Source organism: Streptomyces sp. NPDC101237 (assembly GCF_044767465.1).
GTDB lineage: Bacteria > Actinomycetota > Actinomycetes > Streptomycetales > Streptomycetaceae > Streptomyces > Streptomyces gramineus.
On record NZ_JBIWNY010000005.1, the window covers coordinates 56,409 to 113,658 of the forward strand.

46 protein-coding genes, 1 tRNA gene and 1 pseudogene (2 of these 48 only partly in view) are annotated in these 57,250 nt (G+C 72.4%); 29 read left to right on the top strand and 19 right to left on the bottom strand.

Features of this window, described 5'->3' with window-relative positions; translation table 11 throughout:
* Positions 1-769, bottom strand: the 5' portion of a protein-coding gene (locus ACIRQ9_RS09685; RefSeq protein ID WP_404169150.1) for a dihydrodipicolinate synthase family protein. The gene continues 383 nt to the left of window position 1, outside the view; only the first 769 of its 1,152 coding nucleotides appear in the window; its start codon is at positions 767-769; its stop codon lies off the left edge, out of view.
* Entirely contained in the window at positions 766-1,923 is a 1,158-nt protein-coding gene (locus ACIRQ9_RS09690; protein WP_404169153.1) for a Gfo/Idh/MocA family protein, read from the bottom strand. Before ACIRQ9_RS09690 ends, ACIRQ9_RS09685 begins: the two co-directional genes overlap by 4 nt.
* A gap of 227 nt (positions 1,924-2,150) precedes the next feature.
* On the opposite strand from ACIRQ9_RS09690, the gene ACIRQ9_RS09695 reads away from it, so the two are divergent.
* A complete protein-coding gene (locus tag ACIRQ9_RS09695) occupies positions 2,151-3,197 on the top strand; it encodes a LacI family DNA-binding transcriptional regulator (RefSeq protein ID WP_404169156.1) in 1,047 nt (348 codons plus the stop codon).
* 232 nt (positions 3,198-3,429) lie between these two features.
* On the opposite strand, the gene ACIRQ9_RS09700 is transcribed toward ACIRQ9_RS09695, so the two are convergent.
* Complete coding sequence (locus ACIRQ9_RS09700) at positions 3,430-3,897, bottom strand: hypothetical protein (RefSeq protein WP_404169159.1); 468 nt, start codon at positions 3,895-3,897, stop codon at positions 3,430-3,432.
* 381 nt (positions 3,898-4,278) lie between these two features.
* On the opposite strand from ACIRQ9_RS09700, the gene ACIRQ9_RS09705 reads away from it, so the two are divergent.
* From ACIRQ9_RS09705 to ACIRQ9_RS09720, 4 genes are all read left to right on the top strand, one after another.
* On the top strand, positions 4,279-5,220 hold the full coding sequence (locus ACIRQ9_RS09705) for a GNAT family N-acetyltransferase (protein ID WP_404169161.1): 942 nt from the start codon (positions 4,279-4,281) through the stop codon (positions 5,218-5,220).
* 16 nt (positions 5,221-5,236) lie between these two features.
* Positions 5,237-6,037: a sugar phosphate isomerase/epimerase family protein gene (locus ACIRQ9_RS09710; protein ID WP_404169165.1), complete on the top strand. Its 801-nt coding sequence runs from the start codon at positions 5,237-5,239 to the stop codon at positions 6,035-6,037.
* A gap of 374 nt (positions 6,038-6,411) precedes the next feature.
* Positions 6,412-8,259 (top strand): glycoside hydrolase family 3 protein, encoded by a 1,848-nt coding sequence (locus ACIRQ9_RS09715; RefSeq protein WP_404169168.1) that lies wholly within the window; start codon positions 6,412-6,414, stop codon positions 8,257-8,259.
* Positions 8,260-8,337: 78 nt separating this feature from the next.
* Complete coding sequence (locus ACIRQ9_RS09720) at positions 8,338-8,943, top strand: hypothetical protein (RefSeq protein WP_404169171.1); 606 nt, start codon at positions 8,338-8,340, stop codon at positions 8,941-8,943.
* A gap of 16 nt (positions 8,944-8,959) precedes the next feature.
* Here the strand turns inward: ACIRQ9_RS09720 and ACIRQ9_RS09725 are convergent, their stop codons facing one another.
* Both ACIRQ9_RS09725 and ACIRQ9_RS09730 read right to left on the bottom strand, forming a co-directional pair.
* Positions 8,960-9,352 (bottom strand): hypothetical protein, encoded by a 393-nt coding sequence (locus ACIRQ9_RS09725; RefSeq protein ID WP_404169174.1) that lies wholly within the window; start codon positions 9,350-9,352, stop codon positions 8,960-8,962.
* Positions 9,353-9,489: 137 nt separating this feature from the next.
* The gene (locus ACIRQ9_RS09730) at positions 9,490-13,236 is read right to left on the bottom strand and encodes an ABC transporter ATP-binding protein (RefSeq protein WP_404169177.1); all 3,747 of its coding nucleotides are present in this window, start codon (positions 13,234-13,236) and stop codon (positions 9,490-9,492) included.
* A gap of 249 nt (positions 13,237-13,485) precedes the next feature.
* Between ACIRQ9_RS09730 and ACIRQ9_RS09735 the strand changes: the two genes are divergently transcribed.
* The 4 genes from ACIRQ9_RS09735 (at position 13,486) to ACIRQ9_RS09750 (ending at position 18,987) form a co-directional block, all read left to right on the top strand.
* On the top strand, positions 13,486-15,204 hold the full coding sequence (locus ACIRQ9_RS09735; protein ID WP_404169180.1) for an MOSC domain-containing protein: 1,719 nt from the start codon (positions 13,486-13,488) through the stop codon (positions 15,202-15,204).
* Between the two features lie 98 nt (positions 15,205-15,302).
* The gene (locus tag ACIRQ9_RS09740) at positions 15,303-16,148 is read left to right on the top strand and encodes a serine hydrolase (protein ID WP_404169183.1); all 846 of its coding nucleotides are present in this window, start codon (positions 15,303-15,305) and stop codon (positions 16,146-16,148) included.
* A 122-nt stretch (positions 16,149-16,270) separates the two neighbouring features.
* Positions 16,271-18,484, top strand: a complete 2,214-nt coding sequence (locus ACIRQ9_RS09745; RefSeq protein ID WP_404169186.1) for an ArnT family glycosyltransferase — start codon at positions 16,271-16,273, stop codon at positions 18,482-18,484.
* Between the two features lie 146 nt (positions 18,485-18,630).
* Complete coding sequence (locus ACIRQ9_RS09750) at positions 18,631-18,987, top strand: peptidase inhibitor family I36 protein (RefSeq protein WP_404169189.1); 357 nt, start codon at positions 18,631-18,633, stop codon at positions 18,985-18,987.
* Between the two features lie 51 nt (positions 18,988-19,038).
* Here ACIRQ9_RS09750 and ACIRQ9_RS09755 read toward each other — a convergent pair whose 3' ends face one another.
* Genes ACIRQ9_RS09755 through ACIRQ9_RS09765 form a run of 3 tightly spaced genes read right to left on the bottom strand, consistent with a single transcriptional unit; the run spans position 19,039 to position 23,204 of the window.
* The gene (locus ACIRQ9_RS09755; RefSeq protein WP_404169193.1) at positions 19,039-20,724 is read right to left on the bottom strand and encodes a thiamine pyrophosphate-binding protein; all 1,686 of its coding nucleotides are present in this window, start codon (positions 20,722-20,724) and stop codon (positions 19,039-19,041) included.
* A complete protein-coding gene (gene speB, locus ACIRQ9_RS09760) occupies positions 20,721-21,689 on the bottom strand; it encodes an agmatinase (protein ID WP_404169196.1) in 969 nt (322 codons plus the stop codon). Before speB ends, ACIRQ9_RS09755 begins: the two co-directional genes overlap by 4 nt.
* 57 nt (positions 21,690-21,746) lie before the next feature.
* Positions 21,747-23,204, bottom strand: a complete 1,458-nt coding sequence (locus ACIRQ9_RS09765) for a sodium:solute symporter (protein WP_404169199.1) — start codon at positions 23,202-23,204, stop codon at positions 21,747-21,749.
* A gap of 124 nt (positions 23,205-23,328) precedes the next feature.
* Here ACIRQ9_RS09765 and ACIRQ9_RS09770 point away from each other — a divergent pair, with 124 nt between their 5' ends.
* Both ACIRQ9_RS09770 and ACIRQ9_RS09775 read left to right on the top strand, forming a co-directional pair.
* Entirely contained in the window at positions 23,329-24,837 is a 1,509-nt protein-coding gene (locus ACIRQ9_RS09770; protein WP_404169202.1) for a PucR family transcriptional regulator ligand-binding domain-containing protein, read from the top strand.
* A gap of 66 nt (positions 24,838-24,903) precedes the next feature.
* Complete coding sequence (locus ACIRQ9_RS09775) at positions 24,904-25,692, top strand: phosphatase (protein ID WP_404169205.1); 789 nt, start codon at positions 24,904-24,906, stop codon at positions 25,690-25,692.
* A 100-nt stretch (positions 25,693-25,792) separates the two neighbouring features.
* Here ACIRQ9_RS09775 and ACIRQ9_RS09780 read toward each other — a convergent pair whose 3' ends face one another.
* From ACIRQ9_RS09780 to ACIRQ9_RS09800, 5 genes are all read right to left on the bottom strand, one after another.
* Complete coding sequence (locus tag ACIRQ9_RS09780) at positions 25,793-26,113, bottom strand: hypothetical protein (protein WP_404169208.1); 321 nt, start codon at positions 26,111-26,113, stop codon at positions 25,793-25,795.
* Between the two features lie 123 nt (positions 26,114-26,236).
* On the bottom strand, positions 26,237-27,190 hold the full coding sequence (locus ACIRQ9_RS09785; protein WP_404169211.1) for a cation diffusion facilitator family transporter: 954 nt from the start codon (positions 27,188-27,190) through the stop codon (positions 26,237-26,239).
* A gap of 10 nt (positions 27,191-27,200) precedes the next feature.
* Positions 27,201-28,094: an acyl-CoA thioesterase gene (locus tag ACIRQ9_RS09790; RefSeq protein ID WP_404169214.1), complete on the bottom strand. Its 894-nt coding sequence runs from the start codon at positions 28,092-28,094 to the stop codon at positions 27,201-27,203.
* A 35-nt stretch (positions 28,095-28,129) separates the two neighbouring features.
* Positions 28,130-29,287: an acyl-CoA dehydrogenase family protein gene (locus ACIRQ9_RS09795; protein ID WP_404169217.1), complete on the bottom strand. Its 1,158-nt coding sequence runs from the start codon at positions 29,285-29,287 to the stop codon at positions 28,130-28,132.
* A 121-nt stretch (positions 29,288-29,408) separates the two neighbouring features.
* The gene (locus tag ACIRQ9_RS09800; RefSeq protein ID WP_404169220.1) at positions 29,409-30,011 is read right to left on the bottom strand and encodes a TetR/AcrR family transcriptional regulator; all 603 of its coding nucleotides are present in this window, start codon (positions 30,009-30,011) and stop codon (positions 29,409-29,411) included.
* An 85-nt stretch (positions 30,012-30,096) separates the two neighbouring features.
* Here ACIRQ9_RS09800 and ACIRQ9_RS09805 point away from each other — a divergent pair, with 85 nt between their 5' ends.
* The 11 genes and pseudogenes from ACIRQ9_RS09805 (at position 30,097) to ACIRQ9_RS09855 (ending at position 44,687) form a co-directional block, all read left to right on the top strand.
* On the top strand, positions 30,097-31,713 hold the full coding sequence (locus ACIRQ9_RS09805; protein ID WP_404169223.1) for a carboxyl transferase domain-containing protein: 1,617 nt from the start codon (positions 30,097-30,099) through the stop codon (positions 31,711-31,713).
* Positions 31,714-31,724: 11 nt separating this feature from the next.
* Positions 31,725-33,638 (top strand): acetyl/propionyl/methylcrotonyl-CoA carboxylase subunit alpha, encoded by a 1,914-nt coding sequence (locus tag ACIRQ9_RS09810; RefSeq protein ID WP_404169226.1) that lies wholly within the window; start codon positions 31,725-31,727, stop codon positions 33,636-33,638.
* Positions 33,635-34,567, top strand: a complete 933-nt coding sequence (locus ACIRQ9_RS09815) for a hydroxymethylglutaryl-CoA lyase (RefSeq protein WP_404169229.1) — start codon at positions 33,635-33,637, stop codon at positions 34,565-34,567. The genes ACIRQ9_RS09810 and ACIRQ9_RS09815 overlap by 4 nt, the downstream gene beginning before the upstream one ends.
* Positions 34,568-34,572: 5 nt before the next feature.
* Positions 34,573-35,733, top strand: coding sequence for an acyl-CoA dehydrogenase family protein (locus ACIRQ9_RS09820; protein ID WP_404169233.1), 1,161 nt, complete (start codon positions 34,573-34,575; stop codon positions 35,731-35,733).
* A 525-nt stretch (positions 35,734-36,258) separates the two neighbouring features.
* Positions 36,259-36,918: pseudogene (snpA, locus tag ACIRQ9_RS09825) on the top strand (snapalysin); the annotation flags it as partial.
* A 654-nt stretch (positions 36,919-37,572) separates the two neighbouring features.
* The gene (locus tag ACIRQ9_RS09830; RefSeq protein ID WP_404169236.1) at positions 37,573-38,622 is read left to right on the top strand and encodes an ABC transporter substrate-binding protein; all 1,050 of its coding nucleotides are present in this window, start codon (positions 37,573-37,575) and stop codon (positions 38,620-38,622) included.
* A gap of 47 nt (positions 38,623-38,669) precedes the next feature.
* Entirely contained in the window at positions 38,670-39,551 is an 882-nt protein-coding gene (locus ACIRQ9_RS09835; RefSeq protein WP_404169240.1) for a siderophore-interacting protein, read from the top strand.
* 127 nt (positions 39,552-39,678) lie between these two features.
* Positions 39,679-41,121, top strand: a complete 1,443-nt coding sequence (gene desA / locus ACIRQ9_RS09840; protein WP_404169243.1) for a lysine decarboxylase DesA — start codon at positions 39,679-39,681, stop codon at positions 41,119-41,121.
* Positions 41,105-42,382: a lysine N(6)-hydroxylase/L-ornithine N(5)-oxygenase family protein gene (locus ACIRQ9_RS09845; protein WP_404169246.1), complete on the top strand. Its 1,278-nt coding sequence runs from the start codon at positions 41,105-41,107 to the stop codon at positions 42,380-42,382. Before desA ends, ACIRQ9_RS09845 begins: the two co-directional genes overlap by 17 nt.
* Positions 42,379-42,921, top strand: a complete 543-nt coding sequence (locus tag ACIRQ9_RS09850; protein WP_404169249.1) for a GNAT family N-acetyltransferase — start codon at positions 42,379-42,381, stop codon at positions 42,919-42,921. The genes ACIRQ9_RS09845 and ACIRQ9_RS09850 overlap by 4 nt, the downstream gene beginning before the upstream one ends.
* Entirely contained in the window at positions 42,918-44,687 is a 1,770-nt protein-coding gene (locus ACIRQ9_RS09855) for an IucA/IucC family protein (RefSeq protein ID WP_404169252.1), read from the top strand. The genes ACIRQ9_RS09850 and ACIRQ9_RS09855 overlap by 4 nt, the downstream gene beginning before the upstream one ends.
* 62 nt (positions 44,688-44,749) lie before the next feature.
* On the opposite strand, the gene ACIRQ9_RS09860 is transcribed toward ACIRQ9_RS09855, so the two are convergent.
* A complete protein-coding gene (locus ACIRQ9_RS09860) occupies positions 44,750-46,378 on the bottom strand; it encodes a beta-N-acetylhexosaminidase (RefSeq protein WP_404169256.1) in 1,629 nt (542 codons plus the stop codon).
* 108 nt (positions 46,379-46,486) lie between these two features.
* Here ACIRQ9_RS09860 and ACIRQ9_RS09865 point away from each other — a divergent pair, with 108 nt between their 5' ends.
* Positions 46,487-47,344 (top strand): DUF4429 domain-containing protein, encoded by an 858-nt coding sequence (locus tag ACIRQ9_RS09865; protein WP_404169259.1) that lies wholly within the window; start codon positions 46,487-46,489, stop codon positions 47,342-47,344.
* Between the two features lie 62 nt (positions 47,345-47,406).
* Here ACIRQ9_RS09865 and ACIRQ9_RS09870 read toward each other — a convergent pair whose 3' ends face one another.
* Positions 47,407-48,972 carry a fibronectin type III domain-containing protein gene (locus ACIRQ9_RS09870; protein WP_404169262.1) on the bottom strand — a complete coding sequence of 522 codons (1,566 nt, stop codon included), beginning with the start codon at positions 48,970-48,972 and terminating at the stop codon, positions 47,407-47,409.
* 165 nt (positions 48,973-49,137) lie between these two features.
* Here ACIRQ9_RS09870 and ACIRQ9_RS09875 point away from each other — a divergent pair, with 165 nt between their 5' ends.
* Together ACIRQ9_RS09875 and glmS are read left to right on the top strand one after the other, a co-directional pair.
* Complete coding sequence (locus ACIRQ9_RS09875; RefSeq protein WP_404169265.1) at positions 49,138-49,395, top strand: hypothetical protein; 258 nt, start codon at positions 49,138-49,140, stop codon at positions 49,393-49,395.
* A 20-nt stretch (positions 49,396-49,415) separates the two neighbouring features.
* Complete coding sequence (glmS, locus tag ACIRQ9_RS09880; RefSeq protein ID WP_404169268.1) at positions 49,416-51,233, top strand: glutamine--fructose-6-phosphate transaminase (isomerizing); 1,818 nt, start codon at positions 49,416-49,418, stop codon at positions 51,231-51,233.
* Positions 51,234-51,438: 205 nt separating this feature from the next.
* Here the strand turns inward: glmS and ACIRQ9_RS09885 are convergent, their stop codons facing one another.
* Together ACIRQ9_RS09885 and ACIRQ9_RS09890 are read right to left on the bottom strand one after the other, a co-directional pair.
* Positions 51,439-52,005, bottom strand: a complete 567-nt coding sequence (locus tag ACIRQ9_RS09885; protein WP_404169271.1) for a GPR1/FUN34/YaaH family transporter — start codon at positions 52,003-52,005, stop codon at positions 51,439-51,441.
* Between the two features lie 153 nt (positions 52,006-52,158).
* Positions 52,159-52,683, bottom strand: coding sequence for a universal stress protein (locus ACIRQ9_RS09890; protein ID WP_404169274.1), 525 nt, complete (start codon positions 52,681-52,683; stop codon positions 52,159-52,161).
* Positions 52,684-53,039: 356 nt separating this feature from the next.
* Here ACIRQ9_RS09890 and ACIRQ9_RS09895 point away from each other — a divergent pair, with 356 nt between their 5' ends.
* The 4 genes from ACIRQ9_RS09895 to ACIRQ9_RS09910 all read left to right on the top strand — a co-directional run bounded on the left by ACIRQ9_RS09895 (position 53,040) and on the right by ACIRQ9_RS09910 (position 55,866).
* A complete protein-coding gene (locus ACIRQ9_RS09895; protein WP_404169277.1) occupies positions 53,040-53,393 on the top strand; it encodes a hypothetical protein in 354 nt (117 codons plus the stop codon).
* 377 nt (positions 53,394-53,770) lie between these two features.
* On the top strand, positions 53,771-54,943 hold the full coding sequence (locus ACIRQ9_RS09900) for a helix-turn-helix domain-containing protein (RefSeq protein WP_362646649.1): 1,173 nt from the start codon (positions 53,771-53,773) through the stop codon (positions 54,941-54,943).
* A gap of 129 nt (positions 54,944-55,072) precedes the next feature.
* Positions 55,073-55,675 carry an oligoribonuclease gene (gene orn / locus ACIRQ9_RS09905; protein ID WP_351323070.1) on the top strand — a complete coding sequence of 201 codons (603 nt, stop codon included), beginning with the start codon at positions 55,073-55,075 and terminating at the stop codon, positions 55,673-55,675.
* A 115-nt stretch (positions 55,676-55,790) separates the two neighbouring features.
* Positions 55,791-55,866: transfer RNA gene (locus ACIRQ9_RS09910), tRNA-His, on the top strand.
* 111 nt (positions 55,867-55,977) lie between these two features.
* Here the strand turns inward: ACIRQ9_RS09910 and ACIRQ9_RS09915 are convergent.
* The gene (locus ACIRQ9_RS09915; protein ID WP_404169282.1) at positions 55,978-56,817 is read right to left on the bottom strand and encodes an endo alpha-1,4 polygalactosaminidase; all 840 of its coding nucleotides are present in this window, start codon (positions 56,815-56,817) and stop codon (positions 55,978-55,980) included.
* Positions 56,814-57,250: the 3' portion of a spherulation-specific family 4 protein gene (locus tag ACIRQ9_RS09920; protein ID WP_404169285.1), read on the bottom strand. 232 nt of this gene lie beyond the right edge of the window; the window shows 437 of its 669 coding nt (coding positions 233-669); its start codon lies off the right edge, out of view; it ends in the stop codon at positions 56,814-56,816. The genes ACIRQ9_RS09915 and ACIRQ9_RS09920 overlap by 4 nt, the downstream gene beginning before the upstream one ends.

Sequence of the window (57,250 nt, forward strand, 5' to 3'; positions counted from 1 at the left end):
GCTCGGGGTAGTGGAAGTCGTCGCCGGTGTAGCAGCGGACGCCCCGCGGCAGGCGGCGCCTGAGGTCGATCTCCCGCCGAGCCTCCAGGAGCGACACCTTGACGCCGTCGACCTTGCCCGGATGGGCGGCGACGATCTCCAGGAACACGTCCGTCGCCTCGTCCGGGCCGGCCGCCCCCCAGTAGCCCGTCAGCGCCGGGTCGAACATCGGGCCGAGCCAGTGCAGGACCACCGGCCGGGCGGCCTGGCGCAGCAGGTGGCCGTAGACCTCCAGGTAGTCCTCGGGGCCGGTGGCGGTGGCGGCGAGCGCCCGGGAGGCCATCAGGACGGCCTGCGCGCCGGAGTCCTCGACGAGCGCGAGCTGCTCCTCGTAGGCGGCCCGGATCTCGGCGAGCGTGCCGCCGGTGATCTGGTCGGTGCCGGCCCCGCAGACGATGCGGCCGCCGACCGCCTTCGCCTCGGCGGCGCTGCGGCGGATCAGCTCGGCCGCGCCCGTCCAGTCCAGGCCCATGCCGCGCTGGGCGGTGTCCATCGCCTCGGCGACGCCCAGTCCGTGCGCCCACAGGTGGCGGCGGAAGGCGAGGGTGGCGTCCCAGTCGACGGCGGCGGGCGCGTCCGGGGAGACGTCGGCGAACGGGTCGGCGACGACGTGGGCCGCCGCGAAGACCGTACGGGAGGTGAAGGAGGTGCCGGGGGCGACGGCGAGCGGCTCGGTGCGCGGCTCGTAGGTCCGCAGGGTCCCGCCGGCGCCCGGGAGACGGATGGTCACAGGGAGATCTCCGGTACGTCGATGCGGCGTCCCTCGGCCGAGGACCGCAGGCCCAGCTCGGCGAGCTGCACGCCGCGGGCGCCGGCCAGCAGGTCCCAGTGGTACGGGGTGCCGGCGTACACGTGCCGCAGGAACAGCTCCCACTGGGCCTTGAAGCCGTTGTCGAACTCGCCGTTGTCCGGGACCTCCTGCCACTGGTCGCGGAAGACCTCGGTGGCCGGGACGTCCGGGTCCCACACCGGCTTGGGGGTGGCGGAGCGGTGCTGGGCGCGGCAGGTGCGCAGGCCCGCGACGGCCGAGCCCTCGGTGCCGTCGACCTGGAACTCGACCAGCTCGTCGCGGTGGACGCGGACCGCCCAGGAGGAGTTGATCTGCGCGACGGCGCCGCCGTCCAGTCCGAAGATGCCGTAGGCGGCGTCGTCGGCGGTGGCGTCGTAGGGCTTGCCGTTCTCGTCCCAGCGCTGCGGGATGTGCGTGGTGGCGACGGCCTGGACGGACGTCACCCGGCCGAACAGCTCGTGCAGCACGTACTCCCAGTGCGGGAACATGTCGACGACGATGCCGCCGCCGTCCTGCGCGCGGTAGTTCCACGACGGGCGCTGCGCCTGCTGCCAGTCGCCCTCGAAGACCCAGTAGCCGAACTCGCCGCGCACCGAAAGGATCCGGCCGAAGAAGCCGCCGTCGACCAGCCGCTTCAGCTTCAGCAGGCCGGGCAGGAAGATCTTGTCCTGGACGACCCCGTGCCTGATGCCCTTCGCGTGCGCCAGCCGGGCCAGTTCCAGGGCGCCCGCCAGGCCGGTGGCGGTCGGCTTCTCGGTGTAGACGTGCTTCCCGGCGGCGATGGCCTGCCGGAGGGCCGCCTCGCGGGCGGAGGTGACCTGGGCGTCGAAGTAGATGTCCACGGTCGGGTCGGCGAGCACGGACCCGAGGTCGGTGCAGACGTGCTCCTCGGAGAGGCCGTGCCGGTCGGCGATGGCCCGCAGGGCGTGCTCCCGGCGGCCCACGAGGACCGGTTCCGGCCACAGCACCGTGCCGTCGCCGAGGTCGAGACCGCCCTGCTCGCGCAGCGCGAGGATCGACCGGACGAGGTGCTGGCGGTAGCCCATGCGCCCGGTCACGCCGTTCATGGCGATACGCACCGTCTTGCGTGTCACGTGATTCCCTTCGTCCGCGTGCGCCCCAGGAGTGCAGCAAGCGCTTTCTACATGGTCTGAAAGCTAGCCTTTACCGCTGGTCCGTACAAGACCGTGATGGGGTCGAGTTGTTCGAGGGGGCGAACAACAGGAGTGAATGGCCTTATGGTCTGCACGGCAAGGGGGCTTCCTTTGATCAGGCTGTGTACGACGGCGTACGACGAGACGCGCGACCGGAGGACGACGAGATGACGGTGACCCTGGCGGACGTGGCGGCCCGCGCCCAGGTCTCGCCCGCGACGGTGTCGCGCGTACTGAACGGCAACTACCCGGTGGCGGCGTCCACGCGGGAGCGGGTGCTGCGGGCGGTGGACGAGCTGGACTACGTCCTCAACGGCCCGGCCAGCGCGCTCGCGGCGGCCACCTCCGACCTGGTCGGCATCCTCGTCAACGACATCGCGGACCCGTTCTTCGGGATCATGGCGAGCGCGATCCAGGCGGAGATCGGCGGTCCGGGCGGACGTGCGGGCGGCGAGCGGCTGGCGGTGGTGTGCAACACCGGCGGCTCACCCGAGCGTGAACTGACGTATCTGACCCTGCTCCAGCGGCAGCGGGCGGCCGCGGTGGTCCTGACCGGCGGCGCCGTCGAGGACGCGCCGCACGCGGCGGCGGTGGCGGCGAAGCTGCGCAAGCTGGCGGACGCCGGGACCCGCGTGGTGCTGTGCGGACGGCCGCCCGCGCCGGAGACCGACGCGGTGGCCCTGACCTTCGACAACCGAGGCGGCGGGCGGCAGCTGACCGAGCACCTCATCGGCCTGGGCCACCGGCGGCTCGGCTACATCGCGGGCCCGGAGGAGCGGACCACCACCCGGCACCGCCTGGAGGGCCACCGGGCCGCGCTGGCGGCGGCCGGGATCGAGGAGGACCCGCGCTGGACCGTGCACGGCCGCTACGACCGGCGGGCCGGCTACGAGGCGACGCTCGAACTCCTTCGCCGCGACCCGGCGCTGACGGCGGTGGTGGCCGCGAACGACTCGGTGGCGCTCGGCGCGTGCGCGGCGCTGCGGGAGTCGGGGCTGCTGATCCCGGCGGACGTGTCAGTGGCCGGGTTCGACGACCTGCCGTTCAGCATCGACGCGGTGCCGTCGCTGACGACGGTGCGGCTGCCGCTGGCGGAGGCCGGCGCGCGGGCCGGCCGTATCGCCATGGGCCGCGAGGAGCCCCCGCCGGGCGGCATCGCCACGGTCCGCGGGGAGCTGATGGTACGGGGCTCTTCGGGCGTGCCGCGGAGCTGACCGGGACACGGCGCCGCGCGTCGCCCGCATGGACGGACCGCCCGGAACCCACCCCGCAGGAACGGTTCCTCAGACGGGTCGGGCAGCGCCGGACCGCGGGGGATCCGCCCTCGCAGGAACGGTTCCTCACACGGTCCGCGCGCGGACCGGCCGAGGCCGGCCCGCAGACGCATGGGTCCGGGCGCCCGAACCGGGCACCCGGACCCATTCCTTTGCTGTCAGGGAGCGTCAGTCACCGACCGCCGCCGCCGCCACCGCCGCCGTGGCCGCCACCGCCGCCACCGCCGTGACCGCCGCCGCCACCGTGACCGCCGCCGCCATAGCCGCCGCCACCGTGACCGCCGTAGCCACCGCCGCCCCAGCCGCCGTAGCCGCCGTAGCCGTTGTCGCCCCAGCCGCCCCAGCCGCCACGGCCGTAGCCGTTGTCGCCCCAGCCGCCGTAGCCGCCGCCACCGCGGCCGCCGTAGCCGCCGCCACCGTGACCGCCGCCGCCATAGCCGCCGCCACCGTGACCGCCGCCGCCACCGCCGCCGTGGCCACCGCCACCGCCGCCGTGACCGCCACCGCCACCGCCACCGTTGTCCTGGAAGGTAACAACGTGGTCAGGCGCCGACGAGTGGGTTGCCGCGCTGGCGACACCGACTCCGGCGCCGAGCGCCAGAATGGGTGCCGAGATCGCAGCGATGGCGACCCTCTTCATACGTGTGGTGTGCGCGCGCATGATCGCCCCTCTCCGAGGGTGTGGTTGTGTTACGACGGCCGCTTCGGTGCCGCCCTGCGTGCACTCCAGAGCCTGCGCGCAGCTCCGAGCGCGTCCGCCGCCCTTGATGCCGGTTCTCCGCACCGCACGGGCCCTTCGGCGGACCACGTCATATCCAACTGAAACGGACATTAGTGACGTTCGTGTATAAACCTACGGCGCGGACGCGACGAAGTCAAAAGCAGGACCGAACCCAGGCGAACGAGAACAAGTGAAGCCAGCGGGAACGCCGTTCGGGCCGATGCCTTCCGGCCCGCCGGGGCCGCGGGATAGCCTCGGCGGCACGGTGTCTCTGACTCAGTCAACCATCGGGGTCCAGCCATGACCGTCCAGGACGTCCGCGCCTTCAACCGCTTCTACACCAACCTCATCGGCGCCCTCGACTACGGCCGCCACCTGTACGCCCCCTACACCCTCACCGAGGCCCGGGTGCTGTACGAGCTCGCCCACTCCGCCGACACCGACGCAGCCGACCTGCGGGCCGATCTCGCCCTGGACGCCGGGTACTTGAGCCGGATCCTGAACAGGTTCGAGGAGGCCGGGCTGATCGAGCGCGCCCCCTCCGCGAAGGACCCGAGACGGCGGCGGGTCTCGCTCACCGCGGGCGGCCGGTCCGCCGCCGAACTGCTCGACGAGCGCGCCAGGGACTCGGTCGGCACGCTGCTGGGCCGCGTCGACCCCGGTGCGCGGCCACGGCTCGCCGAGGCCATGCACACCATCCGCACGATCCTCGGCGACCCCCGCGCCGACGGCGGCGACGGCCGGGGCGAGGTGGTGCTGCGCGACCCGCGCCCCGGCGACCTGGGCTGGATCGTGCAGCGCAACGCCGCCCTGTACGCGGCCGAGTACGGCTGGAACACCGACTACGAGGGCCTGGTGGCCCGGATCGTCGCCGACTACGCCGAGGACCACGACCCGCACCTGGAGCGGGTCTGGATCGCCGAGCGGGCGGGGCGGCCGCTCGGCTGCGTGATGTGCGTCCGGGACGACGCCCCGGGCACCGCGCGGCTGCGGCTGCTGCTGGTCGAACCGGAGGCGCGCGGCCTCGGCATCGGCGACCGGCTGGTCACCGCCGTGATCGACTTCGCCCGCGGGGTCGGCTACCGGGATCTGGTGCTGTGGACCAACGACGTCCTCTCGGCCGCCCGGCGCCTCTACCGGCGGCACGGGTTCGTCCTCAGCGCCGAGAGGCCGCACCGCTCCTTCGGCAGGGACCTGGTCGGACAGGACTGGCGACTGGACCTGCACGCGGCCGCCGAGTGAGACGTAGGTTGATGACATGAGGCTCGCCTTCTCCACCCTCGGGGTCCCCGGTCTGCCGGTGCCGGAGGTGGTGGCGCTCGCCACCGCCCACGGCTACCACGGCGTCGAACTGCGCGCTCACCCCGAGGAACCGGTGCATCCCGGCCTCGGGCCGGCCGCCCGGGCCGACGTCGCCGCCGAGTTCAAGGCGGCCGACGTGGAGGTCCTGGGCATCGCCGGATACGCGCGCGTCGCGGCTCCGGGCGAGGACGGGCCGGTCCTGGACGAGGTGCGCGGGCTCCTCCAGCTGGCCCACGACGTGGGCGCCCCCTTCGTCCGGGTCTTCCCCGGCGCCGACCCCGCGCTGCCCGCCGCCGAGTCCGACGCGATCGCCGCCCGGCGCCTCGGCACGGTCGCCGAGGACGCCTCCGCGCTCGGCGTACGGGTCCTGCTGGAGACGCACGACTCGCACCGCACCGGCGCCGCCGCGATCCGCGTCCTCGGCCCGGTCGGCCACCGCATGGCCGGGGCGCTGTGGGACGTCATGCACACCTGGCTCGGCGGTGAGCAGCCCGCCGAGAGCTACGCGGCCCTCGCCCCGCACCTCGGCTACGTCCAGGTCAAGGACATCGCCTCGGCCGAGGACACCACTCCGCTGCCGCTCGGGGCCGGGACACTGCCGCTCTCCGACTGCGTGGAGGAGCTGTCCCGGCACGGCTGGGACGGCTGGCTGTGCTGGGAGTACGAGAAACGCTGGTACGAGACGGCGGCCCCGCTGCCCGGCCTGCTGACGGCGGGCCGGGACCACCTGGCCCGGCTGCTCAACGAGTCCGCGTGAGCTGACCGGCGCCCCGCCCGTCCCTCCTCCCCCGGCCCCGGCGCGTCCCTCACCCCCCTGGGAACCGCGCGCCCTCCTCACCCGTCCAACGCGCGGGCCGTCGGAGAAGTCCGCGTGGTGCGGTCTCGGCACTCGCCACCGGCCGAGGTCGCCGACCCCCCTCCGCGCCGCACCACGCCCGCCGGCCCGCCGCCATCGGCGCGCCCCCTCCCTTGCGCCGATGGCGGCCCCTCTGCCGAACGGGTGCCGTTGCGGTCCTTCGGACGGACGCGCCGGGCAGGCCCGGTGCATGGCCTTGACGGAAAGAAACTTCCCGAATATTGGTGTGCCTACGGAAGTTTCCTTCAGCCGGTTCCCCACCGGAAGGAGCGCAGGTGCCCTCCAGACGCACCGTCCTCGCCGCCACCGCGGGTGTCACCGCGGGTCTGACCGCCGGCCGCGGCGCGTACGCCGTCGGCTCCGGCGGCGAGAACGCCGGCCACCGCGACGCCGACGACCGGACGCTCCGCGCCCTCGTCTCCCGCATGAGTCTCGAGGAGAAGGTCGGCCAGCTGTTCGTGATGCGGGTCTACGGGCACTCCGCCACCGACCCCGACCAGGCCGACGTCGACGCCAACCTCGCCGAGATCGGCGTCCGCACGGCCGCCGAACTGATCGCCCGGTACCGCGTCGGCGGGATCATCTACTTCACCTGGGCGCACAACACCCGCGACCCGCGGCAGATCGCCGAGCTGTCGAACGGGATCCAGCGGGCCGCGCTGGAGCAGCCGCGGGGCCTGCCGGTGCTGATCGCCACCGACCAGGAGCACGGCGCCGTCTGCCGGATCGGCAGGCCCGCCGCGCTCTTCCCGGGCGCCATGGCGATGGGGGCGGGCGGCTCGCGCGAGGACGCCCGGACCCTCGGCCGCGTCTCCGGGGCGGAGCTGCGGGCGATGGGCGTCCGCCAGGACTACTCCCCCGACGCCGACGTCAACGTGAACCCGGCCAACCCCATCATCGGCGTACGGTCGTTCGGGGCCGACCCGGAGGCGGTCGGCGCGCTGGTCGCCGCCGAGGCGCAGGGATACCGGGACGCCGGGGTCGCGGCCACCGCCAAGCACTTCCCGGGCCACGGCGACACCGCCGTCGACAGCCACACCGGCTTCCCGGTGATCACGCACAGCCGGAACCTGTGGGAGAAGCTGGACGCGGTGCCGTTCCGGGCCGCGGTGCGGGCGGGCATCGACTCGATCATGACCGCGCACATCCAGTTCCCCGCGCTGGACGGCTCCGGCGACCCGGCGACCCTCTCCCATCCGATCCTCACCGGCATCCTGCGCGGCGAACTCGGTTACGACGGCGTCGTGGTGACCGACTCGCTGGGCATGGAGGGGGTGCGCACCAAGTACGGCGACGACCGGGTGCCGGTGCTGGCCCTGAAGGCCGGTGTCGACCAGCTCCTGAACCCGCCCACCCTGGACGTGGCCTGGAACGCCGTCCTGAACGCCGTCCGGGACGGGGAGCTGACGGAGGCGCGGCTCGACGAGTCGGTCCTGCGCATCCTGCGGCTCAAGTCCCGGCTGGGGCTGCTCGACCGGCCGTACGTCAACACCAAGGACGTCGGCCGGGTGGTGGGCGCGGCCCGGCACCTGGCCACCGCCGACCGGATCGCCGAGCGCACCACCACCCTGCTGGTCAACGAGGGCGGACTGCTCCCACTGTCCCGCCGCACGCACGGCCGGCTGCTGGTGGTGGGCGCCGACCCGGCCTCCCCTTCCGGCACCACAGGGCCGCCCACCGGCGTGCTCGCCGCCGCGTTCACCGAACTGGGCTTCACCGTCCGCACGTCGGCCACCGGCACGGATCCCTCGGCGGCGGCCGTCGACGCGGCGGTCGCGGCGGCCGCGGACGCGGACGCGGTGATCGTCGGGACGTACAACGTGACGGCGGACGGCGGACAGCGGCGGCTGGTGGAGCGCCTGGTCGCCACCGGCGTCCCGGTGGTGGCGGTGGCCGTGCGCAATCCGTACGACGTCGCCCAACTGCCCACCGTGCGCGCCTTCCTGGCGTCCTACTGCTGGACGGACGTCGAACTGCGGGCCGCGGCCCGGGTGATCGCCGGCCGGGTATCGCCGCGCGGCAGGCTGCCGGTGCCGGTGCAGCGGGCGGACGATCCGGCACAGGTGCTGTACCCGGTCGGCCACGGGCTGACGTACGAGAGGTACGCAGCGGATCGGGCGTAACCGTCCCAAAAGGCGGAAAGCATCCCGTACGGCCGGGGTGGGCCGTCAGTGCGCACCACGCCGGCCGAGGGGGGCGGTATGAGGAGCGGACGTCTCGCGGGCGTGGCGGTGGCGGTCGCCGCCGTGCTGCTGTCGGCCGGCTGCCGGCCGTCCTCGACCGGGAAGCCGGCGTCCGGCGCGCGACCGACGGCGAGCCGGACGGCGTCCGGGTACGGCGCGCGGTTCCTCGCGGTCGGCGAGTGCAGCTCGTTCGGGACCGTCAGCTTCACGGAGGTGCCGTGCGCGGGTGAACGGGCGGCGGCCCGGGTGATCGCGCGGTACGACGGCACGGCCGGCGCCGGAACGGCCTGCCCGGCCACCACCGACTTCGTCCTGCACATCGGCGCCCAGGGCACCGGCGGCGCCGGAGCGATCCCGCCGGGCTACGCCTGCATGCGCGCCCTGGAGCCGCCGCACCCCGGCGACCCGGGCGGAGGCGGCGGGCCGCACACGATCGTCGGCGACTGCGTCTACGGCTCGGGCCACGGGCAGGTCCGGGAGACCGCCTGCGACGGCTCGGGACGGCACAGGCCGCAGTACAAGGTGGTGCGGGCGGTGACCGCGCGGGACCGGTGCCCGGCCTCGACGGCCCTGTACGTCCGGCTCGGCGGCGCACAGCCGGTGGGCTGCGCCACCCGCGTGTGAGCGCGCCGGCCCGCTCTCAGCAGAGGATCCAGCCCGAGCTGGCCGAGGAGCCGCCCACCGCGCCCTTGACCCAGACGCAGCGGTGCCCGGCGTGCACGCTCACCGGGCCCGCGTGGTACCGGTACCTGCCCCGGTCGACGACCGGCCGGTTGCCGCGGGCCTGGACGCTGACGGACATGGTGCGCTTGCCGCCGGAGGTCCTCGGGAGCGTGATCGCGCAGACGTAGCCGCCCTGCCGGTAGATGCGCACGGTGCCGGTGGCGAAGGGCAGCGTGCGCACCTGGCGTCCGGCGCAGTCGGCGGCCGTCACGGCGCCGGCCTCGGCGGGGGCCACGAGGGTGAGCGTCCCGGCGGCGGTCAGCACGGCCGCGCCGAGCGCCAGCCGCCGCCGCATCGCACCACTGTTCACCGTCGTCCCCTCCCGTACCGCCACCCCGCACCACGTCCGTACTGATGTACGGACGCACGACATGTGTCGGATGGTTGCACGGCCGTCAGGAACCCCGCCAAGCGCCCCGGATCACGCCGGTCCGGGACGCCGGCGGTTCAGCGGGTCGCGCCGACGGGTTCCTCCGGTTCCTCGGACGGCCGGCCGATGAAGGTGCGCCAGAGTTCGGCGTAGCGGCCGTCCCGGGCGAGCAGCTCGTCGTGGGTGCCGTCCTCGGCGACCCGGCCGTGGTCCATGACCACCACCCGGTCGGCGCGGGCGGCCGTGGTCAGCCGGTGCGCCACCACGAGGGTGGTACGACGGCCCGCCAGCCGGTCCGTGGCCAGGTTGACCTGGGCCTCCGTCGCCAGGTCCAGGGCCGCCGTCGCCTCGTCGAGGAGCAGGACGTCGGGGTCGACGAGTTCCGCGCGGGCCAGCGCGATCAGCTGGCGCTGGCCGGCCGAGAGGTTGCGGCCGCGCTCGGCCACCTCGTGCAGGTAGCCGCCTTCGAGGGTGGCGATCATCTCGTGGGCGCCGACCGCGCGGGCCGCCGCCTCCACCTCGGCGTCGGTGGCGTCGGGGCGGCCGTAGGCGATGGCGTCCCGGACGGTCCCCTGGAAGAGGTACGCCTCCTGCGGCACGACCCCGAGGCGGTGGCGGTAGGAGGTCAGGTCCAGGGCGCGCAGATCCGTGCCGTCGACCGTCACCCGGCCGCCCGTCGGGTCGTAGAACCGCGCGACCAGCTTGACCAGGGTGGACTTGCCGGCGCCCGTCTCGCCGACAAAGGCGACCGTCTGCCCGGCGGGGACGGTCAGGTCGATGCCGTCCAGGGCCGCCTCGCCGTCCTCGGCGGCGCCGTACGCGAAGCGCACGTCCTCGAAGGCGATCTCGCCCCGGAGCCGGGCCACCTCGCGCGGCTCCTCGGCCGCCCGCGTCGAGGTCCGCTCGCGGAGCAGTTCCTGGATGCGGCCGAGGGAGACGGTGGCCTGCTGGTAGCCGTCGAAGACCTGGGAGAGCTGCTGGACGGGCGCGAAGAACAGGTCGATGTAGAGCAGGTAGGCGACCAGCGCGCCGGTGGTGAGCGTGGCCGCCTCCACCCGGTGGGCGCCGGCCATCAGCACGCTCGCCGCCGCCACCGACGACAGCAGCTGCACGAACGGGAAGTAGACCGATATCAGCCACTGGCCCCGGATGCGGGCCTTGCGGTAGCTCTCGCTGCGCTCGGTGAACCGGCGGCCGCTGTCCCGCTCGCGCCCGAAGGCCTGCACGATCCGCAGGCCCGACACCGACTCCTGGAGGTCGGCGTTGACCACCGAGACCCGCTCGCGGGCGAGTTCGTAGGCCTTCACGCTGGCCCGGCGGAAGAAGAAGGTCGCGACGATCAGCGGCGGCAGGGTGGCGAAGACGACCAGCGCCAGCTGCACGTCGATCACCAGCAGGGCCACCATGATGCCGAAGAAGGTGACGACGGAGACGAAGGCGGTGACCAGGCCGGTCTGGAGGAACGTGGAGAGGGCGTCGACGTCCGTCGTCATCCTCGTCATGATCCGGCCGGTCAGCTCCCGCTCGTAGTAGTCGAGGCCGAGCCGCTGGAGCTGGGCGAAGATCTTCAGGCGGAGCGAGTAGAGGACGCGTTCGCCGGTCCGGCCGGTCATCCGGGTCTCGCCGATCTGCGCCGCCCACTGCGCGAGGACCGCGACCAGGCCCAGCAGCGAGGACGCCCAGACCGCGCCGAGCGCCATCTTGGTGACGCCCTGGTCGATGCCGTGCCGGATCAGCACCGGCAGCAGCAGGCCCATGCCGGCGTCCACGGCCACCAGGGCGAGGCTGACCAGCAGCGGGCGGCCGAAGCCGTGCAGCAGCCGGCGCAGGCCGTAGGAGGCCTCGGGCCGTACCGCGCGGGCCTCGTCGATGTCGGGGACGTCGGTGGCCGGCGGCAGCGCGTCGACCTCGGCGAGCAGTTCGGGCGTGGCCGGGGTGCCGGCGAGGGCGAGGTCCCGGGGGGTGCGGTCACCGCTCCACAGGCGCGGGGTCACGCCCCGCTCGGCGTCGAACTCCGCGTCCAGTTCGTCGCGGACGGACGTGTCCTCGGGCGGGGCGGCGGGCAGGGCGTGGCCCGGGGAGACACCGCCGAGTTCGTCGGGGTCGGTGAGCAGCCTGCGGTAGAGGGCGGACCGTTCCTGGAGTTCCTCGTGGGTGCCGATGTCGGCGAGCCGGCCGCCGTCGAGGACGGCGATGCGGTCGGCGAGGTTGAGGGTGGAGCGGCGGTGCGCGATGAGGAGGGTCGTCCGGCCGCGCATCACCTGTTTGAGCGCCTCGTGGATCTCGTGCTCCACGCGGGCGTCGACGGCCGAGGTGGCGTCGTCGAGGACGAGCAGCCGGGGGTCGGTGAGCAGGGCGCGGGCGAGGGCGACGCGCTGGCGCTGGCCGCCGGAGAGGGTCAGGCCCTGCTCGCCGACCTTGGTGTCGTAGCCGCCGGGCAGCTCGGAGATGAAGCGGTCGGCCTGGGCGGCGCGGGCGGCCGCCAGGATCTCCTCGTCGGTCGCGTCGGGACGGCCGTAGGCGATGTTGCCGCGAACGGTGTCGGAGAAGAGGAAGGAGTCCTCCGGGACCAGGCCGATGGCCGCCCGCAGTGAGTCGAGGGTCAGCTCGCGGACGTCGTGGCCGCCGATCAGGACGGCGCCGTGCGTGACGTCGTAGAAGCGCGGCAGGAGCAGGGAGACGGTGGACTTGCCGGAGCCGGAGGAGCCGACGACGGCGACGGTCTCGCCCGGCCGGATCTCGAAGCTCAGCCCCTTCAGGACCGGGCGGTCGGGGTCGTACCCGAAGGACACGTCGTCGAACTCGACGGTCGCGGGCGCGTCGGCCGGCAGGGCCTTCGTGCCCTGCGTCAGCGTCGGCTCGGTGTCGATCAGCTCCAGGACGCGTTCGGTGCCGGCGCGGGCCTGCTGGCCGACGGTCAGGACCACGGCGAGCATCCGGACCGGGCCGACCAGTTGGGCCAGGTAGGTGGAGAAGGCGACGAAGGTGCCGAGGGTGATGTGACCGCGGACGGCCAGCCAGCCGCCGAGCGCCAGCATGGCGACCTGGCCGAGGGCCGGGACGGACTGCAGGGCCGGGGTGAACCTGCTGTTCAGGCGGATCGTGCGCAGCCGTCCCGCGAACAGCCGGTGTCCGACCTCGCGGAGCTTGCCGGTCTCCTGCTCCTCCTGCCCGAAGCCCTTCACCACGCGGACGCCGCTGACGGCCCCGTCGACCACGCCGGCGACGGCGGCGGCCTGCGCCTGGGCGTACCAGGTGGCGGGGTGGAGCTTGCTGCGGCTGCGCTTGGCGATCCAGTACAGGGCCGGGGCCACGGCGAGGGCGACCAGGGTGAGCGGCGGCGACAGCCAGGCCATGATCCCGAGGGAGATCAGGAAGAGGAGGACGTTGCCGATGGTCATCGGCAGCATGAAGAGCAGGCCCTGGATCAGCTGCAGGTCGCTGGTGGCCCGCCCGATCACCTGGCCGGTGGACAGCTCGTCCTGGCGCCGTCCGTCGAGGCGGGTGATGGTGCCGTACATCTCGGTCCGCAGGTCGTGCTGGACGTCGAGGGCGAGCCGGCCGCCGTAGTAGCGGCGCACGAAGGTGGCCGCGTAGACGAGGACGGCGGCGCCGATCAGGGCTCCCGCCCAGGGGCCCATGGCCCGGCTGTGGCCGCCGATCACGTCGTCGATGATCACCTTGGTGATGAGCGGTACGACGGCCAGGACGGCCATGCCGGCCAGCGAGGACCCGAGCGCGAGGACGACGTCCTTGGGATGCCGCCAGGCATACCCCGCCAGCCTGCGCGCCCAGCCCTGCCGCTCCCCCTGTTGCGCTGCCACGCGGTGCCTCCCGTTCGCCCTCTGCTTCCGCTCGGCCACAACACGGACGGAACCGGATTTCATCCCTCCGTAACAAATCTCGGCCGATGGTCGCAGGGCGCCTCGGTCCCGGGACCTGGGCCGCCGCCCCCGTCCCCGGCCGGACGCGACCTCCACGGGCGGGGCGCCCGGCACGGCCAGGGCCCGTTCCGCCAGGGCGATCGGTCCGTTCCGTTCGCGCAATCCCGGGGGAGGTACCAGGATGTCGCCATGGGGACGTTGCTGTCCGTCAATGTGGGCCTGCCGAAGGACGTGCCCTGGCAAGGGCGGACCGTCCGCACCGGAGCGTGGAAGGCGCCGGTGTCCGGGCGCCGGATGGTGCGGCGGCTGAACGTCGACGGCGACGGCCAGGGCGACCTGGCCGGGCACGGCGGCGAGATCCGGGCCGTACTGGTCTACCAGGCGGACTCCTACCGGTACTGGCGCGAGCAGCTCGGCCGCGAGGACCTGGCCTTCGGGAGTTTCGGGGAGAACTTCACCGTCGAGGGCCTGCCCGACGACGAGGTGTGCATCGGCGACCGCTACCGGATCGGCGAGGCGGAGTTCGAGGTCACCCAGCCGCGCGTGACCTGCTACCGCGTCGGCATGCGTCTGGGCGAGCCCGCCATGGCCTCCCTCCTGGTCGCCCACCACCGTCCGGGCTTCTACCTGCGGGTGCTCACCGAGGGCCGGGTCGGCGCGGGCGACGAGATCACCCTGGTCGGCAAGGGGCCCGGCGAACTCAGCGTCGCCGACACGGACGCGCTGCTCTACCTGCCCGGCCGCGACCCCGCGACGCTGCGCAGAGCGCTGGAGATCCCCGCCCTCAGCCCCGGCTGGCAGCAGTCGTTCCGGGAACTGGCCGGCGCCGCGCCGCCCGCGGAGCAGCCGGGCTGGCCGGGTTTCCGGCCGCTGCGGGTCGCCCGGATCGTCCGCGAGAGCGCCGACGTCTCCTCCGTCAGCCTCGGCACCGCCGACGGCACGCCGCTGCCGGACGCCCGGCCGGGCCAGTACCTCTCGCTGCGCCCCACCACCGGCGCGGCCGCCCACGAGGTGCGCAGCTACTCGCTGTCCTCGGCGTCCGCGGACGGCGGGTACCGGATCAGCGTCAAGCGCGAGCCGCACGGGCGGGTCAGCGGCTACATCCACACCGGGCTGCGGGCCGGCGACCTCGTGGACGTCGCCGCTCCGCGCGGCACGTTCGTCCTCGAAGCGGGGACCGGGCCGGTCGTCCTCGCCTCCGCGGGCATCGGCGTCACTCCCGTGCTCGCCATGCTGCACCGGCTCGCCGCCACCCGTGACCCGCGGCCCCTGTGGTGGCTCCACACCGCCCACGACCGGGACCACCACGCCTTCGCCGCCGAGGCCCGCGACCTCCTCGCGCGGCTCCCGGACGCCCACGAGCACGTCTTCTACACGGCCGACGGCCCCCGGCCCGGCGAGGACCACGTCACCCGGGGACGGCCGACCGCCGCCGCGCTCGCCGGCCTGGGCGTCCCGGCCGGCGCCGACACCGACGCCTATCTCTGCGGGCCCACGGCCTTCATGGACGCCCTCGGCACGATGCTGGGCGAGCACGGCCTGTCACCCGAGCGGATCCGCACGGAACGGTTCAGCGCGCTCGCCGCCCTCAACCCCGGCGTCACCTCCACCACCGCGGTCCGCCCGCACCAGCCGTCCGGGCCCGCGGGCACCGGCCCGCTCGTCACCTTCGCCCGCAGCGGTGTCACCACCGCCTGGTCGCCCGCCCACGGCTCGCTCCTCGGCCTCGCGGAGGCCTGCGACGTCCCCACCCGCTGGTCGTGCCGGACCGGCGTCTGCCACACCTGCGTCACCCCGCTGGTGACCGGCGAGGTCGCCTACACCACCCCGCCGCTCGAACCGCCGGAACCGGGCACCGTCCTGGTCTGCTGCAGCGCACCGGCCGCCGAGACCGTCCTGGACCTCTGACCCGGACCGGGCCCGCCGCCGCAACGCGCAGATAACGACTAGTCAAACCCTTCGGAACCCGTACAACCATTCGGGCGAACCCGCGAGTCGATCCGGTCATGACACACCGGATATCGAGACGCGCCAAGGTGCTGGTGGCGATCGCAGGCGGGGCCGCGTTCACCGCGGGGGTGGCCGCACCCGCCTCGGCAGCCGCTCCGACCGTGAGCTGCACGTCCGCGAAGGCGGGCCTGGCCGCCAAGCTGAAGAAGGACATCACCGCGGCGATGGCGAACCGCAAGGGCACCATCGCCGTCGGCCTCTACGACCGTTCCACCAAGACCACGTGCACGCTCCGTTCCACCACGCACTACGACTCGGCGAGCACCGTGAAGGTGACCGTGCTGGCGACGCTGCTGTGGGACGCCAAGAAGCACAACCGCTACCTGACGGCCACCGAGCAGTCGCTGGCCACCGCCATGATCACCAAGTCGGACAACGACGCGACCACCAAACTGTGGAAGCAGCTCGGCCTGACGAAGATCAAGGGGTTCCTGACGGCCGCCGGGATGACCCAGACCACGCCGGGGGCCGACGGCTACTGGGGGCTCACCCAGATCGACGTCCACGACGAGCAGCGGCTGCTCACGCTGATCACCGCCACGAACACGGTCCTGAGCGACAACTCGCGGGCCTACATCCAGAAGCTGATGGGGCAGGTCGTCTCCTCGCAGCGCTGGGGCACCCCGTACGGCGTTCCCTCCGGGGTCTCCGTGCACGTCAAGAACGGCTGGCTGTCACGGTCCACGCACGGCTGGCGGGTGCACAGCCTGGGCACCTTCAAGGGCGGCGGCCACGACTACATGATGACCGTGCTGACCCACGACAACAGCACCATGAGCTACGGGATCAGCACCATCCAGGGCATCGCGAAGGCCATCCACAAGGATCTGGCGGCGAGTTGAGCCCGGCCGGGTGGCGGCCGGGGCGCGCTCCGGGCACCACCCGGTCCGGCGTCCCGCCCACGCACAGCCTGCGCCCAGGACCGCCACAGCCCTCACCCATCGGCAGCCCCCAGGGTGGAGTGGTGACATCTGCCACCGATCCCGTTTCCCCCACGACCGTGTCCCCCGACGGGGCGCCGCCCGCGGCGGCCTCCGCGGCTCCCCCGCCGGACAGGGCGCCGCGCTGGTCGCTGCCCGCGCTGCTCGCGATCCTGGCCCTGGCGGCGGTGCTCTACTCCTGGAACCTCTCCGGTTCCGACCTCAACACCTTCTACAGCGGCGCCGTCTGGGCCGGCACCGAGAGCTGGAAGGCCTGGTTCTTCGGTTCGCTGGACCCGGGCAACTTCCTGACCGTCGACAAACCGCCGTTCGCCACCATGGTCATGAGCCTGTCGTGCCGGGTCTTCGGCTTCGGCACCTGGCAGATGATGCTGCCCCAGGTCGCGGCCGGCCTCGGCACCCTCTGGATCCTGCACGCGCACGTGAAGCGGATCTGGGGGCACGGCGCGGCGGCCGTCGCCGCGCTGGTGCTCGCGCTGACCCCGATCACCGTCGCGATCAACCGTGACAACAACCCCGACACGATCCTGGTCCTGCTGATGGTGGCGGGCGCGGCGCTGGCGTTCCGCGCCACCCGGGACGAGCGGCTGCTCCCGCTGCTGGGCTCGGCGGCCTGCTTCGGACTCGCCTTCAACACCAAGCTGCTGGCGGGCTGGATCGCTCTGCCGGCCGTCTTCGCCCTCTACCTGTACGCGTCGAAGGCGCCCTGGGTGAAGCGGATCGTCGGCCTGGCGCTCGCCGCCGTCGTGCTGGCCGTCGCCGGCTTCTGGTGGGCCATCGCCGTCTCCCTGGTCCCGGCCTCCGAGCGGCCGTACATCGGCGGCTCCACGGACGGCTCCGCCTGGGACCTGATCATGGGGTACGACGGACTCGGCCGCGTCTTCGGCAGCGAGGGCAACGGCGGCGGAGGCGGGGGCGGGGGCGGCTTCTCCGGGTCCGCCGGTCTCGGCCGGATGTTCAACGACGTCCTCGGCGGCCAGATCTCCTGGCTGCTGCCCTTCTCCGCGATCGCCCTGGCCGGCGGCCTGGTCCTGTGCGGCCGCGCCCCGCGCACCGACCTGCGACGGATGGCCCTGGTCCTGTGGGGCGGCTGGACGCTCCTGCACTACGTGATCTTCGCGACCGCGCAGGGCACCATGCACCCGTACTACACGACCGCGCTCGCCCCGGGCGTCGCGGTGCTGTGCGGCGGCGGTGGCGCGATGCTGCTGCGCGCGTTCCGCGCCGACGGGCGGTGGCCGTGGGTCCTCCCGGCCGCGTTCGGTGTGACCGGCATCTGGGCGGTCGTCCTGCTGCGCCGGGCCTCCGGCTGGAACACCTGGCTGTGGCCGGCGATCGGCGTCCTGACGGTGGCGGGCGTCGCCGGGATGCTGCTCCTGCGGTCCGGCGGCCGGGCCCGGCTGCGCACCGCCTCGGTGGCGGTCGCCGTCGTCGCGGCGCTGGCCGGGCCGACGGCGTACGCGGTGGCGGAGCCGTTCGGCGGCTCCGGCGGTGGCATGGGCGGTACGAACCCGACGGCCGGCCCCTCGACCGGCGGCGGCTTCGGCGGCCCTGGCGGCGGCCGGGGCGGCTTCCCGGGCGGCGGCGAGACACCGGGCGGCACCCGGGCGGGCGGCGGCTTCCCCGGCGGCACGAACGGCGAGGCGCCGGACGGCGGTTCGGGCGGCTTCCCGTCCGGCGGCGACGGGCGGCCGACACCCGGTGGCGGCACCGGCGAACTCCCGGCCGCCGGCAGCGGTACCGGTGAACCGCCGGGCGGCACCGGCGGGATGCCCGGCGCGGGCAGCGGCACCGGCACCGCACGCGGCGGCACGGGCGGCGGTGGCATGGGCGGCGGTGGCATGGGCGGCGAGGTGAGCGGTGACCTGATCGCCTACCTGAAGAAGCACCGGGACGGCGCCACCTGGCTGCTCGCGGTCTCCAACTCCCAGGCGGCGGCCCAGATCGAGCTGAGCGCGAGGGAGCCCGTGATCTCCATGTGGGGCTTCACCGGGTCCGACGGGGCGATGACCGTCGCCCGGCTGAAGGAACTGGTGAAGGCGGGCGAGCTGCACTACATCCAGGTCGGCGGGGGCGGTATGGGCATGGGCGGCGGCAACACGCTCAGCTCCGCCGTGACGAGCTGGGTGCGGAAGCACGGGACGGCGGTGCGGGAGAGCGCGTACAGCAAGAGCACGAGCACGACGGCGAGTTCGGCGTCGACGCTCTACCGCCTCGACCCGTCCGACGTCGGCTGACGCCGCACCGGCGACAAGTCCTACTACTTCGCTCACACAGGTGAGGTCGATCGTGGACCCGGGCGTGTCCGGGTGATCGCCCAGCAGCATGGGGACGCCCCGGTGGTTCCGCCGGGGCGTCCCCGCTTCCCTCTCCGGAGCGTCCCGTGAAACGTCGCAGCTGGTCCCTCGCCGCCGCCCTCGCGCTGACGGCCCTCGTCGTGCCCGCGCAGAGCGCCGCCGCGCACGCGGCCGCCGCGCCCTCCTGTCCGGACGGCTCGGTGTGCTTCTGGAGCGGTGAGGGCTTCGGCGGCTCCTACTGGGAGTGGACCGCCCGCAGCGGCTACCGCGACATGCCGCCGGGCCTCCACGACCACGTGGGTTCCTTCGTCGCCTCCACCCGCGCCTGCCTGGTCAACTGGTCCCCGACCGAGAAGCGCGACGTCTTCAACGGCGACTGGCGCTCCCAGTACCTCGGCGACTTCGGCGGCCGCATCGACGGGGTGGGCGCGGGCAGCTGCTGAGCGGGTCGCGTGCCGTGGCCCGGGCCCGCGGGACCGGGCCGGGCGGCGCGCTCAGCCCAGGTGCGTCGGCGCGAACATCCGCAGCACCGCCGGGAGGACGACCACCGAGGGGCCGGGGGTGGTGAGGGCCTTCGCCAGGTCCGTTTCCAGAGTCTCCGGGGACGTGCGGACCCCCGGGACGCCGAAGGACTCGGCGAGGGCCACGTAGTCGGGGCGGGTCAGTTCCGTGGCCGTGGGTTCGCCGAAGGCGTCGGACATGTACTCGCGCAGGATGCCGTAGCCGCCGTCGTCCACGATGAGCCAGGTGACCGGCAGGTCGTGCTGGCGGGCCGTGGCCAGTTCCGCGATCGAGTACAGGGCACCGCCGTCGCCCGAGACCGCGAGGACCGGGCGGGCCGGGTCGGCCGCGGCGGCGCCGAGCGCCGCGGGGAAGCCGTAGCCGAGGCCGCCGGCGCCCTGCGCGGAGTGCATGAGGTTCGTGCCCCGCGGGTCGAACGCCGACCAGGCCCAGTAGGCCAGGATCGTCATGTCCCAGAAGGACGGGGAGGCGGCCGGGAGGGCCCGGCGGACGGACGCCAGCACGTCCTGTTCCAGGGTGAGTTCCTGGGCGGCGATGCGCTCCGCGACCCGGGACAGCAGGTCCCGCACCCGGTCGGCCGCCGTGTCGTCCTCGCGCGGCGACACGGTCTCCAGCAGCGCCTGGAGGGCGAGCCGGGCGTCCGCGTGGATGCCGAGCGCCGGATGGTTGGCCTCCAGCTTCCCGAGGTCCGCCTCGATCTGGATCACCCGGCCGCGCGGCTTGAACGTGTGGTAGTTGGAGGAGAGTTCGCCCAGGCCCGAGCCGACGACCAGCAGGACGTCCGCGTCCTCCAGGAAGTCCGTGGTGTGACGGTCCTCCAGCCAGGACTGGAGGGAGAGCGGGTGGTGCCAGGGGAAGGCGCCCTTGCCGCCGAAGGTCGTGACGACCGGGGCGTTCAGCTTCTCGGCGAGCTGCAGCAGCTTGCCGGAGGCGTCCGCGCGTACCACTCCGCCGCCCGCGATGACCGCCGGGCGGGCGGCGCGGGAGAGCAGGTCGGCGGCCACCGCGGTCAGTTCGGGGCGGGGCGGCAGGTCGTCCGGGGTGGCGTCCATCGCGGTGACGACCGGCAGCGCCGTCGGGGCCAGCAGCACGTCCTGCGGGATCTCCACCCACACCGGACCGTGCGGGGCGGACAGGGCCGACTCCCAGGCCGCCGCGAGCGCCGAGGGGATCTGGGACGGGGTGCGGACGGTGTGGACCGACTTCACCACGCCCCGGAAGGAGGCCGCCTGGTCGGGGAGTTCGTGCAGGTAGCCGTGGCGGCCGCCGCCGAGGCCGGCCGTCGGGATCTGGCTGCTGATCGCGAGCACGGGCGCGGAGGCCGAGGCCGCCTCCTGGAGCGCGGCCAGCGAGGTCAGCGCGCCCGGTCCGGTGGAGAGCAGCAGCGGGGCCGCCTCGCCGGTGATCCGGCCGTAGGCGTCGGCCGCGAACCCCGCGTTGTTCTCCACCCGCAGGCCGACGTAGCGCAGCGCCGAGCGGCGCAGGGCGTCGAACATGCCGAGGGCGTGCTGGCCGGGCAGGCCGAAGACGGTGGTCGCGCCGAGCCCGGCGAGCGTCTCCACGACCAGGTCCCCGCCGTTGCGGCCGGCCGGAGGGTTCAGTGCGGCTTCGGTCTGCGCCTGCGTCGGACGGAGAACCAGGTCGTGGTCGTGGGTCACTTCGAACGAGCCTCGGCAATCTGGCGGGTCATGATCGTGGTCAGTTCGTAGGCGGTGTGCGAGGCCGCCACCGACGTGATCTCCGCGTGGTCGTACGCGGGGGCCACCTCGACGACGTCGGCCGACACCAGGTTGCAGGAGGAGAGTCCGCGCAGGATCTCCAGCAGCTCCCTGGACGTCATACCACCGGCCTCGGGGGTGCCGGTGCCCGGGGCGTGGGCGGGGTCGAGGCAGTCGATGTCGATGGAGATGTACAGCGGACGGTCGCCGATGCGCTGGCGGAGCTGGTCGGCCACCTCGTCGGCGCCGCGGCGGTAGATGTCCGCCGAGGTCACGATGCCGAAGCCCATCTTCTCGTCGTCGGTGAGGTCCTGCTTGCCGTACAGCGGGCCGCGGGTGCCGACGTGCGAGAGGGCGGAGGTGTCGAGGATGCCCTCCTCGACGGCCCGGCGGAACGGGGTGCCGTGGGTGTACTCGGCGCCGAAGTAGGTGTCCCAGGTGTCCAGGTGGGCGTCGAAGTGGAGCAGGGCCACGGGTCCGTGCTTCTTCGCCACCGAGCGCAGCAGCGGCAGGGCGATGGTGTGGTCGCCGCCCAGCGTCATCAGCCGGGCACCGGTGCCGAGCAGCTGGTCGGCGGCCGCCTCGATGGTCTCGACCGCCTCGTTGATGTTGAACGGGTTCACCGCTATGTCGCCGCCGTCGGCGACCTGCGCCAGGGCGAACGGGGACGCGTCCTGCGCCGGGTTGTAGGGGCGCAGCAGCCGGGACGCCTCGCGGATCGCGTTGCCGCCGAAGCGGGCGCCCGGCCGGTAGGAGACGCCGGAGTCGAAGGGCACGCCGATCACCGCGACATCGGCGGCGGGGACCTCGTCGAGGCGGGGCAGCCGCGCGAAGGTCGCCGGGCCGGCGTACCGCGGCACGCGGGAGGAGTCGACGGGCCCGCGGGGCGCCTCGTTGCTGCTCATGGAGTCATGCCTTCTTTCCTGCGCTTCGTCGCGTATGCGCTGATTCCGCCTACGACTTTACTGCGCGGCCGGGACCGGTTCGGACGCGCGTTCGGGGGTGCCGCGGCCCGCGAGCCGTTCCCGCCAGGCGGCCAGCACCTTCGCGTCGGTCGGCCTGGTGGCCAGCGAGACGACGACGTACGCGGCCAGGGAGGCGAGCAGGCCGTAGTAGACCGGCTCGTTGGCGAGGATGCCGTAGCCCGCCATCAGGCCGACCACCGCGAGCCCGCCGACGGTCACGGCGGCCAGGGCGCCCTGGACCGTGCCGCGCTTCCACAGCAGACCGCCGAGGATCGGCACCAGGAGGCCGCCGACCAGCAGGTTGTAGGCGACGGTCAGCGCCTCGACGACGTTGTTCAGCGCGATGGCCGTGCCGATCACCGCCACTCCCATGATCAGGATGAAGGCGCGGTTGCCCCGCACCTCGTCGTGGTCGCCCGACCTGCTCCGGCCGCGGATCCGGGACCAGATGTCGTTGTTGGCGACGGTCGCGCAGGCGATCAGCGCGCCGGAGGAGGTCGACATCACGGCGGCGAGCGCGGCCGCCAGCACCAGACCCCTGACGCCGACGGGGAGTTCGTCCTTGACGATGGTCGCGAACGCGTCGTCCGGGCTGCCCAGCTTCGGGTACATCACCTTGGCCGCCGTGCCGATCACGGCGCCGGCCAGGGCGTAGACCAGGCAGTAGGTGCCGGCGACGGTGCCGCCCCACTTCGCCGTCCGGTCGCCGCGGGCGGTGAACACGCGCTGCCAGATGTCCTGGCCGATGAGCATCCCGAAGGTGTAGATCAGCACGTACGTGAAGATCGTCTCGCCGCCGATGCCCAGCGGGTCGAAGTACGAGGTCGGCAGCTTCGCCTTCATCTCGGAGAAGCCGCCCGCCTTCACCACCGCGATGGGCAGCAGCAGGAGCAGGACGCCGATGGTCTTCACCACGAACTGCACCATGTCCGTCAGCGTGATCGACCACATGCCGCCGAGCGTCGAGTAGGCGACCACGATCGTGCCGCCGAGGACGATCGCGAGCGTCCGGTTCATGTCGAAGAGGACGTCGAAGATCGTGGCGTAGGCGATCGTGGAGGTGACGGCGAGCATCAGGGTGTACGCCCACATCACGACACCCGAGATGACGCCGGCCCGGCCGCCGTACCGCAGGTCCAGCATCTCGGAGACCGTGTAGACCTTCAGGCGCGCGATGCGGGCCGAGAAGAAGACCGACAGGGCCAGCAGTCCGAGGCCGATGGTGAAGACCATCCAGGCGCCGGAGAGGCCGTACCGGTAGCCGAGACCCACACCGCCGATGGTGGACGCGCCGCCGAGGACGATCGCGGCCATGGCGCCGGAGTACATGGCCGGACCCAGGCGGCGGCCGGCCACCAGGAAGTCGCTCTTGGACCGGGCGCGGCGCATGCCCCACCAGCCCATGGCCAGCATGCCGGCCAGATACAGCACGATCACTGTGTAGTCGACGGCCATGGGACCTCCTTCGATCGCGTACCCGGACTCGGACGACGTGCCTCGACACTAGGTGGCCGGAAAGCGACTGCGAAGTGTACGTTTCATCCATTCCAGCCCCGCCGGACGGAGGGAGTGCACACCGATGCCGGACCCCGCTGTTCCGCCCACGCCCGCCGTTCCGCTCGCCGCCCTCCTGGCCCGCGAGGACCTCGCCCTGCGCCGGATCGCCGGCCCGTCCGACCCGGCGCTGCCGGTCCACGCGGCCCACACCTCGGAGATGTCCGACCCCTATCCGTACCTGCTGGGCGGCGAGCTGCTGCTGACGGCCGGGGTGCACATCCCTCCGGGGGCGGGCTCCGGGACGTACTTCGACGACTACGTGTCCCGGATCGTGGCGGCCGGCGGCGCCGCCCTCGGCTTCGGCCTCGCGCCCGTCCACGACACGGTCCCGCCCGCCCTGGTCGCCGCCTGCGACCGGCACGGCCTGCCGCTGCTGGAGGTGCCGCCGCAGACCCCGTTCACCGCCGTCGCCCGCGCGGTCTGGCAGCTGCTGGCCCGGGCCCGCCTCGCCGAGCTGCGCCGGGTCAGCGAGGCCCAGCAGAGCCTCGCGGCCGCCGCGGCCCGTCCCGACCCGGTGCCGTCGGTGCTGCGCCAGCTGGCCCAGCGGCTGGGCGGCCGGGCCGCGCTGTACGGGCCGGAGGGCACCGGGATCGCATCGGCGGGACGGGAGCCGGACCCGGCGGTGCGCGACGCGCTGGCCGAGCTGACCGAGGTGGTCCGGCCGTCCGGCCCCGGCACGCCCACCTCGGCGACGCACGCCACCGCGGACACCCACCTCGCGGCCTACGCCCTCGGCGGCGGCTTCGTCCTGGCGCTGGCCACCCCCGGCCGCGAACCGGGCGACCACACCATCGCCTCGGTGGCCGCGGTCCTGCTCACCCTCCTCACCGGCGAGCAGCACAGCGGCTCGGGCGCGGCCCGCACCGCGGCCCTGGTACGGCTCCTGCTGGGCGGGACGGCGAAGGACGTCGCACCGCTGCTGGGCGGCGACGACAGCTGGCTCGTCGTGCACGCCGCACCGCCCGCCCCGGGCGACCGCCCCCGACCCGAGGCGCGACCGGCCGCGGACCACCCGCGCCCGCCCGGCCTCCTCGCCGCCACCGCGCTGGGCGCCGCGCTCGGCTCGCCCCTGATCGACGCCGTGGGCGAGGACGTGCGCATCCTGCTCCCGGGCGACCGGGAACCCGCACCACAGCCCGGCTGGACCCTGGGCGTCAGCGCCGCCGTCCCCGCACGGGAGCTCCCGGACGCCGACGGTCAGGCGGCCCGCGCCCTCGCCCGCGCCCGGGCGACCCGCGCCCCGCTGGTCCGCCACGGCACCCGCGCCGGCCTCGACGCCCTGGTCCCCCGCGAGGACGCCGAGGCCCACGCCCGCGCCCTCCTCGGCCCCCTGGCGGAGCATCCCGCCCTCGCCGAGACCCTGCGCACCTGGCTCTCCCTGCACGGCAGCTGGGACCGTACGGCGGTCGCCCTGTCCGTGCACCGCAACACCGTGCGCCAGCGCATCGCCCGCTGCGCCCGCCTGCTCGACGCCGAACTGGACGACCCCGACGTGCGGATGGAGCTGTGGTTCGCGCTGCGGCAGCGGTGAGTGACGCACGTCCCAGCGGGCGATACGCAGGGGAATCGCGCAGCGCCCTGCCTCACAATGGGAGCCATGCCGATACCCGGGACACCCAGCCGCGCCGAGCTCGTCGAGCACCTTGTGAAGACCCGTATCGCGGGCGACGTCGCCACGCCCCGCGAGAACAACCTGCTCCACTACCGCAAGCTGGCCAACGGCGAACGCAACTGGTGGCTCGGACTGGAACTCGGCGACCGCTGGACCGACGAGCAGGACGTGCTGGCGGTGATGGCCGAGCGCGTCGGGGTGAACGACGACCCCGAGTACCGGTACGGCCAGGACACCATCGACCCGGAGCTGACCGTGGACGGCCTGGACCGGCTGGCCGCGCGGCTGCGCAAGGCGGCCGAGGGGCGGCAGCGGGTGCTGTTCGCGACCGGGCACCCGGGCGGCCTGCTGGACGTGCACCGGGCGACGGCGGCCGGGCTGCGCGCCGCCGGCTGCGAGATCGTGGTCATCCCGGACGGGCTGCAGACGGACGAGGGATACGTCATGCAGTTCGCCGACGTGGCCGTCCTGGAGCACGGGGCGACGCTGTGGCACACCCACTCCGGTGAGCCGATGAAGGCGATCCTGGGCGGCCTGGAGCGCGCGGGCCGGCCGCGGCCCGACCTGGTCGTCGCCGACCACGGCTGGGCGGGGTACGCGGCCCAGGCGGGCCTGGACTCCGTCGGGTACGCCGACTGCAACGACCCGGCGCTGTTCCTCGCCGAGGCGGAGGGCACCCTCCAGGTGGCCGTACCGCTCGACGACCACGTGGTCAGCCCGCGCCACTACGACCCGATGACCGCCTACCTGCTGTCGGAGGCGGGACTGGCGTAGCGGGGCGGAGAAGGGCGAGGTGCGGCCCCCGGAACCGGGAACCGCACCTCGTGGCCTGGCCTAGACCCAGAGTTCAGTGGACTGTTCGCGCTCGGACGGCTCAGAATCCGAGACCGCCGTATCCGAATCCGCCGTAGCCGAGCCCGCCGAAGCCGTAGCCGACGGTGGGCACGACGACGACCGGGACGACCGGGACGACGCCGATCCCGCCGCCGTAGCCGTAGCCGTAGCCGCCGTACCCACGGCAGCCGTTGAAGCCGCCGAAGCGGGAGTTGCAGCCGAAGCCGCCGGTGACCACGCTCTGGTGGGTGGAGGCGGGGGCCGCCGAGGCGGTTCCCGCGGCGCCGATCGCGGCTCCGCCGGCCAGCACCAGGCCGGCGGCGGACATCGCGGCGATGCGCCTCGCGCGCTGTACTCGCATGGGAAATACCTTTCTGCCGGACTCACGTCCGCTACGCGGCACGTCCGCTATGCGGCACATGCACTGTGCGGCATTTCACTCATAGAGCTTAATCCGCCACACAGGGCGCGGCACGTCGTACGATCACCGGCCGTGATCCTCCGAGGTGGCGGGGCCCGGAGTGGGATCCAGGTAGACCCGGCCGATCATGGGGAACGCGGCGCGCAGCCGCTGTTCGGCCCGGTCACAGGCCTGCTCGACCTCGGCGGCCGTGGAGACGTCCCGGAAGTCCACCTTGGCCGCGACCAGCGCCTCGTCAGGGCCCTGGACCAGGGTGGTCAGCTCCAGCACGGCCACGATGTGCTCGGACTCCAGCAGCTCGGCGCGGATCCGCTCGCGCACCGGCCCCGGCAGCGGCCGGCCGATCAGGAACTCGGCGTTCGAGCGGCCCAGCACCCAGGCCACGTACAGCAGGAGCACGCCGATGAACAGGGAGGCGAGGCCGTCCCAGACGCCGGAGCCGGTGAGCTGGCCGCCGAGCAGTCCGCCGGCGGCGAGCACCAGGCCGACCAGCGCCGCCGAGTCCTCCATCACCACGGCCTTCACGGCGGTGTCGGGGGTGCGCCGGAGGTACCGCCGGAACGACACCCGGAACCGGGCCGCCTCGCCGTAGGCCTGCCTGAGCCCGGTCCGCAGCGAGAACCCCTCCAGCACGAAGGCGACCGCGAGCACCAGGTACGACACCAGCGGGTCGCCCGGCTCCTCGCCCGCGGCCAGGGTGTGGACGCCGTCGTAGAGGGAGAAGACCGCGCCGCCGACGAAGGTGGCGACGGCGGCCAGCATGGCCCAGATGTAGCGCTCGGGGCCGTAGCCGAACGGGTGCTCCTCGTCGGCGGGCTTCCCGCTGCGTCTGAGCGCGGTGAGCAGCAGCAGTTCGGTGACCGTGTCGGCGAACGAGTGCGCCGCCTCGGAGAGCATCGCGCTGGACCCGCCGATCACCCCGGCGACCGTCTTGGCGAGCGCGATCCCCAGGTTGGCGACGGCGGCGACGATCACCGTGACGGTGCTCTCGCCGCCGCTGTGTTCGGCTTCGGACATGCCCCCAGTTCTACCTGGGGACGCGGACGACGCCCTCCTGGATCACGGAAATGGCCAGAGATCCGTCCTGGGTGTAGATCCGGGCCTGGCCGAGCCCGCGGCCGCCGTGGGCGGAGGGGGACTCCTGGTCGTACAGCAGCCACTCGTCGGCGCGGAACGGCCGGTGGAACCACATGGCGTGGTCGAGCGAGGCGCCCACCACGTCGCCGACCGCCCAGCCGCCCCGGCCGTGCGCGAGCAGCACCGAGTCCAGGAGGGTCATGTCGGAGATGTAGGCGGCGAGGACGATGTGCAGCTGGGGGTCCCCCCAGACGGAGTCCGGGGGAGGGTCGTCGTCGAGCTTGCCGTTGGTCCGGAACCAGACCTGGCTGTGCGGGTCGCGGGGCTCGCCGAACCTCCCGAACGGCGGCTCGTCGACGTAGCGCAGGTCGATCGCCTCGCGGGCCTCCAGGAACTTCTCCACCACGGCGGCCGGCAGGTGGCCGTAGCCGCGCAGCCGTTCGGCCGAGGTGGGCAGGGCCGCCGGATCCGGCGCGGGCGGCATCGGGGTCTGGTGGTCGAGGCCGTCCTCGTACACCTGGAAGGACGCGGAGAGCGTGAAGATCGGCCTGCCGTGCTGGACGGCGACCGCGCGCCGGGTGGTGAAGGAGCGGCCGTCGCGGATCCGCTCCACGGTGTAGACGATGGGCGCGCCCGGGTCGCCGGCGCGCAGGAAGTACGCGTGCAGCGAGTGGGCGTGCCGGTCCGCCGGGACCGTGCGGCCCGCGGCGACCAGCGCCTGGGCCGCGACCTGTCCGCCGAACACCCGCGGGACCACGGCGGAGCGGGACTGGCCCCGGAAGATGTTCTCCTCGATCTGCTCCAGGTCGAGCAGATCGAGGAGATCGCGCAGTGCCTCGTTCATGGCACCTTTTCTACTGGCAGGTGGTTGCGCGGGCCTTACAGGCCCATGTCCTTCGCGATGATCGTCTTCATGATCTCGCTGGTGCCGCCGTAGATACGGTTGACGCGGTTGTCCGCGTACAGGCGGGCGATCGGGTACTCGTTCATGAAGCCGTAGCCGCCGTGCAGCTGGAGGCAGCGGTCGATCACGCGGTGGGCGACCTCGGTGGTGAAGAGCTTGGCGCTGGCGGCCTCGGCCGGGGTCAGCTCGCCCGCGTCGAGGGCCTCCGTGGCGCGGTCGACGACGGCCTCGGCCGCGTCCACCTCGGCCTGGCAGGCGGCCAGCTCGAACTTGGTGTTCTGGAAGGCGGCGACGGGCTGGCCGAAGACCACGCGCTCCTGCACGTACTGCTTGGCGAACCGGACCGCGGCCTTGGCCTGCGCGTAGGCGCCGAAGGCGATGCCCCAGCGCTCGGAGGCGAGGTTGTGGCCGAGGTAGTAGAAGCCCTTGTTCTCCTCGCCGAGGAGGTCCTCGGCCGGGACCTTGACGTCGACGAACGCCAGCTCGGCGGTGTCGGAGGTCTTCAGGCCGAGCTTGTCGAGCTTGCGGCCGACCGAGTAGCCCTCGGCCTTGGTGTCCACCACGAACAGGGAGATGCCGTGGCGGCGGTCCTCCTTGGTGGGCGCGGAGGTGCGGGCGCAGACGATCATGCGGTCGGCGTGCACACCGCCGGTGATGAAGGTCTTGGCGCCGTTGAGGACGTAGTGGGTGCCGTCCTCGGAGAGCTTGGCGGTGGTCTTCATGCCCGCGAGGTCGGAGCCGGTGCCCGGCTCGGTCATCGCGATGGCCCACATCTCCTCGCCGGAGACGAACTTCGGCAGGTAGCGCTTCTTCTGCTCGTCGGTGGCCAGCAGCTTTATGTAGGGCAGGCCGAGCAGCACGTGCACGCCGGAGCCGCCGAAGGAGACGCCGGCACGGGCGGTCTCCTCGTACAGGACGGCCTCGAACTTGTAGGAGTCGATGCCGGCGCCGCCGTACTCCTCGTCCACGCGGATGCCGAAGACGCCCAGCTCGGCGAGCTTGTAGTAGAAGTCGCGGGGCGCCTGGCCGGCCGCGAACCACTCGTCGTAGGCGGGTACGACCTCGGCCTCGATGAAGGCGCGGAGGGTCTCCCGGAACGCCTCGTGATCCTCGTTGAACAACGTACGGCGCACGGCCGCCACCTCCACCGGCTTCGAATGTCTAAGCGCTTGCTCAGACTCCAAGGTACCGGTGAGTACGTTCAGGCGTCCAGGGTGAGCTTGCCCACCCGCGGGCTGCCGGCGGGAGCGCGGCTCAGCCGCCGTCCGCCGCCGCCTCGAAGGCGCCCCGCGCCATCCGGTGCAGCAGCACCGCCGTCACCCCGCGGCCCGGCAGGGAGCCCGGGCGGCCCAGGTGCGGGGTCGAGTTCAGCAGGCCGAAGACCGAGTGGACCGCGGAGCGGGCCGCGGGCTCCGGGAGGGCCGGGTAGACCTCGCGCAGGACCTCCACCCACAGTTCGACGTACTGGCGCTGGAGCTGGCGCACCAGCTTGCGGTCGCTGTCGCGCAGCCGGTCCAGCTCCCGGTCGTGCAGGGTGATCAGCGGGCGGTCGTCGAGGGCGAAGTCGATGTGGCCCTCGATGAGGGAGTCCAGGACGGCCGCGGGCGCGGTCTCCCGGCCCGCCTCCGCGAGCCGCCGTTTCGCGCCCGTCAGCAGCTGCCCGCTGATCCCCACCAGCAGCTCCGCGAGCATCGCGTCCTTGCCCGCGAAGTGCCGGTACAGACCGGGACCGCTGATGCCGACCGCCGCGCCTATCTCGTCCACGCCGACACCGTGGAAGCCGCGTTCGGCGAACAGCCGCGCGGCCTCCTTGAGGATCTGCTCGCGCCGGGTCGGGGCATCGGTTCTGGTGACCATGAGGCAATTCTAGACAGGGAGGTTAGCGGTCGTTAACCTGAGGGAAATGCGTTAACGCTCATTAACACGTGAGGGGATCGCGGGCATGGACCAGGCACCGGAGCTGACGAGCGCGGCGGACCCCGCCTCGGAGGCCTGGCGGGTCAACGAGGAGGCGCACCGCGTCCTCGTCGAGGAGCTGCACGGCAGGCTCGCCGTGGCCGCGCTGGGCGGCGGCGAGAAGGCGCGGGCCCGGCACACCGCGCGCGGCAAGCTGCTGCCCCGGGACCGGGTGGACGCGCTGCTCGACCCCGGCTCGCCGTTCCTGGAGCTGGCCCCGCTGGCCGCCGAGGGGATGTACGAGGGGGCCGCCCCGGCGGCCGGCGTGATCGCCGGGATCGGGCGGGTCAGCGGGCGCGAGTGCGTGATCGTCGCCAACGACGCCACGGTCAAGGGCGGCACGTACTACCCGATGACCGTCAAGAAGCACCTGCGGGCCCAGGAGGTGGCCCTCGACAACCGGCTGCCCTGCCTCTACCTGGTCGACTCGGGCGGTGCCTTCCTGCCGATGCAGGACGAGGTCTTCCCGGACCGCGACCACTTCGGCCGGATCTTCTACAACCAGGCCCGGATGTCCGGCGCCGGGATCCCGCAGATCGCGGCCGTCCTCGGCTCCTGCACCGCCGGCGGCGCCTACGTCCCGGCGATGAGCGACGAGGCCGTCATCGTCCGCGGCCAGGGCACGATCTTCCTCGGCGGCCCGCCGCTGGTGAAGGCGGCCACCGGCGAGGTCGTCACGGCGGAGGAGCTGGGCGGCGGCGAGGTGCACTCCCGGGTCTCCGGCGTCACCGACCACCTCGCCGAGGACGACGCGCACGCGCTGCGGATCGTCCGGAACATCGTCGCCACCCTGCCCGCCCGGCGCGCCCTGCCCTGGGAGGTCGCCCCGGCCGTCGAGCCCAAGGTCGACCCGCACGGCCTCTACGGCGCCGTCCCGGTCGACTCCCGCACCCCCTACGACGTCCGCGAGATCATCGCCCGGATCGTCGACGGCTCGCGGTTCGCGGAGTTCAAGAGCGAGTTCGGGCAGACGCTGGTCACCGGCTTCGCCCGCATCCACGGCCACCCGGTCGGGATCGTCGGCAACAACGGCATCCTGTTCTCCGAGTCCGCCCAGAAGGGCGCCCACTTCATCGAGCTGTGCGACCAGCGCGGCATCCCGCTGGTGTTCCTGCAGAACATCTCCGGCTTCATGGTCGGCAAGGACTACGAGGCGGGCGGCATCGCCAAGCACGGCGCCAAGATGGTCACGGCCGTCGCGTGCACGCGGGTGCCGAAGCTGACCGTGGTGGTCGGCGGCTCCTACGGCGCCGGGAACTACTCCATGTGCGGCCGGGCCTACTCCCCCCGCTTCCTGTGGATGTGGCCCAACGCCAAGATCTCCGTCATGGGCGGCGAGCAGGCCGCGTCGGTGCTGGCGACCGTCAAGCGGGACCAGCTGGAGGCGCGCGGCGAGGACTGGGCGGCCGAGGACGAGGAGGCCTTCAAGGCGCCCGTCCGCGCCCAGTACGAGCGCCAGGGCAGCGCCTACTACGCGACCGCCCGGCTCTGGGACGACGGGGTCATCGACCCGCTGGAGACCCGGCAGGTGCTCGGACTGGCCCTGACGGCCTGTGGCAACGCGCCGCTGGGTGAGCCCCAGTTCGGCGTCTTCCGGATGTGAGGAGGGGACTCGTGTTCGACACCGTACTCGTGGCCAACCGGGGCGAGATCGCCGTCCGGGTCATCCGTACGCTGCGCTCGCTCGGCGTCCGCTCGGTGGCGGTCTACTCCGACGCCGACGCGGACGCCCGGCACGTCCGGGAGGCCGACACGGCGGTGCGGCTCGGCCCGGCCCCGGCGAGCGAGAGCTATCTGTCCGTGGAGCGGCTGCTGGAGGCGGCCGCCGTGAGCGGCGCCCAGGCGGTCCACCCGGGCTACGGCTTCCTCGCCGAGAACGCCGCCTTCGCGCGCGCCTGCGAGGAGGCGGGCCTGGTCTTCATCGGGCCGCCCGCCGACGCGATCGCGCTGATGGGCGACAAGATCCGCGCGAAGGAGACGGTCAGCGCGGCCGGAGTGCCGGTGGTACCGGGCGGCCGCGACCCCGAACTCGCCGAGGCGGCACGCGCGCTGGGCGCGCCCGTCCTGCTCAAGCCCTCCGCGGGCGGCGGCGGCAAGGGCATGCGGCTGGTGCGGGACCTGGACCTGCTCGACGAGGAGATCGCCGCCGCCCGCCGGGAGGCGCGCGTCTCCTTCGGCGACGACACGCTCCTGGTCGAGCGGTGGGTCGACCGGCCCCGGCACATCGAGATCCAGGTGCTGGCCGACGGCCACGGGAACGTGGTGCACCTCGGCGAGCGCGAGTGCTCGCTGCAGCGCCGGCACCAGAAGGTGATCGAGGAGGCGCCGTCGGTCCTGCTGGACGAGGGGACGCGGGCCGCCATGGGCGAGGCCGCCGTCCAGGCGGCGCGGTCCTGCGGCTACCGGGGCGCGGGGACGGTGGAGTTCATCGTGCCGGGCGGCGACCCCTCGTCGTACTACTTCATGGAGATGAACACCCGCCTCCAGGTGGAACACCCGGTGACCGAACTGGTCACGGGCGTCGACCTGGTCGAGTGGCAGCTGCGGGTGGCGGCCGGCGAGCGGCTCGGGTTCACGCAGCAGGACGTCCGTCTCACCGGGCACGCGGTGGAGGCCCGGATCTGTGCCGAGGACCCGGCGCGCGGCTTCCTGCCCACCGGCGGCACGGTGCTGCTGCTGCACGAACCGTCCGGGGACGGCGTGCGCACCGACTCGGGGCTCAGCGAGGGCACCGAGGTCGGCAGCCTCTACGACCCGATGCTGTCCAAGGTGATCGCGTACGGCCCGGACCGGGAGACCGCGCTGCGCAGGCTGCGCGGCGCCCTCGCGCGGACGGTCACCCTGGGCGTGCAGACCAACGCCGGGTTCCTGCGCCGGCTGCTCGGCCACCCGGCCGTGGTGGCGGGCGAGCTGGACACGGGCCTGGTCGAGCGGGTGGTGGACGACCTGGTCTCCACCGATGTACCGGAGGAGGTGTACGAGGCGGCGGCGGCCGTACGCCTGGAGGCGCTGCGGCCGGCCGGCGAGGGCTGGACGGATCCGTTCTCGGTGCCCAGCGGCTGGCGGCTCGGCGGCACTCCGAGGCCGGTCGCCTTCCACCTGCGGGCGCAGGATCCGGTGGAGTACGTCCCGCGGGGCACGCACACGGTGGCTCCCGGCCGGGTGGCGGTCACCCTGGACGGCGTCCGCCACACCTTCCTGCACACCGCCGACTGGATCGGGCGGGACGGCGACGCCTGGCAGGTCCGCGACCACGACCCGGTCGCCGCGTCCCTGAACCGGGCCGCGCACGCCGGTGCCGACTCCCTCACCGCGCCCATGCCGGGCACGGTGACGGTGGTGAAGGTGTCGGTCGGCGACGAGGTGACGGCGGGTCAGAGCCTGCTGGTGGTGGAGGCGATGAAGATGGAGCACGTCATCTCCGCCCCGCACGCCGGCACGGTCGCCGAACTCGACGTGCAACCGGGCGCCACGGTCGCCATGGACCAGGTGCTTGCGGTCATCAACCCGGTGGAGGACGAGAAATGACGCTCCCCATGGTGGTACCGGCCACCGACCTGCCCGCCCGGGTCCGGATCCACGAGGTCGGCGCCCGCGACGGCCTGCAGAACGAGAAGGCGACGGTCCCCACCGAGGTCAAGGCCGAGTTCGTGCACCGGCTGGCCGACGCCGGCCTGACGACGATCGAGGCGACCAGCTTCGTCCACCCGAAGTGGGTGCCGCAGCTCGCCGACGCGGAGGACCTGTTCCCGCGCCTCGCCGACCTCCGGGAGGTCGCGCTCCCGGTCCTCGTGCCCAACCAGCGGGGCCTGGAGCGGGCGCTGGCGCTCGGCGCCCACCGGGTCGCCGTCTTCGCCAGCGCCACCGAGTCCTTCGCCAAGGCCAATCTCAACCGCACGGTGGACGAGTCGCTGGCCGTCTTCGACCCGGTCGTCCGGCAGGCCAAGGACACCGGCGCCCATGTCCGCGGTTACGTCTCGATGTGCTTCGGCGACCCGTGGGAGGGCCCCGTCCCGCTGCACCAGGTGGTGCGGGTCTGCACGGCCCTGCGCGACATGGGCTGCGACGAGCTGAGCCTCGGCGACACGATCGGCGTGGCCACCCCCGGCCACGTCCTCGAACTGCTCTCCCTGCTCAACGAGGAGGGCGTGCCGACGAACGTCATCGGCGTGCACTTCCACGACACCTACGGCCAGGCGCTCGCGAACACCTACGCGGCCCTGGAACACGGCGTGACGACGGTCGACGCGTCCGCCGGCGGGCTCGGCGGCTGCCCGTACGCCAAGTCCGCCACCGGCAACCTCGCCACCGAGGACCTGGTCTGGATGCTCCAGGGCCTCGGCATCGAGACCGGAGTCGACCTCGGCAAACTCACCGCCACCAGCGTGTGGATGGCCGAACGACTGGGCCGACCCAGCCCGTCCCGCACCGTCCGCGCCCTCTCCCACCAGGAGTGACGACCATGGACCACCGCCTCTCCCCCGAACTGGACGAACTCCGCCGCACGGTGGCGGAGTTCGCCCGCGACGTCGTGGCGCCGAAGATCGGCGACTTCTACGAGCGGCACGAGTTCCCGTACGAGATCGTCCGCGAGATGGGCCGCATGGGCCTGTTCGGGCTGCCGTTCCCCGAGGAGTACGGCGGCATGGGCGGCGACTACCTGGCCCTCGGCATCGCGCTGGAGGAACTGGCCCGCGTCGACTCGTCGGTGGCGATCACCCTCGAAGCGGGCGTCTCGCTCGGCGCCATGCCGATCCACCTCTTCGGCACCGACGAGCAGAAGCGCGAGTGGCTGCCCCGCCTGTGCGCGGGCGAGATCCTCGGCGCCTTCGGCCTGACCGAGCCCGACGGCGGCAGCGACGCGGGCGCGACCCGTACGACGGCCCGGCTGGACGAGGCCACCGGCGAGTGGGTGATCAACGGCACCAAGTGCTTCATCACCAACTCCGGCACGGACGTCACGGGACTGGTCACCGTGACCGCCGTCACCGGCCGCAAGCCCGACGGCAAGCCGCTGATCTCCTCGATCATCGTCCCGTCGGGCACGCCCGGCTTCACGGTCGCCGCCCCCTACTCCAAGGTCGGCTGGAACGCCTCCGACACCCGCGAGCTGTCCTTCGCCGACGTCCGGGTGCCCGCCGCCAACCTGCTGGGCCAGGAGGGCCGCGGCTACGCCCAGTTCCTGCGCATCCTCGACGAGGGCCGGATCGCCATCGCGGCCCTCGCCACCGGGCTGGCCCAGGGCTGCGTCGACGAGTCCGTGAAGTACGCGAAGGAACGCCACGCCTTCGGCCGCCCGATCGGCGCCAACCAGGCGATCCAGTTCAAGATCGCCGACATGGAGATGAAGGCCCACACGGCCCGTCTGGCCTGGCGCGACGCGGCCTCCCGGCTGGTCGCCGGGGAGCCCTTCAAGAAGGAGGCGGCCCTCGCCAAGCTCTACTCCTCCACCGTCGCCGTCGACAACGCCCGCGACGCCACCCAGGTGCACGGCGGCTACGGCTTCATGAACGAGTACCCGGTGGCCCGCATGTGGCGCGACTCCAAGATCCTGGAGATCGGCGAGGGCACGAGCGAGGTGCAGCGGATGCTGATCGCGCGGGAGCTGGGCCTGGTCGGCTGACCCGCCCCGCCGCCTGCCGTACGGCACGAAGGCGCCCGTCCCGGTGACCGGGGCGGGCGCCTTCGCGTGCGGGGGCACGGACGCGTCGGCGGAGCCCGCGGACCAGCTGATTCCGTCCGCGGCCTATGACGTCTCTCACAGATCGTCGGCATATCGCCGTCGCGCTTAGTAGACGCGACATGGTGGACATCTAAGCATTTGTCCAACTTGGGGCGAATGTCGATACCGGTGTGCGCGGCGGGATTCCGCCCGGCCCGCGGGTGTGCCCGATCGCTGGCCCCGCACGGCTTCTGACGCCGCGCCAGCTCCGGTGACCGCAGCCGCCCGCGCCCCGGAGCCCCGCGCACCGCTCCGGAGCGACCCGGGGGCCTACGAAGCGGCGTAGTGGTGAGACCCCTTCAGGACCCTTTGCGCTCTCTGTGCGGCGGTTCTAAGAATGTCGACTCACAGGACGTCGCCGCAGCTCGGAACCTGTGCTCGGCGTCACCGAGTGAGTAGGAGCCCCCCCACATGAAGTCCTCCCGAATGTCCGCGAGACTCCTCACTCTCGCTGTCGGCCTCGGCCTGGCCACCGGCGCACTGGGCGCGGTGGTGCCGGCGAGCGCCGAACCGTCCGCCGCCCCCGCGGGCGACCCGTCCGCCGCGGGCACCACCACGGCGCGGTACGACGGATCGGCCGAGGAGTCCGCGGGCAACAAGGCGTTCTTCGCGGCCGTGCTCAAGTCGGTCGCCGCGAAGGGCGCCGCCCAGTCCGGCTCACAGGCGGTGACCGTCACCTACGACGACTCCCACGCGCCGAGCTTCCGTTCGCAGATAGCGAGCGCGGCCTCCATCTGGAACAGCGCGGAGACCCACGTCAAGCTCCAGGAGGCGTCGAGCGGCGCCGACTTCTCCTACTACGAGGGCAACGACCAGCGCGGGTCGCACGCCTCCACCAACGGGCACGGAAGCGGCTACATCTTCATCGACTACACGCAGGCCCGGCAGAACGACTCGATCCGCGTCGTCACCCACGAGACCGGGCACGTGCTGGGCCTGCCGGACGACTACAGCGGCCCGTGCAGCGAGCTGATGTCCGGCGGCGGCCCCGGCCCGTCCTGCAAGAACCGCCAGCCGGACGCCGCCGAGCGCTCGCGCGTCGACCAGCTGTGGGCCGACGGCGGGGCGCAGGCCCCGAGCACGGCACAGCAGCCGGGCACCGGTCAGCCGGGAGCCGCCCAGCCGGACACCGGTCTGGCGGGGGCTGGTCTGCCGGGCATCACGCAGCCTGGCATCACGCAGCCGGGCGTCACCCAGCCGAACGCCGCGCCGCCGATGCAGCCCGTGATGCCGGGCCGCCCCGCGATGCCGGGCCAGGGCCCGTGGGGTGCGCTTCCCGGCACGCCCTGGGGCTGATCACGCCCCGGCGGCGGGCGGCACCCGCTCACGGCTCACCACCCCGCCGCCGTACGGTCCGGTACCCCGACTCCACCGCGCGGCGGTACCAGTCCCCGGCCCCTCGGCCTCCCGTTCCTCGCCTAGCCGGCCGAGGCCGTGCGCCGGATTCACCGTGGCCGACGGGGATCCGCGCTCCGGCGCGCTCCGGCAGAACGCGAGGACGCCGTCGGTCGGTCGCCTGCCCGCCCCTGAGCGGGACCGAGGCGGAACAACGGGAGGCCGGCCCCGTGCGGGGACCGCCGGGAATCGTCAACGGAGGTCGCCACAAGGAGAGTTGTATTCCGCGCCAGGCCCGTGCGCGGGAGGTGCGGGGGCCACCCCTGGACACTTTCTGAGGTTAGGCTAACCTAATCAACGACTTGTTCCGGCGGTGATCCCGCACGTCCGAAGGCAGCCACACCTATGTCCAACGTCAGAGCAGCCCACCTCACTCGCCGCGGCATCCTCGCCGCCGGCGGCGCCCTCGGCCTCGGAGCCGCGCTCGCCGCCTGCGGGGACGACGACGCGAAAAGCGCGGGTTCCTCCGACAAGGGGACGCCGGCCGCCACGTCCGGCCCCTGGAGCTTCAAGGACGACCGCGGGACCACCGTGAAGCTGGACGAGGCCCCGGCGGACATCGTGGCCTTCGTCGGCGTCGCCGCCGCGCTGTACGACTACGGCATCGACGTCAAGGGCGTGTTCGGCCCGACGAAGACCAAGGACGGCAAGGCCGACGTCCAGGCCGGCGACATGGACGTCAGCAAGTTGACCGTGCTCGGCAACACCTGGGGCGAGTTCAACGTCGAGAAGTACGCCGCCCTCGCGCCGCAGGTCCTCGTCACCACGATGTTCGACGGCGCGGGCACCCTCTGGTACGTCCCGGACGAGTCCAAGGACAAGATCGCCAGGCTCGCGCCGAGCATCGGCATCTCGGCCTACGACCGCCAGCTGACCGTTCCGCTCCAGCGCGTGTGGGCACTGGCCGAGTCGCTCGGCGCGGACATGACGGCGAGCAAGGTCACGGATGCCAAGAAGCGCTTCGAGGCGGCCTCCTCCCGGCTGCGCGCCGCCGCCAGGGCGCACCCCGACATCAAGGTGCTGGCGGGCTCGGCCGCCCAGGACCTGTTCTACGTCTCCGGCACCAACCTCTCGGTGGACCTGGAGTACTTCAAGGCCCTCGGCGTGAACTTCGTCGAGCCCTCGGCGTCCGTACTGAAGAAGAGCGGCGGCTGGTACGAGGACCTGAGCTGGGAGAACGTCGACAAGTACGCGGCCGACGTGATCATGATGGACGACCGCTCGGCGACCATCCAGCCGGCCGACATCACCGAGGCCACCTGGAAGAAGCTCCCCGCGGTCAAGGCCGGCCAGGTCATCGCGCGCTCGCCCGAGCCGATCTTCTCCTACGACAAGTGCGTCGCGATGGTGGAGAACCTCGCCAAGGCGCTGGAGACGGCGAAGAAGGTCAGCTGACCCCGCCCGGCCACCGACCCACAACTTCCTGAGTCCCAGGAGCCCATATGACGACGGCCGCAGCCGCCCCGTTCCGTTTCTTCTCCCTCCAGGTCGTACGGACGAGGCGGCTCGGTCCGTCCCTGGTCCGGGTCACCTTCGACGGCGCCGACCTGGCGCACTTCCACTCCGAGGGACGCGACCAGTCCCTCTCCCTGTTCATCCCGGCCGAGGGACGCACCGAGCCCGCCGTCCCCGTCGAGCTGGGCGAGGGCTGGTTCCAGGGCTGGCGCGAACTCCCCGACGACGTACGGGCCGTGATGCGCTCGTACACGCTCCGGGAGCTGCGCCGCGACCCGGACGAGATCGACATCGACTTCGTGCTGCACGGCATCGAGCCGGAGGCCTCCCCCGCTCCCGGCGCCGCCCACGGCTCCGCCCACGTGGGGGGATCCCCGCCCCCCGCCGGACCCGCCTCCCGGTGGGCCTCCCGGGCCGCCGCCGGCGACCGGGTGATCCTGATCGGCCCGGCGGTCGCCGACAACCGGGCCATCCGCTTCCGGCCGCCCGCGGACACCGATCTGGTGGTGGTCTGGGGCGACGACACCGCCGTGCCCGCGGCCACCGCCATCCTCGAATCCCTGCCCGCCGGGACCCGGGTCCGCGCCTGGCTGGAGGTGCCGTGCGCCGGGGACGTCCAGGACGTGGCGACCGCGGCCGACGCGCAGATCGAGTGGGTGGTGGGCGGCAGCGCCGAGGAGGCGATCCGCGCCGCCGACCTGCCCGCCGCCGCGCACCCCTACGTCTGGATCGCCGGCGAGTCCGGGCGGGTGAAGGAACTGCGCCGGCACTTCGTCGGGGAGCGCGGGGTGGACCGGCGCCGGGTCACCTTCGTCGGCTACTGGCGTCAGGGTCTGACGGAGGAACAACTCCGGGAGTCCGGCGAGTAGGTGCGAGGTCGACGTGACGGCTGTCACGGGAGGGGCAGCGCCAGCCCCGTGTTACTTAGGTTAGGCTAACCTAAATGGAGTTGATCGCTCCCCTCCCCCGCACGGATCGTCCCCGGAGGACCCCCACATGCGCTCGCACCTGCTCAATGACCTGACCGCGGAGCACTACCGCCGCTCCGTGACCGAAGGAGTAGAGCGGGTGGCGGCCAAACTCGCCACCACCGAACGGCCGTTCACGGGCATCACCGCCGACGCCCTCGCCCCGGTCCTCGACCGCATCGACCTCGACCGGCCGCTGCGCGACACCACCGCGGTCCTGGACGAGCTGGAGGACGTCTACCTCCGGGACGCCGTCTACTTCCACCACCCGCGCTACCTCGCCCACCTCAACTGCCCGGTGGTCATCCCCGCGGTGCTCGGCGAGGCCGTGCTCTCCGCCGTCAACTCCTCCCTGGACACCTGGGACCAGTCGGCCGGCGGCACTCTCATCGAGCGGAAACTGATCGACTGGACCACCGCCCGCACCGGTCTCGGCGAAGCCGCCGACGGCGTGTTCACCTCCGGCGGCACCCAGTCCAACCTCCAGGCGCTGCTGCTGGCCCGCGAGGAGAGCAAGACCGACTCCCCGGCGAAACTGCGCGTCTTCGCCTCCGAGGCCAGTCACTTCAGCGTGCAGAAGTCGGCGAAACTGCTCGGCCTCGGCCAGGACGCGGTGGTCTGCGTGCCGGTCGGCCAGGACAAGCGGATGCAGACCGTCGCCCTCGCCCGCGAACTGGAACGCTGCGCGAGCGACGGCCTGGTGCCCATGGCGGTCGTCGCCACGGCCGGCACCACCGACTTCGGCTCCATCGACCCGCTGCCCGAGATCGCCGAACTGTGCGAGCAGTACGGCACCTGGATGCACGTCGACGCGGCGTACGGCTGCGGCCTGCTCGCCTCCCTGAAGCACCGAGACCGGATCGCCGGCATCGAGCGCGCCGACTCGGTCACCGTCGACTACCACAAGTCCTTCTTCCAGCCGGTGAGTTCGTCCGCCCTGCTGGTCCGGGACGCCGCGACCCTGCGCCACGCCACCTACCACGCGGAGTACCTCAACCCGCGCCGGACGATCGCGGAGCGCATACCCAACCAGGTCGACAAGTCCCTCCAGACCACGCGTCGTTTCGACGCCCTCAAGCTGTGGATGACGCTGCGCACCATGGGCGCCGACGGCATCGGGCAGCTCTTCGACGAGGTCTGCGACCTGGCCGCGGAGGGCTGGCGGCTGCTGGCCGCCGACCCGCGCTTCGACGTCGTCGTCGAGCCGTCCCTGTCGACCCTCGTCTTCCGGTACATCCCGGCGGCCGTCACCGACCCCGCCGAGATCGACCGCGCCAACCTGTACGCCCGCAAGGCGCTGTTCGCCTCCGGTGACGCGGTGGTCGCGGGCACCAAGGTCGGCGCCCGCCACTACCTCAAGTTCACCCTGCTCAACCCCGAGACCACGACGGCCGACATCACCGCCGTGCTCGCTCTGATCGCCGGCCATGCCGAGCAGTACCTGGGAGAGTCCCTTGACCGCGCGTCCTGACACCCCGCCCGCCGTCCTCGACTTCCTCGGCATCGGACTGGGGCCCTTCAACCTCGGCCTCGCCTGCCTGACCGAGCCGATCACCGCGCTGGAGGGCGTCTTCCTGGAGGCGAAGCCCGACTTCGAGTGGCACGCCGGCATGTTCCTGGAGGGCGCCCACCTCCAGACCCCGTTCATGTCGGACCTGGTCACCCTGGCCGACCCCACCTCGCCGTACTCCTTCCTGAACTACCTGAAGGAGAAGGGCCGGCTGTACTCGTTCTACATCCGCGAGAACTTCTATCCGCTGCGCGTGGAGTACGACGACTACTGCCGCTGGGCCGCGAACAGACTGACCAACGTGCGCTTCGGCACCACGGTGACCGAGGTCCGGTACGAGGACGAGCTGTACGTCGTCGCCACCGCCGCCGGTGACACCTACCGGGCCCGCCGCCTGGTCCTGGGCACCGGCACCCCGCCGTACATACCGGAGGCCTGCCGGGGACTCGGCGGGGACTTCATCCACAACTCGCGCTACCTGCGGCACAAGCAGGAGCTCCAGTCCAAGGAGTCGATCACGCTGGTCGGCAGCGGCCAGTCCGCCGCCGAGATCTACCACGACCTGCTCAGCGAGATCGACGTCCACGGCTACCGCCTGAACTGGGTGACCCGCTCGCCGCGCTTCTTCCCGCTCGAATACACCAAGCTCACGCTGGAGATGACCAGCCCCGAGTACGTCGACTACTACCATGCCCTGCCCGAGGAGACCCGCTACCGGCTCACCGCCGAGCAGAAGGGCCTGTTCAAGGGGATCGACGGCGACCTGATCAACGAGATCTTCGACCTGCTCTACCAGAAGAACCTCGGCGGCCCGGTCCCCACCCGCCTGCTCACCAACTCCAGCCTGAACACGGCCGCCTACGACAACGGCACGTACACCCTGGGTCTCCGCCAGGAGGAACAGGGCAAGGACTACGAGCTGGAGACCCAGGGCCTGGTGCTGGCCACCGGCTACCGCTACGCCGAACCCGAGTTCCTCGGACCGGTCCGCGACCGGCTGCGCTACGACGCGCACGGCAACTTCGACGTGGCCCGCAACTACGCCGTCGACGTCACCGGCCGGGGCGTGTTCCTGCAGAACGCCGGCGTCCACACCCACAGCATCACCAGCCCCGACCTGGGCATGGGCCCCTACCGGAACGCGTACATCATCCGCGAGCTGCTCGGCTCGGAGTACTACCCGGTGGAGAAGACGATCGCGTTCCAGGAGTTCGCCGTATGACCACCCCGACCACGACGTTCACCTTCCGGCCCCTGGACCCCCTCCGGGACGGCGCTCTGCTGCACTCCTGGGTCACCCACCCCAAGGCGGCCTACTGGATGATGCGGGACGCCCGCCGGGAGGAGGTCGAGCGCGCCTACATGGAGATCGCCGCCGACGAGCACCACCACGCGCTCCTCGGCCTCGGCGAGGACGGCGGGCCCGCCTTCCTCATGGAGTACTACGATCCCGCCCACCGCGAGCTGGTCGGGCTGTACGAGCCCGAGCCGGGCGACGTCGGGATGCACTTCCTGACCCCGGCCACCGACACGCCGGTGCACGGCTTCACCAGGGCCGTCATCACGGCCGTCGTGGCGCGCCTGTTCGAGGACCCGGCGACCCGCCGGATCGTCGTCGAGCCGGACGTGCAGAACACGGCCGTGCACGCGCTGAACGAGGCCGTCGGGTTTGTACCCGTGGGCGAGATCCAGAAGCCGGAGAAGACGGCGCTGCTGAGCTTCTGCACCCGGGAGCGGTTCGAGCGGGCGGTGGCCGCATGAGCCTCACCGACGCCGTGGCCCACCTCTCCCCCGACCGCTGGGAGAAGGCCAACCGGCTCCTGATACGCAAGGCGCTCGCCGAGTTCGCGCACGAGCGCCTGATCACCCCGGAGCGGGACGGGGACTCCTACGTCGTGCGCAGCGACGACGGGCTCACCCGCTACCGCTTCACCGCCGTCCGCCGGGCCCTGGACCACTGGCAGGTGGACGCCGACTCCGTCAGCCGGGTCCGGGAGGGCGCCGAACTGCCGCTCGCGGCGCTCGACTTCTTCATCGACCTGAAGGACTCGCTGGGCCTGAGCGACGAGATCCTGCCGGTCTACCTGGAGGAGATCTCCTCCACGCTCTCCGGCACCTGCTACAAGCTGGCCAAGCCGCAGGTCCCGGTCGCCGAGCTGGCCCGGGCAGGGTTCCAGGCGATCGAGACCGGGATGACCGAGGGCCATCCGTGCTTCGTCGCCAACAACGGCCGGCTCGGCTTCGGCGTCCACGAGTACCTGTCGTACGCCCCCGAGACCGCGCGCCCGGTCCGGCTGGTCTGGCTGGCCGCGCACACCTCGCGGGCCGCGTTCACGGCGGGCGTGGGCATCGAGTACGAGTCCTTCGTGCGCGAGGAACTGGGCGAGAAGACCGTCGAGCGCTTCCACGGGGTGCTGCGCGACCGGGGCCTGGACCCGGCCGACTACCTGTTCGTCCCGGTCCACCCCTGGCAGTGGTGGAACAAGCTGACGGTCACCTTCGCGGCCGAGGTGGCGCGTGAGCACCTGGTGTGCCTGGGCGAGGGCGACGACGAGTACCTGGCCCAGCAGTCCATCCGCACCTTCTTCAACACCAGCCACCCGGAGAAGCACTACGTCAAGACCGCCCTGTCGGTCCTCAACATGGGCTTCATGCGCGGTCTTTCGGCCGCCTACATGGAAGCCACCCCGGCGATCAACGACTGGCTGGCCCAGCTCGTCGAGTCCGACCCGGTGCTCAGGTCGACCGGCCTGTCGATCATCCGGGAGCGGGCGGCCGTGGGCTACCGGCACCTGGAGTACGAGCGGGCCACCGACCGCTACTCGCCGTACCGGAAGATGCTGGCCGCGCTCTGGCGGGAGAGCCCGGTGCCGTCCCTCGGGGAGGGCGAGTCGCTGGCGACGATGGCCTCCCTGGTCCACGTGGACCACGAGGGCGCCTCCTTCGCCGCGGCCCTGATCGAGCGGAGCGGACGGGCGCCGAAGGAGTGGCTGCGGGCCTACCTGAAGGCCTACTTCACCCCGCTCCTGCACAGCTTCTACGCTTACGACCTGGTGTTCATGCCGCACGGCGAGAACGTCATCCTGGTCCTGAAGGACGGCGTGGTGCAGCGCGCGGTCTACAAGGACATCGCCGAGGAGATCGCGGTCATGGACCCGGACGCGGTGCTGCCGCCGGCGGTCGAACGGCTGCGGGTCGAGGTCCCCGAGGACATGAAGCTGCTGTCGATCTTCACGGACGTCTTCGACTGCTTCTTCCGGTTCCTCGCCGCGAACCTCGCGGCCGAAGGGGTGCTGACGGAGGACGACTTCTGGCGGACGGTGGCCGAGGTCACCCGCGAGTACCAGGAGTCGGTTCCCGGACTCGCCGAGAAGTTCGCGCAGTACGACATGTTCGCACCGGAGTTCGCGCTGTCCTGCCTGAACCGGCTCCAACTGCGCGACAACCGGCAGATGGTGGACCTGGCGGACCCGTCGGGCGCCCTCCAGCTGGTCGGAACCCTGAGAAATCCCGTCACGGGGTTCTGACCGGGCCCGGCGGCTCCCCCGAGTACGGTCCTCGGGGGAGCCGCCGGTTTTTCCCGGTGCGCCTAGCCGGCGGGCCAGGGCACCTGCGGCGAGCGGTAGTAGCCGATGCCGAGGGCGTCCCAGCGGGGCGCCTGCGCGGCGAGCCGCACCTTGTAGGCGTCCCAGTCGTGCGTGGCCGCCGGCGACCAGCCCAGCTCCGCCACGCCGGGCAGCCGCGGGAAGGCCATGACGTCGATGTCGGCGCCGGTCACGAGCGTCTCGGACCACAGCGGCGCCTCGACCCCCCGGACCGCCGACCCCGGCGCGCCGGGCAGGTAGTGGCCCGGATCCCAGTCGTAGGAGCGCTTCACCGGCACCAGGCCGGCCCAGTCCTGGCCGAGCGGGGTGTCCTCGGTGTACTTCATGTCGAGGTATACCCGGTCGGCGGGCGAGAGGATCAGCCCGGTGCCGTTCCGGGCGGCCTGGGCCACCTGGGCCTTCTCGTCCGCGCCGGTGTCGTCGAGCCCCCAGTACTGGGCGATCGCGCCGGGCACGGGATGCGCGCCGGTCAGCTGGTGCCAGCCGATCACCTTCTTGCCGTACTTCGCGACCAGCGGCTGCACCCGGTCCATGAACGTGACGTAGTCCGCGTGGCTGGTGGAGTGCGCCTCGTCGCCGCCGATGTGGAGGTAGCGGCCCGGGGTGAGGGCGGCCAGTTCGCGGATGACGTCGTCCACGAAGTCGTACGTCACCTGCTTGCCGACGCACAGCGAGCTGAAGCCGACGTCCGTGCCGGTGTACAGCGGCGGCGCGGTGCCGTCGCAGTTGAGGCCGGCGTAGGAGGCGAGGGCCGCGTTGGTGTGGCCGGGCATGTCGATCTCGGGGACGACTTCGAGGTAGCGGGAGGCCGCGTAGCGGACGATCTCCCGGTACTGGGCCTTGGTGTAGTGGCCGCCCGGTCCGCCGCCGACCTCGGTGGAACCGCCGTAGGCGGCCAGGCGCGGCCAGGAGTCGACGGCGATCCGCCAGCCCTGGTCGTCACTGAGGTGCAGGTGCAGTTCGTTGATCTTGTAGAGGGCCAGTTCGTCGATGTACCGCTCGACCTGGGCCACGGTGAAGAAGTGCCGGGAGACGTCGAGCATCGCGCCCCGGTAGGCGTAGCGGGGCCGGTCCGTGATGGTACCGCCCGCGACCGTCCAGGGGCCGCGCTGCACGGTGTCCTTCTCGACGGCGGCCGGGAGCAGTTGGCGCAGGGTCTGGACGCCGTGGAAGAGGCCGGCGGGCGTGGCGGCGGTGAGGGTGACGCCGTCGCGGCCGCTGTCGAGGCGGTAGCCCTCGGCGCCGAACGGGCCCTTGGCCAGCCGCAGCCGGAGGCCCGAGGTGCCGTGCGTGGTCAGGGGCAGCCGGTAGCCGGTGGACGGGCGCAACACGCCCGCGAGGTAGGCGCCGACCCGGCGGACCGCGCGGGAGCCGTCGACGCGGATGGCGGTGTCGCGGGTGATGCGGTACGGCGCTCCGCCGGCCCGGACCGAGGCGGGCGCCGGGACGACCCGGTCGAGCGGCGCCGGGCCGGGCGGCGGCGCGGCCGGGGCGGCGCCGACCGTGAACGCGCCGCCCGCCGCGACCAGCAGCAGGGATCCGAGGACCCGGGCCAGGCGGGGGGTACGAGGAGTACGGGGGGTACGGGGAGTCGTTCTGTGGTGCGGTCGCACATGCGCTCCCTTCGGCGGAACTCGGTGCAGGGGACTCGGCCGAGGATGCACCACCGGCCCGGATTGGTCGAGACCACCCGGCGGTTCTCGCGGTGGAACAATTCCCCCATGGCGGAAATCATCCAGAAGGAGGCCACCTGGTCCTTCGACGCGGACGCCCTGCGGCTGACTCCGGGACGGGACAGGAACGTCAGTGTGCTGCGCCGGGCACTGGGTGAACTGGTCGTGCCGCTGGGGGCGTTGGCGGGCGTCTCGTTCGAGCGGGGCCGGCGGTCGGGGCGGTTGCGGCTGCGGCTGCGGGACGGCTCCGATCCGCTGCTGCACGCCACCGGGGGCCGGCTCGCCGACCCCCACGACCCCTACCTGCTGACCGTGGAACCGGACCGGTACGGCGTCGCCGAGTACGTCGCGGACGAGGTGCGCGACGCGCTGCTGCTGGAACGGGTCCCGGGCACGCCGGTGACCGGGTATCTGCTGCCGGGTCCGCGGCCGCCGCTGTCGGTCTCGGCCGGGGACGGCACGGCCGGCTTCGACGGCGAGCGGGTGCGGCTGGAGTGGAACTGGAAGACGGAGGACGTGAAGGCCGCCGCGGGACCCCGCACGCTGGCCCTGGCGGACATCCTGGCGGTGGAGTGGCAGCCCTCCGCCGGGCTGGAGAACGGCCATCTGCGGTTCCGGGTGCGCGGCGCCCCGGCCGGGGTGCGGGCCAGGTACGACCCCCACGCGGTGGAGTTGTGGGGGTTTCGGCGGGATCCGCTGACGGCTCTGGTCGCGGCGGCGGTGCAGGCGCGGCTGCCGCATCCGGCGGCGGCCGGGTCCGGCGGTTCCGGGGCGGCGCCGGAGCCCGCTTCCGATCACGACGCGCTGCTGCGGCGGCTGCGCGAACTGGGCGAGCTGCACCGGGCGGGCATGCTCACGGACGCGGAGTTCGCGACGGCCAAGCAGGCGGTGCTGAAGCGGATGTGAGCAGGGGCGAGCGGGTGGTCCTCGTACGGTCGCGGGACCACCCGCCCGTCCTTGGCGGGGTGTTACTTGGCCTTGCGGGCCACCGTGAAGTGGTCGATGCGGTCGCCCGTCTCGGCGATGCCCGACACCTTCAGCCTGGCGTACTGGCCGCGCGGCGCCGGCTCGACGTCCACGCGCAGGAACGAGTAGTTGAGGTAGCGCACCCGGGACCAGGCGACGGTCTCGTTGACCTTGCCGTCCTTGGTGTTGATGAAGGAGGCGACGGAGTCGACCTCGTTCAGGTGGCCCTCGTAGGAGTCCGGCGCGGTGAACGCGTACAGGCTGCGGCCGGCGGCGCCCGCCGTGACGTAGACGACACCCTCGGTCTCGGAGTAGGCCGTCTCGCCGATCGGGAGCTTCTTGACGACCTTGTCGCCCTTGATGACGTCGGTGCGCTCGTACTGGTGGTTGTGGCCGTTGATGACCAGGTCCACCGTGTACTTCTCGAACAGCGGCACCCACTCCTGGCGCACTCCCCCCTCCGAGGCGTGCGCGGTGGAGGTGCAGTAGGCGCAGTGGTGGAAGAACACGACGATGAAGTCGATGTCCTTCGAGGCGCGGAACTTCTTGAGCTGCCCCTCGAACCACTTGGTCTGGGTTCCACCCGAGATGCCCAGGTTCGCCGGAATCTCGAAGGAGACGTCGTTCGGGTCCAGCGAGATGATCGCCGTGTTGCCGTGCACGAAGGAGTAGACGCCCGGCAGGTTCTTCTTGTCCGGCCCGTTGTCGGGCAGGGTGAAGCGGGCCTCCTCGCCGCCGTAGCCGTTCGGCGAGTACCAGGCCTCCATGTCGTGGTTGCCGAACGACACCATCCACGGCACCGACTTGGCGACCGACTCGGTCTGGGCCAGGAACTGGTCCCAGGTACGGGAGTCGAAGACCGTGTCCGAGGCCTTGCCCTGGCCGGCCGGGTCGCCGTAGGCGATGTCGCCGGCGTGCAGGTGGAAGCTGGGGTTCTGGCCGAGGATCAGGGCGTCGTTGGCCAGGGCGTGGTAGCTGACGCCCTGGTCGCCGAAGGCCGTGAAGGTGAACGGCTCCTTGTGGCGCGGGGCGGTGGTGAAGGTGCCGATGGTGCCGGCGTACTGCGGGGCGGCCGGGTCGAAGCCCTCGTGGCCGACGCCGTAGAAGTACTGGCGGCCCGGCTTGAGGTTGGCCAGCTTGGCGTGCACGTAGTACTGGGTGTGGTCGCCGCTGGCACCGACGCCGGCCGGGGTGTAGAGGGCGCGGATCTCGGCCGGGATCTTCACCGAGAGGTGCGAGGCGTGGGTGCCGATGCGGACGAAGGGCTTCTTGACCGCGACCGGGACCTGCCAGGAGATCGTCATCTCCGTGGCGGCGTCGTTGCCGAAGGCCAGGTGGCGGCCGAACGGCGCCACGTAGGCGCCGTCGACGTACGGGGTGGCGGGGGCCGCGGACCGGGTGGGGGCGGCCGCCTGGGCGGTGCCGCCCAGCACGAACGAGCCGCCGGTGACGGCGCCCACGGTCACGGCGCCGCCTCTGATCATGGAGCGCCGGGAGAATCTGGCGCGGAGGTACTCGTGCTGCTCGGCGATGCTCATGCGCTCGGCGAGTTCATCGGGTACGCCCATCCGAGGAATGTCCATGACGTCTGAAACTCGTCTCCACAAGCGACGTGGCGCAAGACACAGGATGGACAGGCTGCGAACAGAGCCCCATAAGAGATTCAACAGTCCGTTGCCCGGAATCGGGCAGGATTCTTGCTAAACCGTCACCTCGTACTCCAGGATCTACGGGTGCACGACGAACTTGTTGATCATCTGACGCGCTCCACGCCGCTGAGCCGGGGCGAGGCGCTGCGGGTGATACAGGACGTGCTCGCCTACTTCGACGAGACGGCCGGCGACTACGTCCGGCGCCGCCACCGAGAACTCCAGGCGGACGGCCTGGTGAACGCGGAGATCTTCGAACAGATCGAGGCGGATCTGAAGTACAGGGCGGTCGCCCCGCCGGAACTCACCCTCCGGCAGCTGCGCCGCATGGTCTACGGCTGAAGGATACGGAACACCCCTACATGTGCGGAATCGTCGGATACATCGGTAAGCGTGACGTGGCCCCCCTCCTCCTGGAGGGCCTGCAGCGGCTGGAATACCGCGGCTACGACTCGGCCGGCATCGTCGTCTCCTCCCCGAAGGCGGCCGGGCTGAAGATGGTCAAGGCCAAGGGCCGGGTCCGGGACCTGGAGGCCAAGGTCCCGGCGCGCTTCAAGGGCACCACCGGCATCGCGCACACCCGCTGGGCCACCCACGGCGCCCCCTCGGACGTGAACGCCCACCCGCACATGTCGACCGACCAGAAGGTCGCCGTCGTCCACAACGGCATCATCGACAACGCCGCCGACCTGCGCCGCAAGCTGGAGGCGGACGGTGTCGAGTTCCTGTCCGAGACCGACACCGAGGTCCTCGTCCACCTGATCGCCCGCTCGCAGGCGGAGACCCTGGAGGAGCGGGTCCGCCAGGCGCTGCGCCTGATCGAGGGCACCTACGGCATCGCCGTGATGCACGCCGACTTCCCCGAGCGGATCGTGGTGGCCCGCAACGGCTCCCCGGTCGTCCTCGGCATCGGCGACAAGGAGATGTTCGTCGCCTCCGACATCGCGGCCCTGGTCACCCACACCCGCCAGATAGTGACGCTGGACGACGGCGAGATGGCCACCCTCAAGGCCGACGACTTCCGCACGTACACCACCGAGGGCACCCGGACGACCGCCGAGCCGACCACCGTGGAGTGGGAGGCCGAGTCGTACGACATGGGCGGCCACGACACGTACATGCACAAGGAGATCTTCGAGCAGCCCGAGGCGGTCGACCGCGTGCTGCGCGGCCGCGTCGACGACCGCTTCTCCACCGTGCACCTCGGCGGCCTCAACCTGGACGCCCGGGACGCGCGGGCGGTGCGCCGGGTGAAGATCCTCGGCTGCGGCACCTCGTACCACGCGGGCATGATCGGCGCCCAGATGATCGAGGAGCTGGCCCGGATCCCCGCGGACGCCGAGCCCGCCTCCGAGTTCCGCTACCGCAACCCGGTCGTCGACCCCGACACCCTCTACATCGCGGTCTCCCAGTCCGGTGAGACCTACGACGTGCTCGCCGCCGTCCAGGAGCTGAAGCGCAAGGGCGCCCGGGTGCTGGGCGTGGTGAACGTGGTCGGTTCGGCGATCGCCCGCGAGGCGGACGGCGGCATGTACGTGCACGCCGGGCCCGAGGTCTGCGTGGTGTCGACCAAGTGCTTCACCAACACCACGGTCGCCTTCGGCCTGCTGGCCCTGCACCTCGGCCGGATCCGCGACCTCTCGGTCCGCGACGGCAAGCGGATCATCGAGGGCCTGCGCAAGCTGCCGGCCCAGATCTCCGAGATCCTCGACCAGGAGGCGGAGATCGAGAAGCTGGCCAAGGAGTACGCCGACGCCCGCTCGATGCTCTTCATCGGCCGCGTGCGGGGCTACCCGGTGGCGCGCGAGGCGTCCCTGAAGCTCAAGGAGGTCTCCTACATCCACGCGGAGGCCTACCCGGCGTCCGAGCTGAAGCACGGCCCGCTGGCCCTGATCGAGCCGGCGCTGCCGACCGTGGCGATCGTCCCGGACGACGACCTGCTGGAGAAGAATCGCGCGGCCCTGGAGGAGATCAAGGCCCGCAGCGGCAAGATCCTGGCGGTGGCCCACCGGAACCAGGAGAAGGCGGACCGCACGATCGTCGTCCCGAAGAACGAGGACGAGCTGGACCCGATCCTGATGGGCATCCCGCTCCAACTCCTCGCCTACCACACGGCGAAGGCGCTCGGCCGGGACATCGACAAGCCGAGGAACCTGGCGAAGTCGGTGACGGTGGAGTAGCACCGCGTTCGACCGTGGGGCTGCGTCGCGGTTGCTCGCGCAGTTCCCCGCGCCCCTTTGAGGGCGCGGGGAACTGCGCGACAAGCCCCCACCGGCTCGCACCGGACGACGAAACCGAACGGACCCCCACGTGTGCCAGCACGCCACGGGGGGTCCGCTCATTGGACCGCCGGGGACGCCCAACTCCCCGGCGTCGGCTGCCGTATCAGCCGGTGGCCGTCACCCCCCGGCCGGCAGCCCGCCTCGGAAGGACCGTCGGCCAGTGCGCGAGCGCGGCCGTGGCGGCGTACCAGGCCACCGCCCCCGCCGCCACGGCGACCCAGCCGCCCGCCTTGACCAGCGTGGAGCTGTCGGCGAAGTTCGCGACAGCCAGGAGCAGCGTCGACAGGAACAGCAGTGCGTGCGTGCCCTGGCCGAGCTGGTCGCCGCCCGCGAGGGTCAACGACAGGGCCACCAGGGCGAAGAGGAGCAGGAAGAGCCCGGCCGCGTTGGCCGAGGCGTTGCCGCCGGACGAGACGGCCCAGGTGAACCAGAGGGCTCCGAGGGCGACATGGCCGGTGCCGTTGACGGTGTCACGGTCACGGAGGGCCAGCAGGCCGACGAGGAACAGGGCGACTCCGCCCACGTAGTGGGCGACTGACACGGCGTCGGACGTGGTGACGTCGTCGATCACGCCGGTGGTGCCGATACCGAACGCCAACAGGGTGATCCCCAGGGCGAGTCGGCCGGCCACGGTGGTGGTTCCGCTTCCCGCGGGAACGTCATTGTCCACGGCGGGCTCCCTTCATGCTGTGTGCAGTTGTGCGCGGTGACCGATATATGCCCTTCACAAGGGCACAAACACCTCTACGCACGAGTAACCTGCACACGGCACGAAGGGGACCGGGCTCTACCCACGGCGCATCTCACCTGGGAGAACGGGGAGTTACGGAATGACAACGACGGGCCGCTTGGCCCGCTTGGCGAGTCTGCCCGCGACGGAGCCGAAGATCCGGCCGACGATCCCGTGGGTCGACCCCACGACGATCGCGTCGGCCTCGTACTCCCGCCCCACCTCTTCGAGTTCGTGGCAGATGTCGCCGCCGCGCTCGACGAGGATCCAGGGCACCTCGGCCAGGTAGTCGGCGCAGGCGAGTTCAAGACCGAGCACCTCGGTGCGGTGGTCGGGCACGTCGACGAAGACGGGTGGCTCGCAGCCGGCCCACACGGTGGTCGGCAGTCGGTTGGCGACATGGACGATGATCAGCCCCGCGCGGGAGCGGTGTGCCATCCCGACGGCGTAGGCGAGGGCCCGCTCACTGGAGGTGGAGCCGTCGAAGCCGACGACCACTCCGTGCTGGAAGGCGGGATCGCAGGAAGGGCGTGCCTTTTCCGCCAGCGCGTCGGCCGCCGTGGGGTCGGCGACCGGCCGCTTGCGGTCCGCTGGATCGAAGAATTCGTGACCGGCCATGGCTGTCTCGGCGTTGTGATCCTTTGTGGAGGGGACGACAGTGTGCGGCGGAGCTGTGTCCGGGAAACATCTTCCCAACCCCATACCCCCAAGGGTACGGCGGCACGCCTCCTCGGCCCAGATCCCGCGCACTCTCCGTAGGGGTCGTCCCAAGAAGTCGGTCGGGGTTCCAGGGAGCATGCACGAGCCGCGCCCGTAACGCAATGGTTGCTGCCCCGTACAGGCGGTTTGCACAGGATTCGGACAGCAGCGGGGCGTACGCACGGTGACCGACCGCCCGAACCCGCGTTGAACCCTGCGGCGGCACCGCCGGGAGCCGGCGGGAGCCACGCCAGGGAGAACAGGGAGTCACCCGCATGTCCGGACCGCGCCCCGAACCCGATCCGCACTCCGCCGAGGACGCCGCGGGCGACGTCGTCCGCTGGGCCGCGTTCTCCTGCGTCCTCGTCCCCGTGGTGCTCCTCTGGTACGGCACCCCGCCGGCCGCCGCCGCGGGCACCACCGTCGGCCTGACCGCCGTCACCGTCGCCTGCCGGTACCTGCTGCGCCGCTCGGAGCGCTTCGCCCGGCCCGGCACGGCGCCGCGCGAAAGGCCGGGAACCCCGCACCGCGCGCCCCGTCGGGCACCGCACCGGACCCCCCGCCGGACCCCCCGCCGGACGGCCCGGGGAGGCGGACGTCACACTAGGAGCGGTACACCGGTCGACTGACCGGTTTCCGCGCACGGGAACGCTTCTTTTCAGCCAACTTCCCGCCCCTGTGCAAGAGGGGTCCCGACCACCCCCCAACCCCCGTTCCACCTGCACGGAAAGGGTCCTGGGGACCCCGCGCACCCTACGCGGTTTGGCCACTGCCACGAGGCGCACTTCCCTGCACGGCCCGTGAGTGCAACGCTTCGTGATCGAATGCTTCACGCCAAGTTGTCATGTCGACAATCTGTGGCGTGTCGAACTGGTCACCGCGACACCGCGGAAACCAGTAGATTCGATCTTGACGTCTTACGGCGGGGGACTCGTGCAGGACCGAGGGGAAACGTGCAGGAGCGACACAACCGAGGAGCCGCGACCACCGAGGGGGGCTTAGCAGGATGAGCCACGACTCCACTGCCGCGCCGGAAGCCGCGGCCCGGAAACTCTCCGGGCGACGCCGCAAGGAGATCGTCGCGGTGCTGCTGTTCAGCGGCGGCCCCATCTTCGAGAGTTCCATACCGCTGTCGGTGTTCGGGATAGACCGCCAGGACGCCGGCGTACCGCGCTACCGACTGCTGGTGTGCGGAGGTGAGGAAGGCCCGCTGCGGACCACAGGGGGCCTGGAACTCACCGCGCCACATGGCCTGGAGGCGATCTCACGCGCCGGCACGGTCGTCGTACCGGCCTGGCGCTCCATCACCGCGCCACCGCCCGAAGAGGCACTGGACGCGCTGCGCCGCGCCCATGAGGAAGGTGCCCGCATCGTCGGGCTGTGCACCGGTGCGTTCGTCCTGGCCGCCGCCGGACTGCTGGACGGCCGGCCGGCCACCACCCACTGGATGTACGCGCCGACGCTGGCCAAGCGCTATCCGTCGGTCCACGTCGATCCGCGCGAACTCTTCGTGGACGACGGCGACGTCCTGACCTCCGCCGGCACGGCGGCCGGAATCGACCTCTGTCTCCACATCGTGCGGACGGACCACGGCAACGAGGCGGCCGGCGCGCTCGCCCGCCGCCTGGTGGTCCCGCCGCGCCGCTCGGGCGGTCAGGAGCGCTACCTCGACAGGTCTTTACCAGAGGAGATCGGCGCCGACCCGCTCGCCGAGGTCGTCGCCTGGGCGCTGGAGCACCTCCACGAGCAGTTCGACGTGGAGACGCTGGCGGCACGCGCGTACATGAGCCGCCGGACCTTCGACCGCCGGTTCCGCTCACTGACGGGCAGCGCCCCGCTCCAGTGGCTGATCACGCAGCGGGTCCTCCAGGCGCAGCGCCTCCTGGAGACGTCCGACTACTCGGTGGACGAGGTGGCGGGCCGCTGCGGCTTCCGCTCCCCCGTCGCCCTGCGCGGTCACTTCCGCCGCCAGCTGGGCTCGTCCCCGGCGGCGTACCGGGCCGCGTACCGGGCCAGGCGTCCGCAGGCCGAGCGCGCCGACACTCCGGAACCGGCACCGCTGGCGCCGACGGGCCCGCTGACCGTGCAGTACCCCGAGGGCGTACTGCCGATGCAGACCCGCAGGACCGCGGCGGTCGGCCTGTCGGCCAGCCTCCCCGGACCGCGCACCGGCAGCTGATCCACGCCCCCGCCCACCCGGCCCCGCCGGGTGGGCGGTCGCCGTTCCCGGCGCCCGCGCCGCGACCTCCCGCACAAGGTCACCGCACGGTCGGTTCAGCTCACAGCGGCGCGCCGTAAGGTGAGACACATGAACGATCGCATGGTGTGGATCGACTGCGAGATGACCGGCCTCTCGCTGTCCGACGACGCGCTCATCGAGGTGGCCGCACTGGTCACCGACTCCGAGCTGAACGTGCTCGGCGAGGGCGTGGACATCGTCATCCGTCCGCCGGCCAAGGCACTGGAGACGATGCCGGAGGTGGTGCGCCAGATGCACACCTCGTCCGGCCTGCTCGACGAGCTGGCCGGCGGCACGACGCTCGCCGAGGCCGAGGAGCAGGTCCTGGCCTACGTCCGGGAGCACGTGAAGGAGCCCGGCAAGGCCCCGCTGTGCGGCAACTCCGTCGGCACCGACCGCGGCTTCCTGTCCCGGGACATGCCGGACCTGGAGGGCTACCTCCACTACCGGATCGTCGACGTCTCCAGCGTCAAGGAGCTGGCCCGGCGCTGGTACCCGCGGGCGTACTTCAACAGCCCGGAGAAGAACGGCAACCACCGCGCCCTCGCCGACATCCGCGAGTCGATCGCCGAACTGCGCTACTACCGCGAGGCCGTCTTCGTACCGCAGCCCGGCCCGGACTCGGACACCGCGCGGACGATCGCGGCCAAGCACGTCCTGCCTGCGGAATAGGCGATCGGGAGCCCCGCGCGGGGCGCTCCCGTAAAGCCGTGCGCGAGCACCCCTTCGGACCCTGTACACTTTTTCTCGGCCGGTCGGAGAGACGAAAGAATCACCACCGGTCGTGGTGGGTGTAGCTCAGCTGGTAGAGCACCTGGTTGTGGTCCAGGATGCCGCGGGTTCGAGTCCCGTCACTCACCCCAGTGGAAAAGGCCCCTGGCCCGCGGAGACGCGGGCCAGGGGCCTTTTCGTGCAACTCCGGGGCCTCTCACGACAGTTCGGCGCGGGAGGCGCTCCGGTGGCCCGGCGGGGTTTCAGCAGGGGCTGCGCCAGCGGCCCAGGGCGAGGCCCTTGCGCATCGAGTCGAGGCCGAGGCGCTTGGCGATCGGGCAGAACGTGCGCTCGGGCACGTGGTATTCCACGTGGAAGACGGCCTTGCCCGCTGCGACGAAGGGGCTCAGCGACGGGCATTCGTGATACTCCGCGCACTGCTCGTTGACCGCGAAATCGTAGTCGCCGACCAGGTCGGGAATCTGTTCCAGGTCGTTCTTGAGGCCGACCGCCATGCCCCGTTCATGGGCCAGGTCCGCGATCATGCGGTTGTACGCGAGCTGGTCGGCGGCGGTCAGCGGGAAACCGGTGTCGTTGCTGTAGCCGTCCGCGAGGTCGGGCTCGACGGCGTCGAAGCCCTTCGCCCGGCACATGTCGAACCGGGCGGCCATGATCGGGCGGAGCAGCGCGCGGCGGCGGATGTCGAGCCAGCGCTCGCCGCTCCAGCCGTCGGAGCGGCCGAGGACGGAGGCGGGGAAGGCCGCGCGGTCGGGACGGAAGGACTCCCAGGCACCGGCGTTGATGTAGCAGATGACCTTGCGGCCGCTCCTGTGCAGGCGGCTCACGACGTCGGCGCCGTTCGTGAAGCCGTCGATGTCGTAGACGGGGACGTCCACGCCGGTGTCGACGCGGCCGCTGAGCTGCCACTGCCAGGCCGTGCCGGGGCGGGGCTGCCAGCGCCCCGCCGACGGACGTCCGTCCGAGGCCCGGTCCGAGGCCCGGTCCCGGACGGTGGCGCACCCGGCGAGCAGCCCCGCCAGCAGCGCCGTGACCAGCAGGGACAGGGCCGTCGGCAGCAGTGGCCGGCGGATCGTGAACCTCATGTGGTTCCCCTCCTCACGGCGGGGGGCAGGGCGGCCCAGGGGTTCGCGCCCGTGCCCGGCACCGCGCAGTGGACGCCGGCGCGGCGGTTCCGCGCGGTGCGGGCGGCGAGATCGCACAGGCCGTCGGGGACGCCGTGGATCAGGTGGCAGAAGCGGTCCGGCGGATGCGCCGCGGTCCAGGAGGGCGCGCCGGAGGTGAGATAGGTGTGCCAGTCCCCTTCGAAGGTGACCAGCAGATCGGCGACGGAGGCGTACCCGGGATCCGGATGGACGCCCGGGTTGAGCACCACGGTGGCGGCGCCGTCGTCGCGGGCCGCGTCGGCCAGCGCACGGTAGTAGGGCACCAGGCCGGCGTCGGCGCCGGCCTGGTCGAGGAAGACGCCGTCGGTCCCGTACCAGCCGATGTGGCGGCGCAGCTCGTGGAGCACCGTCG

Bases quoted from the DNA above. Each gene is read 5' to 3' on its own strand.
- ACIRQ9_RS09695 (WP_404169156.1), top strand. From the start codon at position 2,151: ATGACGGTGACCCTGGCGGACGTGGCGGCCCGCGCCCAGGTCTCGCCC.
- ACIRQ9_RS09700 (WP_404169159.1), bottom strand. From the start codon at position 3,897: ATGAAGAGGGTCGCCATCGCTGCGATCTCGGCACCCATTCTGGCGCTC.
- ACIRQ9_RS09705 (WP_404169161.1), top strand. From the start codon at position 4,279: ATGACCGTCCAGGACGTCCGCGCCTTCAACCGCTTCTACACCAACCTC.
- ACIRQ9_RS09710 (WP_404169165.1), top strand. From the start codon at position 5,237: ATGAGGCTCGCCTTCTCCACCCTCGGGGTCCCCGGTCTGCCGGTGCCG.
- ACIRQ9_RS09720 (WP_404169171.1), top strand. From the start codon at position 8,338: ATGAGGAGCGGACGTCTCGCGGGCGTGGCGGTGGCGGTCGCCGCCGTG.
- ACIRQ9_RS09735 (WP_404169180.1), top strand. From the start codon at position 13,486: ATGGGGACGTTGCTGTCCGTCAATGTGGGCCTGCCGAAGGACGTGCCC.
- ACIRQ9_RS09740 (WP_404169183.1), top strand. From the start codon at position 15,303: ATGACACACCGGATATCGAGACGCGCCAAGGTGCTGGTGGCGATCGCA.
- speB (WP_404169196.1), bottom strand. From the start codon at position 21,689: ATGAGCAGCAACGAGGCGCCCCGCGGGCCCGTCGACTCCTCCCGCGTG.
- ACIRQ9_RS09765 (WP_404169199.1), bottom strand. From the start codon at position 23,204: ATGGCCGTCGACTACACAGTGATCGTGCTGTATCTGGCCGGCATGCTG.
- ACIRQ9_RS09770 (WP_404169202.1), top strand. From the start codon at position 23,329: ATGCCGGACCCCGCTGTTCCGCCCACGCCCGCCGTTCCGCTCGCCGCC.
- ACIRQ9_RS09775 (WP_404169205.1), top strand. From the start codon at position 24,904: ATGCCGATACCCGGGACACCCAGCCGCGCCGAGCTCGTCGAGCACCTT.
- ACIRQ9_RS09780 (WP_404169208.1), bottom strand. From the start codon at position 26,113: ATGCGAGTACAGCGCGCGAGGCGCATCGCCGCGATGTCCGCCGCCGGC.
- ACIRQ9_RS09785 (WP_404169211.1), bottom strand. From the start codon at position 27,190: ATGTCCGAAGCCGAACACAGCGGCGGCGAGAGCACCGTCACGGTGATC.
- ACIRQ9_RS09790 (WP_404169214.1), bottom strand. From the start codon at position 28,094: ATGAACGAGGCACTGCGCGATCTCCTCGATCTGCTCGACCTGGAGCAG.
- ACIRQ9_RS09800 (WP_404169220.1), bottom strand. From the start codon at position 30,011: ATGGTCACCAGAACCGATGCCCCGACCCGGCGCGAGCAGATCCTCAAG.
- ACIRQ9_RS09805 (WP_404169223.1), top strand. From the start codon at position 30,097: ATGGACCAGGCACCGGAGCTGACGAGCGCGGCGGACCCCGCCTCGGAG.
- ACIRQ9_RS09815 (WP_404169229.1), top strand. From the start codon at position 33,635: ATGACGCTCCCCATGGTGGTACCGGCCACCGACCTGCCCGCCCGGGTC.
- ACIRQ9_RS09820 (WP_404169233.1), top strand. From the start codon at position 34,573: ATGGACCACCGCCTCTCCCCCGAACTGGACGAACTCCGCCGCACGGTG.
- ACIRQ9_RS09830 (WP_404169236.1), top strand. From the start codon at position 37,573: ATGTCCAACGTCAGAGCAGCCCACCTCACTCGCCGCGGCATCCTCGCC.
- ACIRQ9_RS09835 (WP_404169240.1), top strand. From the start codon at position 38,670: ATGACGACGGCCGCAGCCGCCCCGTTCCGTTTCTTCTCCCTCCAGGTC.
- desA (WP_404169243.1), top strand. From the start codon at position 39,679: ATGCGCTCGCACCTGCTCAATGACCTGACCGCGGAGCACTACCGCCGC.
- ACIRQ9_RS09850 (WP_404169249.1), top strand. From the start codon at position 42,379: ATGACCACCCCGACCACGACGTTCACCTTCCGGCCCCTGGACCCCCTC.
- ACIRQ9_RS09855 (WP_404169252.1), top strand. From the start codon at position 42,918: ATGAGCCTCACCGACGCCGTGGCCCACCTCTCCCCCGACCGCTGGGAG.
- ACIRQ9_RS09865 (WP_404169259.1), top strand. From the start codon at position 46,487: ATGGCGGAAATCATCCAGAAGGAGGCCACCTGGTCCTTCGACGCGGAC.
- ACIRQ9_RS09870 (WP_404169262.1), bottom strand. From the start codon at position 48,972: ATGGGCGTACCCGATGAACTCGCCGAGCGCATGAGCATCGCCGAGCAG.
- glmS (WP_404169268.1), top strand. From the start codon at position 49,416: ATGTGCGGAATCGTCGGATACATCGGTAAGCGTGACGTGGCCCCCCTC.
- ACIRQ9_RS09890 (WP_404169274.1), bottom strand. From the start codon at position 52,683: ATGGCCGGTCACGAATTCTTCGATCCAGCGGACCGCAAGCGGCCGGTC.
- ACIRQ9_RS09895 (WP_404169277.1), top strand. From the start codon at position 53,040: ATGTCCGGACCGCGCCCCGAACCCGATCCGCACTCCGCCGAGGACGCC.
- ACIRQ9_RS09900 (WP_362646649.1), top strand. From the start codon at position 53,771: ATGAGCCACGACTCCACTGCCGCGCCGGAAGCCGCGGCCCGGAAACTC.
- orn (WP_351323070.1), top strand. From the start codon at position 55,073: ATGAACGATCGCATGGTGTGGATCGACTGCGAGATGACCGGCCTCTCG.
- ACIRQ9_RS09915 (WP_404169282.1), bottom strand. From the start codon at position 56,817: ATGAGGTTCACGATCCGCCGGCCACTGCTGCCGACGGCCCTGTCCCTG.